Annotated in this window: 57 protein-coding genes, 1 pseudogene and 1 riboswitch (2 of these 59 running past the window's edge); of the genes and pseudogenes, 26 read left to right on the top strand and 32 right to left on the bottom strand. The window is 70.9% G+C overall.

Features of this window, described 5'->3' with window-relative positions:
- The 9 genes from ABZ470_RS25915 to ABZ470_RS25955 all read left to right on the top strand — a co-directional run.
- Positions 1–104, top strand: partial view of an MFS transporter gene (locus ABZ470_RS25915; RefSeq protein ID WP_362914402.1) — the final stretch only. Its footprint begins 1,165 nt before the window's first position; 104 of the gene's 1,269 nt are visible here — the last part of the coding sequence; the start codon falls outside the window, past its left edge; the stop codon is at positions 102–104.
- On the top strand, positions 101–937 hold the full coding sequence (locus ABZ470_RS25920; protein ID WP_352011863.1) for a hypothetical protein: 837 nt from the start codon (positions 101–103) through the stop codon (positions 935–937). The genes ABZ470_RS25915 and ABZ470_RS25920 overlap by 4 nt, the downstream gene beginning before the upstream one ends.
- Complete coding sequence (locus ABZ470_RS25925; RefSeq protein WP_362776204.1) at positions 934–1,773, top strand: nucleotidyltransferase domain-containing protein; 840 nt, start codon at positions 934–936, stop codon at positions 1,771–1,773. The genes ABZ470_RS25920 and ABZ470_RS25925 overlap by 4 nt, the downstream gene beginning before the upstream one ends.
- 51 nt (positions 1,774–1,824) lie before the next feature.
- The gene (locus tag ABZ470_RS25930) at positions 1,825–2,898 is read left to right on the top strand and encodes an amidohydrolase family protein (protein WP_362914404.1); all 1,074 of its coding nucleotides are present in this window, start codon (positions 1,825–1,827) and stop codon (positions 2,896–2,898) included.
- Positions 2,895–4,049 carry a hypothetical protein gene (locus tag ABZ470_RS25935; RefSeq protein WP_362914406.1) on the top strand — a complete coding sequence of 385 codons (1,155 nt, stop codon included), beginning with the start codon at positions 2,895–2,897 and terminating at the stop codon, positions 4,047–4,049. The genes ABZ470_RS25930 and ABZ470_RS25935 overlap by 4 nt, the downstream gene beginning before the upstream one ends.
- The gene (locus tag ABZ470_RS25940; RefSeq protein ID WP_362914408.1) at positions 4,046–5,323 is read left to right on the top strand and encodes a hypothetical protein; all 1,278 of its coding nucleotides are present in this window, start codon (positions 4,046–4,048) and stop codon (positions 5,321–5,323) included. The genes ABZ470_RS25935 and ABZ470_RS25940 overlap by 4 nt, the downstream gene beginning before the upstream one ends.
- 7 nt (positions 5,324–5,330) lie before the next feature.
- Positions 5,331–6,104, top strand: a complete 774-nt coding sequence (locus tag ABZ470_RS25945) for an inositol monophosphatase (RefSeq protein WP_362914410.1) — start codon at positions 5,331–5,333, stop codon at positions 6,102–6,104.
- Between the two features lie 5 nt (positions 6,105–6,109).
- Positions 6,110–7,327, top strand: a complete 1,218-nt coding sequence (locus ABZ470_RS25950) for an ATP-grasp domain-containing protein (protein WP_362914412.1) — start codon at positions 6,110–6,112, stop codon at positions 7,325–7,327.
- 138 nt (positions 7,328–7,465) lie between these two features.
- Entirely contained in the window at positions 7,466–8,227 is a 762-nt protein-coding gene (locus ABZ470_RS25955; RefSeq protein ID WP_362914414.1) for a metallophosphoesterase family protein, read from the top strand.
- Between the two features lie 18 nt (positions 8,228–8,245).
- Here the strand turns inward: ABZ470_RS25955 and ABZ470_RS25960 are convergent, their stop codons facing one another.
- The gene (locus tag ABZ470_RS25960; protein WP_362914416.1) at positions 8,246–8,440 is read right to left on the bottom strand and encodes an ArsR family transcriptional regulator; all 195 of its coding nucleotides are present in this window, start codon (positions 8,438–8,440) and stop codon (positions 8,246–8,248) included.
- A 172-nt stretch (positions 8,441–8,612) separates the two neighbouring features.
- On the opposite strand from ABZ470_RS25960, the gene ABZ470_RS25965 reads away from it, so the two are divergent.
- Complete coding sequence (locus tag ABZ470_RS25965) at positions 8,613–9,350, top strand: class I SAM-dependent methyltransferase (RefSeq protein WP_352011854.1); 738 nt, start codon at positions 8,613–8,615, stop codon at positions 9,348–9,350.
- Between the two features lie 16 nt (positions 9,351–9,366).
- Here ABZ470_RS25965 and alaS read toward each other — a convergent pair whose 3' ends face one another.
- Positions 9,367–12,012, bottom strand: coding sequence for an alanine--tRNA ligase (alaS, locus tag ABZ470_RS25970; RefSeq protein WP_362914418.1), 2,646 nt, complete (start codon positions 12,010–12,012; stop codon positions 9,367–9,369).
- Between the two features lie 137 nt (positions 12,013–12,149).
- Positions 12,150–12,276, top strand: a riboswitch (cobalamin riboswitch).
- 192 nt (positions 12,277–12,468) lie between these two features.
- Here alaS and ABZ470_RS25975 point away from each other — a divergent pair.
- The 5 genes from ABZ470_RS25975 (at position 12,469) to ABZ470_RS25995 (ending at position 17,923) form a co-directional block, all read left to right on the top strand.
- Positions 12,469–13,455: an ABC transporter substrate-binding protein gene (locus ABZ470_RS25975; protein ID WP_362914420.1), complete on the top strand. Its 987-nt coding sequence runs from the start codon at positions 12,469–12,471 to the stop codon at positions 13,453–13,455.
- 149 nt (positions 13,456–13,604) lie between these two features.
- Complete coding sequence (locus ABZ470_RS25980) at positions 13,605–14,516, top strand: iron ABC transporter permease (protein ID WP_362776411.1); 912 nt, start codon at positions 13,605–13,607, stop codon at positions 14,514–14,516.
- On the top strand, positions 14,516–15,295 hold the full coding sequence (locus ABZ470_RS25985) for an ABC transporter ATP-binding protein (protein ID WP_362914835.1): 780 nt from the start codon (positions 14,516–14,518) through the stop codon (positions 15,293–15,295). The genes ABZ470_RS25980 and ABZ470_RS25985 overlap by 1 nt, the downstream gene beginning before the upstream one ends.
- Before the next feature lie 431 nt (positions 15,296–15,726).
- Positions 15,727–17,046, top strand: a complete 1,320-nt coding sequence (locus ABZ470_RS25990; protein ID WP_362914422.1) for a hypothetical protein — start codon at positions 15,727–15,729, stop codon at positions 17,044–17,046.
- 88 nt (positions 17,047–17,134) lie between these two features.
- Entirely contained in the window at positions 17,135–17,923 is a 789-nt protein-coding gene (locus tag ABZ470_RS25995) for an IclR family transcriptional regulator (RefSeq protein ID WP_352011848.1), read from the top strand.
- Positions 17,924–17,926: 3 nt separating this feature from the next.
- On the opposite strand, the gene ABZ470_RS26000 is transcribed toward ABZ470_RS25995, so the two are convergent.
- The 4 genes from ABZ470_RS26000 to ABZ470_RS26015 are packed head-to-tail and all read right to left on the bottom strand — an operon-like array spanning position 17,927 to position 21,816.
- Positions 17,927–18,790, bottom strand: a complete 864-nt coding sequence (locus ABZ470_RS26000) for an alpha/beta hydrolase (RefSeq protein ID WP_362914424.1) — start codon at positions 18,788–18,790, stop codon at positions 17,927–17,929.
- 21 nt (positions 18,791–18,811) lie between these two features.
- A complete protein-coding gene (locus ABZ470_RS26005) occupies positions 18,812–19,690 on the bottom strand; it encodes an alpha/beta hydrolase (RefSeq protein WP_362914426.1) in 879 nt (292 codons plus the stop codon).
- On the bottom strand, positions 19,687–20,634 hold the full coding sequence (locus tag ABZ470_RS26010; protein ID WP_362914428.1) for a hypothetical protein: 948 nt from the start codon (positions 20,632–20,634) through the stop codon (positions 19,687–19,689). The genes ABZ470_RS26005 and ABZ470_RS26010 overlap by 4 nt, the downstream gene beginning before the upstream one ends.
- 9 nt (positions 20,635–20,643) lie before the next feature.
- Positions 20,644–21,816, bottom strand: coding sequence for a Rieske 2Fe-2S domain-containing protein (locus ABZ470_RS26015; protein WP_362914430.1), 1,173 nt, complete (start codon positions 21,814–21,816; stop codon positions 20,644–20,646).
- 232 nt (positions 21,817–22,048) lie between these two features.
- Between ABZ470_RS26015 and ABZ470_RS26020 the strand changes: the two genes are divergently transcribed.
- Both ABZ470_RS26020 and ABZ470_RS26025 read left to right on the top strand, forming a co-directional pair.
- Positions 22,049–23,041 (top strand): NAD(P)/FAD-dependent oxidoreductase, encoded by a 993-nt coding sequence (locus tag ABZ470_RS26020; protein WP_362914432.1) that lies wholly within the window; start codon positions 22,049–22,051, stop codon positions 23,039–23,041.
- Between the two features lie 19 nt (positions 23,042–23,060).
- Positions 23,061–23,420 carry a 4Fe-4S binding protein gene (locus tag ABZ470_RS26025; RefSeq protein WP_362914434.1) on the top strand — a complete coding sequence of 120 codons (360 nt, stop codon included), beginning with the start codon at positions 23,061–23,063 and terminating at the stop codon, positions 23,418–23,420.
- A gap of 36 nt (positions 23,421–23,456) precedes the next feature.
- On the opposite strand, the gene ABZ470_RS26030 is transcribed toward ABZ470_RS26025, so the two are convergent.
- Entirely contained in the window at positions 23,457–24,629 is a 1,173-nt protein-coding gene (locus ABZ470_RS26030; RefSeq protein ID WP_362914436.1) for a hypothetical protein, read from the bottom strand.
- Positions 24,630–24,795: 166 nt separating this feature from the next.
- Between ABZ470_RS26030 and ABZ470_RS26035 the strand changes: the two genes are divergently transcribed.
- Entirely contained in the window at positions 24,796–25,221 is a 426-nt protein-coding gene (locus tag ABZ470_RS26035; protein WP_362776234.1) for a low affinity iron permease family protein, read from the top strand.
- Between the two features lie 191 nt (positions 25,222–25,412).
- Here the strand turns inward: ABZ470_RS26035 and ligA are convergent, their stop codons facing one another.
- The gene (gene ligA, locus ABZ470_RS26040) at positions 25,413–27,509 is read right to left on the bottom strand and encodes an NAD-dependent DNA ligase LigA (protein ID WP_362914438.1); all 2,097 of its coding nucleotides are present in this window, start codon (positions 27,507–27,509) and stop codon (positions 25,413–25,415) included.
- A gap of 387 nt (positions 27,510–27,896) precedes the next feature.
- Here ligA and ABZ470_RS26045 point away from each other — a divergent pair, with 387 nt between their 5' ends.
- A complete protein-coding gene (locus ABZ470_RS26045; protein WP_362914440.1) occupies positions 27,897–29,330 on the top strand; it encodes a M4 family metallopeptidase in 1,434 nt (477 codons plus the stop codon).
- A gap of 97 nt (positions 29,331–29,427) precedes the next feature.
- On the opposite strand, the gene ABZ470_RS26050 is transcribed toward ABZ470_RS26045, so the two are convergent.
- Entirely contained in the window at positions 29,428–29,823 is a 396-nt protein-coding gene (locus ABZ470_RS26050) for a RidA family protein (protein WP_362914837.1), read from the bottom strand.
- Between the two features lie 106 nt (positions 29,824–29,929).
- Here ABZ470_RS26050 and ABZ470_RS26055 point away from each other — a divergent pair, with 106 nt between their 5' ends.
- Positions 29,930–30,910 carry a WYL domain-containing protein gene (locus ABZ470_RS26055; protein ID WP_362914442.1) on the top strand — a complete coding sequence of 327 codons (981 nt, stop codon included), beginning with the start codon at positions 29,930–29,932 and terminating at the stop codon, positions 30,908–30,910.
- 24 nt (positions 30,911–30,934) lie between these two features.
- Here the strand turns inward: ABZ470_RS26055 and ABZ470_RS26060 are convergent, their stop codons facing one another.
- Positions 30,935–31,981 carry a LuxR C-terminal-related transcriptional regulator gene (locus tag ABZ470_RS26060; RefSeq protein ID WP_362914444.1) on the bottom strand — a complete coding sequence of 349 codons (1,047 nt, stop codon included), beginning with the start codon at positions 31,979–31,981 and terminating at the stop codon, positions 30,935–30,937.
- On the opposite strand from ABZ470_RS26060, the gene ABZ470_RS26065 reads away from it, so the two are divergent.
- Entirely contained in the window at positions 31,951–33,102 is a 1,152-nt protein-coding gene (locus ABZ470_RS26065; protein ID WP_362914839.1) for a transposase, read from the top strand. The two genes, ABZ470_RS26060 and ABZ470_RS26065, sit on opposite strands and share 31 nt — an antisense overlap.
- A 238-nt stretch (positions 33,103–33,340) precedes the next feature.
- Here ABZ470_RS26065 and ABZ470_RS26070 read toward each other — a convergent pair whose 3' ends face one another.
- The 5 genes from ABZ470_RS26070 to ABZ470_RS26090 all read right to left on the bottom strand — a co-directional run bounded on the left by ABZ470_RS26070 (position 33,341) and on the right by ABZ470_RS26090 (position 37,699).
- Positions 33,341–33,838, bottom strand: coding sequence for a flavin reductase family protein (locus ABZ470_RS26070; RefSeq protein ID WP_362914446.1), 498 nt, complete (start codon positions 33,836–33,838; stop codon positions 33,341–33,343).
- Positions 33,835–35,046: an acyl-CoA dehydrogenase family protein gene (locus ABZ470_RS26075; RefSeq protein WP_362914448.1), complete on the bottom strand. Its 1,212-nt coding sequence runs from the start codon at positions 35,044–35,046 to the stop codon at positions 33,835–33,837. The genes ABZ470_RS26070 and ABZ470_RS26075 overlap by 4 nt, the downstream gene beginning before the upstream one ends.
- A 40-nt stretch (positions 35,047–35,086) precedes the next feature.
- Positions 35,087–36,589, bottom strand: coding sequence for an aldehyde dehydrogenase family protein (locus tag ABZ470_RS26080; RefSeq protein WP_362914450.1), 1,503 nt, complete (start codon positions 36,587–36,589; stop codon positions 35,087–35,089).
- Position 36,590: 1 nt separating this feature from the next.
- Entirely contained in the window at positions 36,591–36,983 is a 393-nt protein-coding gene (locus ABZ470_RS26085; RefSeq protein ID WP_352011830.1) for a nuclear transport factor 2 family protein, read from the bottom strand.
- Between the two features lie 110 nt (positions 36,984–37,093).
- The gene (locus ABZ470_RS26090) at positions 37,094–37,699 is read right to left on the bottom strand and encodes a TetR/AcrR family transcriptional regulator (protein WP_362914452.1); all 606 of its coding nucleotides are present in this window, start codon (positions 37,697–37,699) and stop codon (positions 37,094–37,096) included.
- A 125-nt stretch (positions 37,700–37,824) separates the two neighbouring features.
- On the opposite strand from ABZ470_RS26090, the gene ABZ470_RS26095 reads away from it, so the two are divergent.
- The 3 genes and pseudogenes from ABZ470_RS26095 to ABZ470_RS26105 form a co-directional block, all read left to right on the top strand.
- Positions 37,825–38,922, top strand: a complete 1,098-nt coding sequence (locus ABZ470_RS26095; protein WP_362914454.1) for an aldo/keto reductase — start codon at positions 37,825–37,827, stop codon at positions 38,920–38,922.
- Between the two features lie 66 nt (positions 38,923–38,988).
- Complete coding sequence (locus ABZ470_RS26100) at positions 38,989–39,138, top strand: hypothetical protein (protein ID WP_362914456.1); 150 nt, start codon at positions 38,989–38,991, stop codon at positions 39,136–39,138.
- Positions 39,078–39,575: pseudogene (locus ABZ470_RS26105) on the top strand (transposase); the annotation flags it as partial. The gene ABZ470_RS26100 and the pseudogene ABZ470_RS26105, both read left to right, overlap by 61 nt.
- A 441-nt stretch (positions 39,576–40,016) precedes the next feature.
- Here ABZ470_RS26105 and ABZ470_RS26110 read toward each other — a convergent pair.
- On the bottom strand, positions 40,017–40,472 hold the full coding sequence (locus ABZ470_RS26110; RefSeq protein ID WP_352011826.1) for a MarR family winged helix-turn-helix transcriptional regulator: 456 nt from the start codon (positions 40,470–40,472) through the stop codon (positions 40,017–40,019).
- Positions 40,473–40,616: 144 nt separating this feature from the next.
- Between ABZ470_RS26110 and ABZ470_RS26115 the strand changes: the two genes are divergently transcribed.
- Positions 40,617–41,843 (top strand): amidohydrolase family protein, encoded by a 1,227-nt coding sequence (locus ABZ470_RS26115; RefSeq protein WP_362914458.1) that lies wholly within the window; start codon positions 40,617–40,619, stop codon positions 41,841–41,843.
- A 19-nt stretch (positions 41,844–41,862) separates the two neighbouring features.
- On the opposite strand, the gene ABZ470_RS26120 is transcribed toward ABZ470_RS26115, so the two are convergent.
- The 16 genes from ABZ470_RS26120 to ABZ470_RS26195 form a co-directional block, all read right to left on the bottom strand.
- On the bottom strand, positions 41,863–43,140 hold the full coding sequence (locus ABZ470_RS26120; RefSeq protein ID WP_362914841.1) for a DUF6596 domain-containing protein: 1,278 nt from the start codon (positions 43,138–43,140) through the stop codon (positions 41,863–41,865).
- Positions 43,141–43,215: 75 nt separating this feature from the next.
- On the bottom strand, positions 43,216–43,635 hold the full coding sequence (locus ABZ470_RS26125) for a YciI family protein (RefSeq protein WP_362776260.1): 420 nt from the start codon (positions 43,633–43,635) through the stop codon (positions 43,216–43,218).
- Between the two features lie 96 nt (positions 43,636–43,731).
- Complete coding sequence (locus tag ABZ470_RS26130; protein WP_352011823.1) at positions 43,732–44,079, bottom strand: cupin domain-containing protein; 348 nt, start codon at positions 44,077–44,079, stop codon at positions 43,732–43,734.
- Between the two features lie 187 nt (positions 44,080–44,266).
- Positions 44,267–44,455: a helix-turn-helix domain-containing protein gene (locus tag ABZ470_RS26135; RefSeq protein WP_362914843.1), complete on the bottom strand. Its 189-nt coding sequence runs from the start codon at positions 44,453–44,455 to the stop codon at positions 44,267–44,269.
- A 176-nt stretch (positions 44,456–44,631) separates the two neighbouring features.
- Positions 44,632–45,765, bottom strand: coding sequence for a serine hydrolase domain-containing protein (locus tag ABZ470_RS26140; RefSeq protein WP_362914460.1), 1,134 nt, complete (start codon positions 45,763–45,765; stop codon positions 44,632–44,634).
- A gap of 266 nt (positions 45,766–46,031) precedes the next feature.
- On the bottom strand, positions 46,032–46,346 hold the full coding sequence (locus ABZ470_RS26145; protein ID WP_362914462.1) for a hypothetical protein: 315 nt from the start codon (positions 46,344–46,346) through the stop codon (positions 46,032–46,034).
- Between the two features lie 197 nt (positions 46,347–46,543).
- On the bottom strand, positions 46,544–47,971 hold the full coding sequence (locus tag ABZ470_RS26150) for an Ig-like domain-containing protein (protein WP_362914464.1): 1,428 nt from the start codon (positions 47,969–47,971) through the stop codon (positions 46,544–46,546).
- 261 nt (positions 47,972–48,232) lie between these two features.
- Complete coding sequence (locus ABZ470_RS26155) at positions 48,233–48,943, bottom strand: HNH endonuclease family protein (protein WP_362914466.1); 711 nt, start codon at positions 48,941–48,943, stop codon at positions 48,233–48,235.
- Between the two features lie 290 nt (positions 48,944–49,233).
- Positions 49,234–51,138: a hypothetical protein gene (locus ABZ470_RS26160; RefSeq protein ID WP_362914468.1), complete on the bottom strand. Its 1,905-nt coding sequence runs from the start codon at positions 51,136–51,138 to the stop codon at positions 49,234–49,236.
- 41 nt (positions 51,139–51,179) lie between these two features.
- On the bottom strand, positions 51,180–52,031 hold the full coding sequence (locus tag ABZ470_RS26165) for a hypothetical protein (protein WP_362914470.1): 852 nt from the start codon (positions 52,029–52,031) through the stop codon (positions 51,180–51,182).
- Entirely contained in the window at positions 52,028–52,441 is a 414-nt protein-coding gene (locus ABZ470_RS26170; protein WP_362914472.1) for a hypothetical protein, read from the bottom strand. The genes ABZ470_RS26165 and ABZ470_RS26170 overlap by 4 nt, the downstream gene beginning before the upstream one ends.
- A 13-nt stretch (positions 52,442–52,454) precedes the next feature.
- Positions 52,455–52,904 carry a hypothetical protein gene (locus tag ABZ470_RS26175; RefSeq protein WP_362914473.1) on the bottom strand — a complete coding sequence of 150 codons (450 nt, stop codon included), beginning with the start codon at positions 52,902–52,904 and terminating at the stop codon, positions 52,455–52,457.
- A gap of 2 nt (positions 52,905–52,906) precedes the next feature.
- Positions 52,907–53,131, bottom strand: a complete 225-nt coding sequence (locus tag ABZ470_RS26180) for a hypothetical protein (protein WP_362914475.1) — start codon at positions 53,129–53,131, stop codon at positions 52,907–52,909.
- A 160-nt stretch (positions 53,132–53,291) separates the two neighbouring features.
- Entirely contained in the window at positions 53,292–53,702 is a 411-nt protein-coding gene (locus ABZ470_RS26185) for a hypothetical protein (RefSeq protein ID WP_362914477.1), read from the bottom strand.
- Positions 53,702–55,162 carry a hypothetical protein gene (locus ABZ470_RS26190; RefSeq protein WP_362914479.1) on the bottom strand — a complete coding sequence of 487 codons (1,461 nt, stop codon included), beginning with the start codon at positions 55,160–55,162 and terminating at the stop codon, positions 53,702–53,704. The genes ABZ470_RS26185 and ABZ470_RS26190 overlap by 1 nt, the downstream gene beginning before the upstream one ends.
- Positions 55,159–55,467: a WhiB family transcriptional regulator gene (locus ABZ470_RS26195; protein WP_362914481.1), complete on the bottom strand. Its 309-nt coding sequence runs from the start codon at positions 55,465–55,467 to the stop codon at positions 55,159–55,161. Before ABZ470_RS26195 ends, ABZ470_RS26190 begins: the two co-directional genes overlap by 4 nt.
- Positions 55,468–55,765: 298 nt before the next feature.
- Here ABZ470_RS26195 and ABZ470_RS26200 point away from each other — a divergent pair, with 298 nt between their 5' ends.
- Positions 55,766–56,233 carry the 5' portion of a GntR family transcriptional regulator gene (locus ABZ470_RS26200; protein ID WP_362914483.1) on the top strand. It continues 255 nt past the right edge of the window, so the window shows 468 of its 723 coding nt (coding positions 1–468); the start codon lies at positions 55,766–55,768; its stop codon lies beyond the right edge, outside the window.

Genomic DNA, 56,233 nt, shown 5'->3' on the forward strand with positions numbered 1-56,233 from the left:
CGCGTACGGCCCTGCTGGTGGCCGCGGTGGGCGGCCTGGTCTGTGTCCCGGCGATGCTGATCGTCAAGTCGGCCCGGCGGATGCCGGAGGTGAGGGGTGTATGAGCGACACACTCGTTGAGGCGCTGGCACGGCGTTTCTCCTGGCCGGACGGCTGCGGCGTGGTGCTGGCCGGCTCCACGGCCGAGGGCGTGGCCATGCGCGGTTCCAACGTCAACGTGCTGGTGGTGGACGCGCCGTACGGCTGGGCGCCACCCGGTGACGGCACGCCGTGCGTGGTGCGGCCGATGAGCCTGTGCCTGAACCACATCTACTCCTGCGACCCGGTGATCAGCCTTGAGGTGCTGCGTCCGCTGGACGGCCTGGCCGAGCTCGCGGCCGGGATGTCCCGCGTCGGGGACCCGGGCACCCCGGATCTGGAGCTGCCCGTCCTCGACGTGCTGGAGATCAGGCTCCTGTCCCGGCTTCGGGGCGGCCTGGTCCTGCACGGGGACGAGACGGTCGAACGCTGGCGGAAACGGATGGAGCTGGGGTGGCTGCCCGCGTTCCACTGCGCCACCACGTACCTGACCGCGCTCCACTTCCATCGCAAGGCCGCGACCGCCCAGGCCGACGGGCTGCCGCTCGACGCCTCGGTCCAGTTGCGCCTGGCGGTCGAGCACCTGCTCGTCAGCGCCCTGGCCGCCGACGACCGTGTGCTGCACGAGGTCAAGAACCTCGGCAGGCACCTCACCGCGGACCTGTCGGCCGCCGTGGACAGGCCCCGGCTGCTCGTGGAGGCCGGCGCCCTGCTGCGCCGGGACATGACGGCCGTACCCGAGCTCTTCGCACGGATCGAGGAGCTGGCGGCGGGCCTGCTGGACTGGCTGCCCGGCACGGAGCACGGCGCGACCGCGGCCCGCTACCTGCGCGGCCAGGGGCTCGGGGGGCGTCCGTGACCACGCCTGCCTCCCACGTCCCCGCGCTTCCGCCCGTGGTCCGCCAGGTCGTGGACGGCCTCGCCGGCTCGCCCGTCGTCCGCTCCGTCCGGATCGCGGGCTCACGGGCCCGCGGCAGGCCGACCAGCCCGGACAGTGACTGGGACATCCTCGTCTACGTCGAGGAGGTGCCCTCCGAGGCGGAGCTGCGCCGCCTGCTGCCCGCTCTCCCCTCGGGGAGCGAGCCGGTCGAGCTCGTCACCGCCAACCTCGGCCACCCGTTCCAGGAGTCGGAGTTCTCGGTGCCGGTCTCCCCCAGGATCGACGTCTGCCTGCGCCCGCTGGCGAACCTGGAGGCCGAGCGGGAACGGGCGGACAGGGGGGCCTTCCTCGTCCACTCCTACCCCAAGATCCACAGCGGTGTGCCGTCCTACATCCTGCTGAGCGAGGCCGCGCTCTCGGTCTCCGTGCACGGTGAGGTCGGGCGGCCCCCCTGCCCCGTCGCGCTGCGGGACAACGCCGCCGCCTGGTGGCGCGGGCGCGCGGCGTGCTGCCTGCTGCTGGCGACCGACCACGTCAGGGCGGGAGAGACGATCGGCGCCCTGGGGCACGTGCTCGCTGCCGCCACCTCCCTCGCGCACGCGCGGCTCATCGGCCGGGGGTACTGGTACCCCATCACGAAACGCCTGCTCGACGAACCGGGCGCGCTGCCCGACGGCGCCCGCCGCGGCCTTGAGGACCTGTCCGCCGGCCTGATGACCACGGCCTCGGTCGACCGGATCGCCGGGGACATGGCCCTCGACCCGGAGGACGGGCTCGAATGGCTGGCCCAGGGCCGGCACATGGGAGTCGAGTGATGCCCGCGAAAAGCACATCGACGACCCGCGACCACAGAAGCTGGAGATCTCGTGCCCGACGCCGGACTGTACGACTGTGACACGCACTTCACCGACCACCTTCCCGAGATCTGGGAGGACATCGGGTTCACCGCCGCCGAACGCCCAGAGGTGGTCGTCGAGGCGGGGGTGACACGGCTCCGGCTCGGAGACCGTGTCTTCCCCAAGCCGAGCGGCCCCGGGCACGGCAACCCCAAGGGCCTGGGCCACCTCATCGGGCCGGGCCAGGACGAGGACAGGGCCGTCTTCACCGGCAAACACGGCATCGCCGCGGCCGTCCTCCAGCCCGGGTTCGTCGGCCTGTCGGTACAGGCCGTCGAGGACGAGCAGACGCGCCTGCGCCTGCTCGACGGGTACAACCGGCTGGCCTCGCGAGCCTGCGCCCGGTCCCGCCTGACCCTGAAGTGGGCCTTCCTCGCCTCCGCCGAGGACCCGAAGTGGAGCGAGGAGACGCTGCGGGGGTACGCCGACGACCCGCACCTGGTCGCCGTCGTGGTACGGCCGACCGCCCGCACCGCCACGGCGCGGCTGAACTCCCCGGACCTCGCCCCGCTGCTCGGCACGGCGGCGCGGCTGCGGCTCCCGCTGGCCGTGCACGGCGGAACCGGCTGCCACCAGTGGTCGCCGCTGGCGGACGCCTACGACGACTACGCGATGACCCACGCCTTCGGGCACATGGGCGAGCAGATGATCGCGCTGGCCGACCTGGTCACCCGCCCCGACGGGCTGCCCGACGGCCTGCGGGTGGTCATGCTGGAGTCCGGCATCGCCTGGATTCCCAGCGTGCTCGGACGGCTCGCGAGCCACACCAGGCGGCTGGCGGGGGACGTGCCGGACCCGGTCGAGACCTTCCGCGAGCACTTCGCCGTGGTGCCCGACCCCGGGGAGGAGCACGTGCTGTGGGCCGCTCGTCAGCTCGGCGCGGAGAGCATCCTGTTCGGCTCGGACTACCCCCACTGGGACACCGTGGAGTCCGGTGGCTGGCTGGCGAAGTTCTCGGACCTCTGCCCCCCTGACCTGCTGGCCGCCAACACCTCGCGGTTCGTCCCGCGCCTGGTCGGGCGGGCGGCGGGTGACCTGCGATGACGCCCCCGCCCCTCGTCCCCGCCGGGGACCGCCCCGTCCGTGTCCTGGTGGCCGGTTGCGGCGACCTCGCCGTACGGGTGCTGCACGGGCTGGCGAACGCGCCGTCCCCCCGCCGTCTCGCGATCCTCGGACGTGATGGGGAGGCGGTCGTCCGTACGGCCAACATGGTGGCGCTCTCGGCCGCCCAGCTGGGCAGGCACTGGCCGGTCGAGCCCCTGGTGGCGGACCTGGACGACACCGCGCGCACGGCGGAGGCCCTCGCCGGGTTCGCCCCGGACATCGTGTTCGCCGCGGCCAGCCTGCAGTCCTGGCACGTGCTCTCCGAACTGCCCCGGGACCGTTTCGCACGTGTCGGCGCCGCCCGTTTCGGGCCGTGGCTCCCGATGCACCTGTCCCCGGTGCTCAGCCTCATGAGAGCCGTACGGCTCGCCGGCAGTCCGGCGGTCGTGGTCAACGCGGCCTACCCCGACGCCGTGCACCCGGCGCTCGCCGGGGTGGGACTGAGCCCCCACCTGGGCATCGGCAACGTGGCCAACTCGGTCCCCGCGCTGCGGGTCATCGCGGCCCGGCACCTCGGCTGCCCGCCGGAGGAGGTACGGCCGCGTTTCGTGGCGCACCACTTCGTCGGGCACCGGCTCTCCCGGACCGGGGACGGCGGCGGCGCCGCCTACCACCTGACGTTCTGGCGGGACGGCGTCGACGTCACGGCGGCGTTGCCTCCCGAGGACGTCATGTTCGCCCTGATGCGTACGCAGTACCGCCGTACCGGCGGCCGGGAGGGGCAGGTCATGACCGCGGCGTCGGCCCTGAGCGTGCTGGAGCCCCTGGCCACCGGCACCGGCGCCGAGGTGCACGCCCCCGGCTGGGCGGGCCTGCCCGGCGGCTACCCGGTCAGGATCACCCCGGACGGCACGGAACTCGACCTGCCGCCCCGGCTGTCGGAGAAGGAGGCCGTGGAGATCAACCTCGACGGCCAGCGTCACGACGGAATCGCCCGGATAGGGGCCGACGGCCTGGTGGAGTTCACCGAGGAGTCGACGGAGATCATGCGGGCGGAGCTCGGATACCACTGCAAGCAGCTCGCGCTCGACGACGCCGGGCAGGCCGCGGCGGAACTCGCCGCCCGATACGCGGAGTACAGCCGACGATGAGCGATGAGCCGGTACAGACCCTCGTCCTCGACCACATCGGTTACCGGTACTACCGGGACACCGACGGCCGTGCCTTCCTGCCCGCCTCCCGCAACCGCGTCCGGCTCGTCACCGACATCCGCAAGCTGGACCAGGCCCGCGGTGACGAACTCGCGGGCGTCGTCGGCGTCCCGCGCGGTGACGAGACCCTCCTTGAGGCCGCCGCGCACTTCCTGGACGGCGTCTCGGAGCGCCCGACCCAGCGGATCGTCGCCATCAGCGAGGGCCTGCTGCTGACCGCCGCCAGGATGCGGGACCGGCTGGGCGTGCCCGGCCCGACGGAACACCAGGTCCTGGGGTACCGGGACAAGGTGATCATGAAGGAGCGGCTTCGGGAGCGCGGCGTGCGCGTCCCCGACTTCGCCCCCTTCACCGAGGCGAACGCCCTGGAACTGCTGCGCAGGCACGGCGCCCTGGTGGCCAAACCGCGGCGCGGTGAGAGCTCCGCCGGCATCGTCTTCCTCGACGACGCCGAGGACGTCCGCCGGTTCGCCGCCACGACCTCCAAGGACGAGCTGGCCCGGTACGAGGTGGAGGAACGCGTCGACGGGCGGCTGTTCCACATCGACAGCGTCGTCCGTGACGGGGTGCCGCTCGCCGCGGTGGCCGGGCGGAGCGTGGAGGAGACGACGTCCTACCGCCGCCTGGAGGCGTTCCGCGACGTGGCCGTCGGGCCGGGCGCGACCCTCGACCTGCTGCTCGCCTTCAACCGCCGGGTCCTCGCCTGCTACCCCGACTTCAGCGGCGTCACCCACCATGAGGTCTTCCTCACGGAGGGCTCCGGGGGCTCCGGGGGCTCCGGGGGCTCCGGGGGCTCCGGGGGCTCCGGGGGCGAGGTCTGTTTCTGTGAGATCGGCGGCCGCGCGGGCGGCGGCGGCATCATCCCGGGTTTCCTGTCCCGGACCGGTGTCAACCTCGACGAGGTCGTCATCCGCTCCCAGCTGGGGCTGGAGGTTCCCCGGCCCCCTGAACCGGCCCCGCACCTGACCGGTTACGCGCTGGTCTACGCCCCCGCAGGACGGCTCGACACGGACCTGACGCCCCCGGCCGAGGACTGGATCATCGACACCCAGCTGCGCTTCCAGGTCGGCGACGTCATGCCGCGGCCCGCGGCGTGGAACCAGGCGGCCGTGACGGTGACCGTACGCGGTGAGACGGAGGCGCAGGTCCAGGCCCGGCTCGACGAGGTGATCGAGCTGACGCTGAGGCGGCTGCGCGGCCAGGAGCGGAGGTGAGACGGCGTTGGACACCGAGTCGGACATCGAGAGGCTCGCTCTCGTCGTGGCCCGGCGCGCGGCGGCGGAGATCGAGGACACCGCGCGGGAGACCTACCGGGTCACGCGCAAGAGCACCGAGCAGGACCTGCTGACCGAGGCGGACCTGAGGTCGGAGTCGGTCATCATGGACCTGCTGCGCACGGCCAGGCCGGACGACGCGGTCCTGGCCGAGGAGTCCGGCTACCAGGCCGGGCGTTCCGGGGTCACCTGGATCGTCGATCCGCTCGACGGCACCGCCAACTTCGTGCGGGCCTCGCCCCACTACGCGGTGAGCGTCGCGGCGGTCTCCGGCGAGCGCTGGCTGGCCTCCGTCATCGTCCGGCCCGCCGACGGGCAGTGGATGGCGACGCTCGACGGTTCGCTCGACGGCAGCTTCACCCGGTCGCCGGGTCCCGCGGAGCGGCACGTCCGGGTCGCCGTGGCGCTGCCGTACGGGGCCGAGGAGCTCAAGGAGGCCCACGGCATCCTCCGGCTCGTCGGCAGGCGCTACCAGGTGGTGCGGACCGGTTCGGCGGCCTGTGACCTGCTGAGGGTGGCGGCCAGGACCCTCGACGCCCACATCGCGGTCGCCCTCCCGTGGTGGGACACGGCGGCGGGACACGGCCTGGTCCGCGCGGGCGGCGGCACCGTGACACGCGGCCGCTCCCTGCGGCGCACCCGGATCGACATCGCCGGGGAACCGGCCGTGGTGCGCGCGCTGCTCGGCCTCCTGACCGAGCACCGCCACGTGGTGGGGTGACGGGAATGGCCCACACCCGCGCCGGGCGGCCCGTGCTGCTGCTCGTGACGAGCCGCAGGCGGCGTTTCACCCGTCACCTGCTGGAGCGGCCGGACATCGGCACGGTGCTGCTGTGCACACGGGCCACGGCGGGTACGGTGCCGGACGGCGTGCCCTGTTTCGTGATCGACGAGGACCGGCCGCTGGCCGGGGAGGTGACCCGTTACAAGAAGTGGGCCTCCGGGCTCGACGCCGTCCCCGCCTACTTCTGCAACCCCGACGAGACGCTCCAGCCGCTGACGCACCGTTTCGCCGCGTTCGCCGGGCTGCCGCACATGACCCGGGACCAGGTCCGCCTGGCCACGGACAAGGTGGCGATGAAGGAGCTGTTCGCCGCCGCCGGGCTGCCCGCCGCGCGCTGGCGCGTCGTCACCTCGGCGCAGGAGGTACGGGCGTTCGCCGACCGGCACGGATGGCCCGTCGTGGTGAAACCGGCCGTCTCCGGCTCCAGCGTGGACGTCTGGAGGTTCCACGCCCACGAGATGACCTCGGCCGCCCGGATCATGGCGGTACGACCCCGGCGGCGGTGGATCGTCGAGGAACACGTGGCGGGCACCGAGCACCAGCTGTGCGCCCTCGTGCACCGCGGCGAGGTCCAGGACGCCTTCGTCGCCGTCAACCCGGCCCCCATGCTGGAGACGCTTGAGGGCGCGATGAACGCCGACATCACCCTGGCGCCGTCGGAGCCCAAGCCCCTCGATCCGAGGAAGGTGGCGCAGCGGATCTCCGACGCGCTGGGTTATCGCGACGGTTATCTCCACGCGGAGTTCTTTCTCCGGCCGGACGGTTCCCACGTCATGGGTGAGATCGCGGCGCGGCTGAGCGGGGCCTGGTTGCCGGAGAACCACGGCCTTTCCCACGGGTTCGACATGCTGGCCGCCGTCGCGGACGTCTATGTGGGACGGCGTCCGAAACTGGCGTACACCCTCGACAGGTCGGTCGGGGATCTTCTCCTTCCCGCCCGCCGTGGCCGCGTGCTGGACATCTCCCCCATAGAAGACCTTCTTTCCCTTCCCGGGGTCATCTCCGGCGAGGTCACGGCCTCGGTCGGCGACCGTCTCGAACCGGCGCGCGCCTCGAACGCCTGCACCGGCTATCTGCACATAGCGGGAAGGGATTCGAAAGAGGTCAGGTATCACATGGAAAACGCGCTGTCCGAATATCGTCTGGTGACAACAGAATGATTTCACCGATAAATCATCGTCACCTGTGTTGTTCAGGGCTTTTTCCGGCCGGTCGGCCGGTCCGCTGGCGACCGGCCGCGGCGGCCGTGTAGAAAAGCACCTGAGACCCGTAACCGACGCGGCCAGAAAGGACATTCGATGGTGGCAAGTGTCGCTGTTCTGTCCGATATTCACGGGGTGTTGCCCGCGCTTGAGGCCGTACTCGCCGAACCCGAGGTGATGGCCGCCGACAGGATCGTCGTCACCGGCGACCACGCCGCGGGCCCCCAGCCCGTCGAGGTGCTCGACCGGCTCCGCGAGCTGGGCGACAGGGCGGTCCTGGTGCGCGGCAACGCCGACCGCGACCTGGTCGCGTTCGCGCGGGGAGAGGGCGTCGAGGACGCCTGGGAGATCGACCTGTGGGCCGCGCGGCAGCTCCGCGACGAGGACGTCAAGCTCCTGGCCGGCCTGCCCCACCCGGTCACCATGGAGGTCGAGGGCTTCGGCAAGGTCGTCTTCTGCCACGGAACCCCGCGTGACGACAACGAGGTCGTGCTGGTCGACACCCGGCTTGAGCGCTGGGCGGAGGTCTTCGCCGACCTGCCCGACGACGTGCGCACCGTGGTGTGCGGGCATACGCACATGCCGTACCTGCGGCTCGTGGACGAGCGTCTCGTGGTGAACGCCGGAAGCATCGGCATGCCCTACGGCCGCACCGGCGGCCACTGGCTGCTGCTGCGCGACGGCCAGGTCCAGATCCGCCGCACCCCGTTCGACCTCGACGACGCCGTGGAGTCCGTGGTGCGCAGGTCGGGCTACCACGACTGCCGCTCGTGGGCCGAGCACTACATCCACTCCGTCACGACGGACGCCGAGGCCGTCACCGCCTTCGGCCCGCGCGACGGCCGGGCGGCCTGCTGAACGCCCTCATCCGGCCGCTCAGGAGGCGGGAACGGCCACCAGCCGGTCGCCGAGGGGGCTTCTGCGGTACAGAACGTGCCGCCCGTCACGGACCCGGGTGACCAGGCCGGTGCCGTACAGCACGCGCAGGTGCTGGGAGACGGCGCTCGGGGTCACCCTCAGGCGGCGGGCGAGTTCGACCGTCGGCGACGGCTCCTCAAGCAGGCCGAGCAACGTGGCCCCGGGCGCGCCCAGCAGCGCCGCCAGGACGGTGGCGTCCGGGGGCGCGGAGCCGATTCATTAAACCCCACCCTGCGTTGCTTGGCCGTTCGCGCCGGGTGCCGTGGACTTCTCACGTGGGCTCCTCCGGGGCGGGGAGCACCGGACCGAGCGAGAGGAAGAGGACATGGAGGGGTTCGATCCGCGCACGAGCTTCGGCCGTGAGGTGTCCATGCGCTACGACGCCGAGGACACCCGTGGTGACGAGGAGCGGACGGTCGCGTTCCTGGCCGGGCTCGCTGCCGGGCGTGACGCACTGGAGTTCGCGGTGGGCACCGGCCGCGTCGCCCTGCCGCTGGCCGGAAGCGGGATACGGGTCGACGGCGTCGAGCTCTCACCGGACATGGTGGACCGGATGCGCGAGAAGCCGGGCGGCGACCTGATCGAGGTGACCATGGGCGACATGTCCACCGTCACCACCGGACGCCGCTACGGCTTGGTCTACCTGGTGTACAACACGATCGGCAACCTCCTCACCCAGGACGACCAGGTCCGCTGCTTCGAGAACGCGGCCCGGCACCTGGCCGAGGACGGGGTGTTCGTCGTGGAGTGCCGGATACCGACCGCCCCGGCGCGCCCTCGTCACCAGTACGTCGACGCCGAGCACGTCGGGGTCGACCACGTCGGCCTGGACGTGTGCCGCTACGACCCGGTGACGCAGATCCTCGACGAGAACCACGTCAGGATCAGCGCCGAGGGCATCGTCCTCAGTCCCATCAGGCTCCGCCTGGCCCATCCGCCGGAGTTCGACCTCATGGCCCGGATCGCGGGTCTCCGGCTGCGTGAGCGCTGGGGAGGCTGGGAACACGAGCCGTACACGGCCACGAGCCGGCGGCACGTCAGCGTCTACGAACACGCCGGGTGAGCCGGGGCGGGTCCGGTCACGCCGGCGTCCGGTCCGTGAGGAGGGCGGCGAGGGCGGCCAGGGCCTTGTCCGGGTCGGCGGGCCTGCGGCCCTGGGCCGTCTCGGCGTTGCCGCCGCCCCGGCCCTCGGGCAGCGCCCTGACCAGGTCAGCGGCGGCCAGTCCCCGGGTACGGCCCGCGGCGTTCACGGTGACCACGAGGGCCGTGCCGGACAGCACCGCGGCGACGCCCGGCCGGTCCTCGGGCAGCGCCGTGCCGACGCGCTCGGCCAGGAGGCGGGCGTCGGTCTCCGTGGTGCCGGTGGCCAGCAGGACGTCGCCGTGGACGGTCGCGGTCGCGGCGACCTGACCGGCCTCGACGGTCAGGAGCCGGTCGCGGAGCCTGGCCGTCTCACGTTCGCTCTCCCTGAGGCGTTCGGCGAGGGCGGCGACCCGGTCGGCGACCTCCGCGCGGGGGGCGTTGAACTGCTCGGCGATCCGGGAGACGAGGTCGCGCTCGCGGGCGAGGTAGCGGAAGGACTCGATGCCGGTGACGGCCTCGATGCGGCGCTGCCCCGAGCCGACCGACGACTCGGCGGTGACGGCGACGCCGCCGATCTGGGAGGAGCGGTCGACGTGGGTGCCGCCGCACAGCTCCCGTGACCAGGCGCCGCCGATCTCGACGACCCGGACGGTCTCGTCGTAGGTCTCGCCGAACAGCGCCAGCGCCCCGATCTCACGGGCCTCCCGAAGGGGCATGTGGCGCACCTCGACCGGCAGGTCCCCGCGGATCGCGACGTTGGCGGCGTCCTCGATCTCCCCGCGGGCTCCGGCGGGCAGGGCACCGCGCCAGGAGAAGTCCAGGCGCAGGTGGCCGGGCCGGTTGTAGGAGCCGGACTGCAGGGCGGCCGGGCCGAGCGTGGCGCGCAGCGCGGCGTGCACGACGTGGGTCGCCGAGTGGGCCTGGCGGGCGCCCGCGCGCCACTCGGGGTCGACCTGGGCGCGTACGGGCTGTCCCGGCGCCAGTTCCCCGTCCAGGACGCGCACCTGGTGCACGACCAGCCCGGGGACGGGGCGTTGCACGTCCAGCACCTCGGCGGACAGGCTCGGGCCGTGCAGGGTTCCCGCGTCGCTCTCCTGGCCGCCGGACTCGGCGTAGAACGGGGTGCGGTCGAGGACGACGCCGACGATCTGGCCCGCGACGGCCGTGGCCACGGGCGCCCCGTCGCGGAGCACGGCCAGGACCGTCGAGTCGGTGGTCAGCGTCGTGTACGCCCGCCAGTCGGTGGGGCCGTGCTCGTCGAGGAGGGCGCGGTGCAGTCCGGTGTCGGCGTGGCCGGTCTTCCTGGCGCGGGTGTCCTCACGGGCGCGGCGCCGCTGCTCGGCCATCAGCTCCCTGAACCCGGTGACGTCCACGTCGAGGCCGTGTTCGGCGGCGATCTCGACGGTCAGGTCGATCGGGAAGCCGTAGGTGTCGTGCAGCTTGAAGGCCGTGGCCGCGGGCAGCCGTTCCCCGGTCCGGGTGATGGCCCGGTCGAGCAGCGCGCTGCCCTGGCGCAGCGTCGAGCGGAAGGTCTCCTCCTCGCCGTAGGCGTAGGCCGAGATCCGGTCGAAGTCGGCGGCCAGCTCCGGGTAGGAGGGCGCCATGCAGTCGCGGGCCACCGGCAGCAGTTCGGGCAGGACCGGGTCCTCGTAGCCGAGCAGCCGGACGGCGCGGATCGCCCGGCGCAGGATCCGGCGCAACACGTAGCCACGTCCCTCGTTGGAGGGGGTGACGCCGTCGCCGATCAGCATGAGCGCGGTGCGGACGTGGTCGGCGACGACCCGGAGCCGGACGTCGTCGGGGTGGCTCTCGGCCGCGGACGGCCCGGAGCGCACGCCGTACCTGGTTCCGGTCAGCGCCGCGGCGGCGTCCAGGACGGGCCGGGTCTCGTCGGTCTCGTAGAGGTTGTCGACGCCCTGGAGCAGCGCCGCCATGCGTTCCAGGCCCATGCCGGTGTCGATGTTGCGGGAGGGCAGCTCGCCGAGGATCGGGTAGTCCTCCTTGCCGACGCCCTCGCCCCGCTCGTATTGCATAAAAACGAGGTTCCAGAATTCGAGGTAACGGTCCTCGTCGACCTCGGGCCCGCCCTCTCGCCCGTAGGCCGGACCACGGTCGTAGTAAAGCTCGGAGCAGGGCCCGCACGGCCCGGGGACGCCCATGGACCAGAAGTTGTCGGCCTTGCCGCGCCGTACGATGCGGGCCTCCGGCAGGCCGATCACGTCCCGCCACAGGGCGTGGGCCTCGTCGTCGTCCAGGTAGACGGTGGCCCAGATCCGGTCGGGGTCGAGGCCGTAGCCTCCCTCGGCCCGAGGCTTGACCGTCAGGTCCCAGGCGAGCCTGATCGCCTCCTCCTTGAAGTAGTCGCCGAAGGAGAAGTTGCCGCTCATCTGGAAGAACGTGCCGTGCCTGGTGGTCTTGCCGACCTCGTCGATGTCGAGGGTGCGGATGCACTTCTGCACGCTGGCCGCCCGGGGGGACGGCGGTGTCCGCTGCCCGAGGAGATAGGGCTTGAACGGCACCATGCCCGCGTTGACGAACAGCAGCGTCGGGTCGTCGGCGGGCAGCGGCGCGCTGGCGGCCACGGTGTGCCCCGCCGCCGCGAAGTGCTCAAGGAACCGCCGTTTGACCTCCGCCGTCCGCACTTGCCCTCCCGAAGCCGCCGGTCTTTGCAATTGCAAATTTGTTGCAACAAGACATCGTACAGCCGCCACCGGAACCGGAAGCCATCTTCAGCGCATCAACGGCTTCGTGCAATGATGACCGGCGAAGGCGAGCGCGGACGAGGAAGCCGGTGCGAATCCGGCGCGGTCCCGCCACTGTGATCGGCGAGCGGACCCCCACGAGGTCACCGCCCCCTGCGGGGTGGGAAGACGGGGGCGAGCATCGACCCGAGAGCCAGGAGACTCACGCGGTCGCCTCCTCGACGAACTGGGGCGGATCTCCCCGGAGAGGAGCGGGTCGGCCGATGGATGACCTCGCGTGGCGACGACCGCACGAGCCCTCCGCGCCGACGTGTGCCCGGAGACGACCTCCTGGCCGGTTCCGTGACCTTCCGGCAGGGCCGTCCCATGGTGCAGATCCCGTGAGAGGAACCGTCCGTGACGGTCAGACGTCCCCTGTCCCTGTTGCTCGCCCTGTCCTGTGCCGTGCTCCTGGCCGGTTGCGGCGCCTCCTCCGGAGCCCCGGCTGAAGCCCCTGCCGGGGCCGTCGCGGGCTTCCCGGTCACCCTCGACGACTGCGGCGTCAGGACGACCTACGACCGCCCGCCGCGGCGGGCGGTCTCGCTCAACCAGCACGCGACCGAGGTGATGCTGGCGCTGGGACTGCAGGGGTCGATGGCCGGCACCGGATATCTCGACGACAAGGTCCTGCCCGAGTACCAGGCCGCCTACGACGGGGTGAAGGTGCTCTCCAGGCAGTACCCCTCCTACGAGGCGCTGCTGGCCGAGGAGCCCGACTTCGTCTACGGCGGTTTCTCCAGCGCCTTCGACGAGAAGGAGGGCCGCGGCCGCGACGCGCTGGGCAAGGCCGGGATCGACACCTACCTCAACGTCGAGCAGTGCCCGTCAGGCCCGGTGGACATGGACCTGATGGACCGGGAGATCCGCAACGTCGCCACGATCTTCGGCGTGCGCGAACGGGCCGAGGCGCTCATCACCCGGCTGCACGAGCCCCTGGCGCGGGTGAGGGAGAGGCTCGCCGACGTCGAGCCGGTCAGGTTGTTCGTCTACGACAGCGGCGACAAGACCGCCTTCACCGCCGGGGGCAAGGGCGTCGGCGACGAGATCATCACGCTGGCGGGCGCGCGGAATGTCTTCACCGACGTGGACAAGACGTGGGCCGACGTGTCGTTCGAGCAGGTCGCCGAGCGCGCGCCCGACTGGATCGTCGTCTACGACTACGGCGAGGAGAAGGTCGAGGACAAGAAGAGGTTCCTGCTGTCGAACCCGGCGCTCGCCGACGTTCCGGCGATCAGGCACAGGCGGTTCGCGGTGCTGCCGCTGTCGTCGGTCGTGCTCGGGGTCCGGGCGCCGTCGGCGGTTGAGTCGCTGGCCCGGCAGATCCACCCCGACCGGTTCGAGTGAGCGGCCTGACCGGGCTCTCCCGGACGACGCCCGTCGCCCGGCGCCCCGGCCTGCCGTACCCGCTGACGCTCGCGCTGTGCGCGCTGCTGCTCGGCGGGGCGGTCACGGCGGGGGTCGCGGCCGGTTCGATCAGCCTGCCCGCCGAGCAGGTGTGGGGCATTCTGCTGCACCGCCTCCACCCCGCGCTGGCCGAACCGGTCTGGTCCCCGGTCAGGGAGACCGTCGTCATGGACGTACGGCTGCCGCGGGTGATCCTGGGCGGGGTCATCGGCGCCGGACTTTCGGTCTGCGGGATGGCGTTGCAGGCGCTGGTGCGCAACCCGCTGGCCGATCCGATGCTGCTTGGCGTCTCCTCCGGCGCCAGCGTGGGCGCGGTGAGCGTGACGGTGTTCGGCCTGACCTTCCTCGGCCCGTTCTCACTGCCGGTCGCCGCGTTCGCGGGGGCGCTGGCGGCGCTGGTCACGGTCTATTTCCTGGCCCGGTCCGGCGGGCGGATGACCACGGTACGGCTGGTGCTGGCCGGGGTGGCGACGGCCGAGGTGCTCTCGGCGGCGGCCAGCTTCCTGGTGGTGACCTCCGACGACCCGCACCGGGCCCAGTCGGCCGTCCGCTGGATGCTCGGCGGCGTCGCCGGGACGACGTGGACGACGGTGTGGGTGCCCGCGGCGGCCGTGACGGCGGGCACCGTCGTCCTGCTGGGCGTCTCACGCCCGCTGAACCTGCTGCTGGCCGGGGAGGAGGCCGCCGCCTCCCTGGGGCTGGATGTGCACCGCTTCAGGGCGGCGCTGTTCGTGCTGGTGGCCATGGTGATCGGCACCGTCGTCGCGGTCAGCGGGGCCATCGGGTTCGTCGGGCTGATCATGCCCCATGTGGTGCGGCTGCTCGTCGGGGCCGACCACCGGCGGGCGCTTCCGGCCACGGCGCTGCTCGGAGCGGCGTTCCTCATCACGGCCGACCTGGTCGCCAGGACGCTGATCACCCCCGAGGAGATCCCGGTGGGGATCATCACGGCGCTGGTCGGCGGGCCGTTCTTCCTGTGGCTGATGCGCAGGAGGACCTGATGGGCGCTCTGGCCGTACGGGAGGTCTCGGTGCGGATCGGCGGCAGGGACCTGGTGCGCGCGGTGACGTTCGAGGTGGCCCCCGGTGAGGTGCTCGGCCTGGCCGGGCCCAACGGCGCGGGCAAGTCGACCCTGCTGAGGACCCTCTACCGGGTGCTGCGCCCCACCGCCGGGCAGGTGCTCCTCGACGGGCACGACGTGTGGCGGATGCCGGGCAGATGGCTGGCCCGCCGGCTGGCCGCGGTGCTTCAGGATGGCGGCGGCGACTTCGGGCTGAGCGTCCACGACGTGGTGTCCATGGGACGTACCCCGCACAAACGGGCCTTCGACGGCGACTCCCCCGCCGACCGGGCGATCGTCGCCGAGGCGCTGGAGCGGCTGGACGTGGCCGATCTGGCCCACGCGCCCTTCGACCGGCTCTCCGGCGGGGAGAAGCAGCGGGTGCTGATCGCCCGGGCGCTGGCGCAACGACCGGAGGTGATGGTGCTGGACGAGCCGACCAACCACCTCGACCTGCGCCACCAGCTCGACGCGCTGCGTCTGGTGCGCGGGCTCGGGATCACCGCGGTGATCGCGCTGCACGACCTCAACCTGGCCGCCGCGTTCTGTGACCGCCTGTGCGTCATGGACGGCGGCGCGGTCGTGGCGCTCGGGACCCCGCGCGAGGTGCTGACGCCTGAACTGCTGCGGGACGTCTACCGGGTGGACGCCGAGGTCGGCGCGCATCCGAGGACGGGCGTCCCCCAGGTGACGCTGATCACCGAGGGGGACGCGCCGTGAGGGAATCCGTGCCTCAGTAGCCCAGTGAGACGGTGTGGCCGACGGTCTCGGGGACGGCCAGCGTGGCGAGGAGGCCGCGGCGTTCTTCGCCCTCACCTTCCTCGAACGGCTCACCGTGTGACGACCACTTATGGGATAGAGATCTTCACCGTGGCGTCGCCGTACGCCGATTCCGTGTGGGCGTCCCGCTGAGCGGGACGTTTCCATGGGCGGCTCCCCTCCGGCCGGCGGATCATCTCGGCAGGGCGGAAACGGCTCCCGCGTGGGACCCCCGGCCACGCGCCGGGGCTCCACGCGGGACGAGTCAAGGAGATCCCCATGCCACGTCCCCTGCTGGTCCTGCTGGTCTGCGCGGCCGTCGTCGCGGCGCTGCCGCCGCTGTGGCGCCTGCTCGCCAGGCGGGTCAACACCCAGGTCCGCCGGATCAACCGGTGAACGCGCCCGACGGGCTCGACGGGCTCGACGGGGACCGGCGCGACCTGGTCGCCGCGGCCTGGCGGCACGTCACGGGCGACCGGCTGCGGGAGCTGTTGCGCGGCCTGGTGGACGTCCCCAGCCCCACCGGCGGCGAGCGTCCCCTGGCCGAGCACATCGCCGCCACCCTGACGGCCGCCGGTGTCACGGCGGCCGTCCAGCCGCTCGACGACCGGCAGGCCAACGCGTGGGGCCGGTTGCGCGGCGACGGCGGCGGCCCCGACCTCATGCTGTACGCGCCGATCGACACGCTGACCACCGGCCGCGAGGACGAGGACGTCCCGTGGATCGGCCCCGCGCTGCGCCCCGACATGCGCCCCGCCGCCCGCGTCGAGGGCGACCTGGTGACCGGGCTCGGCGCGGGCAACCCGAAGGGGCACGCCGCCTGCGTGCTGATGGTCGCCGAGGCCGTCCACCGGGCCGGGCTGCCGCTGGCCGGGGACCTGCTGGTCGCCTTCGGGTCGGGCGGCATGCCCGCCAACGCCGCGCCCGGCGCAGGACGGCGCAATGTCGGGCAGGGGGTCGGCTGCTCCTACCTGCTCGAACAGGGGATCTGGGCGGACTTCGCGGTGATCGCCAAGCCGGGGTGGACGGTCTCCTGGGAGGAGGTCGGGCTGGCCTGGTTCGAGGTCGTCGTCCACGGCGTCCACACCTACGCCGGCTCACGGCACCGTCTGCCGTACGAGAACGCGGTCGCCAGGGCGGGCGAGGTCGCCGTACGGCTTGAGCGGTGGTTCGCCGGGTACGCCGAGCGGCACACCGAGGGGACGGTCGCCCCGCAGGGCGTCGTCGCCGCGATCGAGGGGGGCTGGCCGTACCGGGCCGCGGTGACCCCGGCCGCGTGCCGGTTGCTCGTCGACCTGCGGCTGAGCCCGCGCACGACCCCCATGGAGGCCAAGCGGGAGTTCGGCGCCGCGATCGAGGAGATCCGCGCCGAACTGCCCGGCGTCCCGGTGACGTTCGAGATGGTGCTCGCCGTACCCGGCACCGCCTCCGACCCCGGGGGCTGGGTGGCCCGTGAGGCCGTCGCCGCCTGGGAGGCCGCCGAGGGGCGTCCGCACGAGGTGGCCCTCGGCAACAGCGGCGCCACCGACGCCAACATCCTGCGGGGACGGGGGGTGCCGACCGTGCGGATCGGCATGCCCAAGATCGCCGGGCTCGACTTCTCCCTGGGGATGAACACCGCCGACGTCAGGGAGATGGAGCGGCTCACCCGGCTGCTGGTCCGCGTCGCCGTCAACACGGTCACCAGGTCCCGCACGGAGGTGGGCATATGACCAAATCGGTCACAGAGGGTAGCTATTTCGAATGGAACGCACCAAACTACTCCTCACAGGTCTCCGAACCACCTGGGAGGTCCCTGCGATGACGGTGCTCCCGTTCGCCCGCGCCGGATCGACGCCGGGCAACGCCGAGGCGATGAACTCCGTCCTGGGCAAGGCCCGTCTGATCATCGAGGCCTTCACGGCCGAGGACGACGCCCTGTCCCTGTCCGAGCTGGTCAGGCGCACCGGGGTGGCCAAGGCGAGTGTGCACCGGCTCGCCCAGGAGCTGCTCGGCTGGGGGGTGCTCGAACGGGCGGGCAGCCACTACCGCCTGGGGCTGCGGCTCTTCGAGATCGGCCAGCGGGTGCCCAGGCAGCGGATCCTGCGTGAGGCGGCCCTGCCGTACATGGAGGATCTGCTGCTCGCCACGCACGAGACCGTCCACTTCGCCATCCACGACGGCCTCGACGTGCTGTACGTCGAGAAGCTCATGGTGCACCGGGGCCTGCGCAAGCAGTCCCGGGTCGCCGGGCGGCTCCCCCTGTTCTGCACCGCGACCGGGAAGGTGATCCTCGCTTTCTCCCCTCCTGCCCTCTTCCACGAGGTCGTACGGCGCGGCCTCACCCCCATGACGCACCGGACGATCACCCAGCCGGGGCTGCTCCAGGCCCAGATCGCCAGGGTCAGGGCGGAGCACCTCGCGGTCGAGGCCGAGGAGACCAGGCTCGGTTACACGAGCCTGGCCGTGCCCGTCTTCGGGGACACCGGCGCGCTCGCGGGCGCGTTGTCGATCACGGCGCCCACCTTCAGGATGAACCACGGCCGGTTCACGGCCGCGCTGCGCACCGCGGCGCTCGGTGTCTCCAGGACGCTCCAGGCGACGGGCTGACGCCTACGCGGAGATCGGGTGCCCGGCGAGGAAGGCCAGGCTCAGCCCGTTGTAGCGCGCGGCCTGCTCGTGCTGGGGCCAGTGGCCGCACTCGTCGAACAGCACCAGCTCCGAGCCCGCGATGGCCTTGTGCATCGCGGCCGCCTCGGGCACCTCGCCGAAGGGGTTGTCACGGCCCCACACGATCAGGGTCGGCACGTCGAGCCTGGCGAGGTCCTCCGGACGCAGGATGTTCCGCAGCCGGGTCTCCATGTCCTGCAGGCACAGCAGGTTGCCGATGTTGGCGGCGAAGCCCGGCCGGTGGTAGACGGCGTGCCTGACCGCGACCAGTTCCTCGGTCGCGTCCTTCGCGTCGGCCATCAGCAGCCGCAGCCGCCGCCTGGTCAGGTCGATGTCGTCGCCGGTGACCGCCTGCCTGGTCGAGGTGCGGATGCGCTCCATGACCTTCGGGTTGGCCACGGTGCCCCCGGCGCAGAGCAGTTGCAGGGAGGCCACCCTCCCCGGCGCGTCGATCGCGGTGCGCGCCCCGACCCAGCCGCCGAGGGACTCTCCGACGATGTGGGCGCTCTCGATCCCGGCCGCGTCCATGTAGGCGAGCAGGTGGTCGCGGTAGCGGGGGATCTCGTAGGGGTAGTCCGGCATGCCGGTGTATCCGTGGCCGAGCATGTCGATCGCGTGGCAGGCGTAGCGGTCCGCGTGGGCGCCGAGATTGCGGGCGAAGGCCTCCAGGTGGCCGCTGGTGCCGTGCAGGAAGATCACCGGCTCACCGGTCCCCGCCTGCAGGGAGCGGGTGGGGACGCCCCCGGCGTCGACGGTGGTGACCCGGAAGTCGAGACCGGTCAGTTCGGTCCAGATGGTGGTGGTCATGGGGTTCTCCTCCATGGTCGTTCAGGGGTGGTCGACGGAGCGCAGGAAGCCCTCGACGACGGCGTGGTAGGCGGCGGGCCGTTCCTCCTGCAGGTGGTGCGAGACGTGGTCCATGACGTGCAGGTTTCCGCGCCTGAGCATCCGCGACAGCATGAGCGGGTAGTCGGGGGTGAGGAAGGCGTCCTCCCGCCCCCAGATGAACAGCGCCGGCGCCTCGACCAGCCCGAGCTCGGCGGTGAGGTCCTGCCAGTCGCCCCGGGGCGAGTCCGTCATCGCGGCGAGTTCGCGCTCCCCGGGGTCGAGGCTCTGCCGCCAGCGCATGTCCACGGTCTCCTCGGGCAGGCGCGCGGCGTCGTACCACTCCAGCCGGGTGATCAGCTCGCGCATCTTCTCCCGGGTCGGTCCCCGCCCGCCGTAGTAGACGTCGCGGGCGGCGCGGCCCCGGTGCCCGCGCTCCGGCAGGGGCGCCAGAGGACCGTAGAAGACGGGCATGCTGCCGGTCACCACGAGGGAACGGACACGATCGGGGTATCGGGCCGCGAGGCACAGCGCGATGGTGCCGCCCCAGGAGTTGCAGACGAAGTCGGCCCTCTCGACGCCGAGGACGTCCATGAACGCGACGGTCTTCGCGGCATGAAAGTCCCACATCGGCCCACTGATTCGGCATTTTTCGGATTTGCCGTACTGGAGGATGTCCACGATCAGGCACCGCCGGTCGGCCGAGAAGTACGGCGCGACGGGCCCGAAGTCGCTCCAGCCGGTGCACCCGGGGCCACCACCGTGCAGGAAGATCGTGTCCGGCCCCTCCCCCAGCTCGTGGAAGTGGTACCTGACGCCGTCCGCGTCGGCGAAGCGGCTCTCGGGCGGGACGCCCGCCGCCGGTGAGGGCGTGCCGGTCATCGGTGACCTCCCGCGGGGTCGAGTACGGCCACGCCCATCCCGGTGAGCCACTCGGGCATGGGCGCGTAGACCAGCGGCGTGCCCGGCACGAAACCGAGCGCGGCGGCCATCACCAGCCAGGTCCGCAGCTCCTGGCCGCCGTTGCCCGCCGCCTCCTCCACCTCGGCGGTCGTCAGGGAGGCGTAACGGCGCAGACGGCCGCCCGCGAGGTCGTCGAGGAAGGCCCGGTCGAACTCGGGGAAGATCGTCGGGCGGGCGGCCACGATGATCTCCCTGCGCCGTCTGTCGTAGCGTTCCCACTCGCCCCGCCCGTTGGTCCAGGCATCCACCAGGAAGGCCTCGTCGTCGTCCTGGGGGTCCGCCCAGTCGCTCGGCCACGGCAGCCGGTGGGACAGCCCGCCCGAGGCGACCACCACCACGCGCCGGTTCCCCGCGATCCGTCCCACGGCCCCGGCGAGGTTCTCCCCCAGCCGGACGCAGCGCGCCAGTGTGGGCAGCGGCCGGGCGAAGACGTTGACGACCAGCGGGACGACCGGCACCTCCAGGTCGCCGAGCAGGTACTGGATCGCGTGCGACTGCCCGTGGTCGATCTGCAGCCGGGCCGAGATCGCCACCTCGGTGCCCGCCTCGACCAGGTCGGCCGCCAGTGCCCGCGCGAAGGCGGGGTCGGTCCGCTGGGGCCCCTTGGGGGTACCCGCCTCCCCCATGGCGACGACCTCGCCGACGCCCACGGTGAAGGCCGGGACCAGGTCCAGCCAGAGGCCGCGGAAGTGGTTCGACCCGACGATCACCACCACGTCGGGGCGCGCCAGCTCCACCCGGTGTCTGGCGGTCTCCAGCGCGTCGCGGAAGGCCTCCGCCCGGTCGGTGTGCACGACCCGGTCCCAGTGCGTGTTCATCAGGGTCGAGTGGGACGCCCCGACCCCGAGCACGATGTCAGACATATCCGGCCCTCAGTCCGTGTTCCCTGCGCGCAGCCGTTCGAGGCGTTCCTCGGTGGTGTCCTCGGCGAGTTTGCGCCACCGCAGGAGGGAGTCGTCGGGACGGTAGAGCTTCTCCGGCGGCGCGTCGGTGACCTCGACCATCCACTTGTCCTGGCCGGAGAACTGGCCGTGGAAGAGCCAGCGCACCGCGCCGAGATACTTGGCGTAGAACGACAGCGCCCGGACACCCCTGCTGAAGTCGGCCAGCACGCCGACGTACAGGTGGTTCTCCGCGTCGACCGGCACGTAGAACTCGTAGTGGATGAAGGTCGGGTAGACGATCCGCAGGACGCCCGGCATGCCGACCGAGGCGAACCCGGGGAACTCCTGGGCCGCGATCGTCGGGTTGACCCGGCGGTGCGAGGCGGTGTTGCCGATGTTCTGGACCGTCCTCGGGGGGCGGGCCTTGTACCACGCCGTCCCCGACCACCTGCCGAGGCCGGGGAAGTCCGCCTCCCAGAACTGTTCCCGCTGCACCCGGTAGATCCAGCGTCCGCGCCTGACGATGCTCGTGGTGTTCCAGACCGGCATCGGTTTGAACAGCCGCCACAGCGCGGTGCGGTGGAGATACTTGGCGTGCCCCTCGTCGTAGCCGTTCTCGCAGGCGAACCGCCAGTTGCCCGCGCGCGCCTGGATCCGCTGGCCCACGACCGCCGGGTTGCCGACCAGTTCCTCCGGCAGCTGCTCGTCGATCGGGTGCGGCCTCTCGCCGTCGCCGACGTACACCCAGACCAGGCCCAGGCGCTCCTCGACGTCGTAGGTCGGCTGGGTGACCTTGCCGCAGATCGGCGACCCCGGGCCGTCGGTGATCGCGGCCTTCAGGACGCCCGTCTCCAGGTCGAAGGTCCATCCGTGGTAGACGCAGGAGATCGTCCCGGGGAACTGCTTGTCGCCGTGGCTCAGCGGAACCCCCCGGTGGGGGCACCGGTCCCGCATGCCGTACACCCTGCCCCGGTCGCGGATGACGAACAGGCGCTCGCCGAGCAGGGTGACGGGGCGCGGCTTCTCACCGACCTGCGAGGAGAAGCAGACCGGGTACCAGTAGCCGCGGAAGCCCGCCGCCGCGGCCTGGTAGTGCGGCCAGCTCGACCAGTCCTGACGGCCCGGCAGCCTGCCCGCGCGGTGCCCCCTCGCCGGACTCACGGTCGGATTCACGGTTGGATCAACGGTTTCGGTCATGTCTGCTCCAGTCGCCTCACGCCGGTGCCGGGAGCAGACCATCCGGCCCGGGGCCCGGGGAAGGAACCCGGTTCACCCAGCGGACCGCGCGGCGAAGCGCACGGCGGTCCGGTGAGCGGTCCCCGCCGCGGGACCTGACCGGGGTGCCCGGCCTACGTTCTGCTGCGAGAACGCACCGACCCCCAGGGAGCCCGTGGTGAGCACCCCCACACCCGTCTCGGCCGACGTCCTCGTCGTCGGCGCGGGGCCTGCGGGACTGTACGGCGCCTACTGCGCCGGGTTCCGCGGCCTGTCCACCGTCGTCGTCGACGCCCTGCCGCAGGCGGGCGGCCAGGTGACGGCCCTGTATCCGGAGAAGGAGATCCGCGACGTCGCCGCCCTCCCCGCGGTCAGGGGCAGGGACTTCGTCGCCGCCCTGGTGGAACAGGCCTCGGCCTTCGGCGCGACCCGCCTCATGGGCAGGCGGGCCGTACGGCTCGAACACCGCGACGGCGAGCCGGTCGTGACGCTGGACGACGGCACGGTCGTCAACGCCCGCGCCGTCGTGCTGACCTCCGGGATCGGCACACCGACCCCGCGCCCGCTGGAGTGCGGCCAGGAGTGGCTCGGCACGGGCCTGTCGTACTTCGTGACCGACCCCCGGGCGCACACCGGCCGGGACGTGGTGGTCGTCGGCGGCGGCGACAGCGCCCTGGACTGGGCGGACACGCTCGGCCCGATCGCGCGTTCGGTGACCCTCGTGCACCGGGGGGCCGTCTTCCGCGGGCACGCGGCGACCCTCGACCGCGTCAGGGCCGGGCGGGCGCGCGTCCACACCGAGACACGCGTGACCGCGCTCGAAGGGGACCTCGTCGCGGGCCGCCTGGCGAAGGTACGGCTGCGGGCCCGCTCCGGCGAGGAGACGGTCGTCGCGGCCGACCACGTGATCGCCGCGCTCGGCTTCGTCAGCGACCTGGGCCCGCTGCGGGACTGGGGGCTCACCCTGCGGGGGCACACGGTCGCCGTCGACCGGTCGATGCGGACCAACCTGCCCAGGGTGTACGCCGCGGGCGACCTGGCCGGTTACGAGGGCAAGGTGCGGCTGATGTCCGTCGGCTTCGGCGAGGCCGCCACCGCCGTGAACCACGTGGCCGTCGACCTCGACCCCGGCCTGTCCCTGTTCCCCGGCCACTCCACCGACGGCCCCTGACCCCCGAAAGGACACCACCGTGACCTATGTGATCGGCCCCGGCTGCATCGACGTCCTCGACCGCTCCTGCGTCGACGTCTGCCCCGTCGACTGCATCCACGTCGGCGAACGCAAGAGCTACATCAACGCGAGCGCGTGCATCGACTGCGGCGCGTGCGAGGTCGAGTGCCCCGTCTCCGCGATCGTCGTGGACCGGCGCGCCCGAGGGGACGAGACGCTGAACGCCCACCTTGAGGACTCCCGCGCCTTCTTCCTTGAGGTGCTGCCCGGCCGTGACCGGCCCCTCGGCGACCCCGGTGGCGCGCTGCCGACCGGCGAGATCGGCGTGGACACCCCCCTGGTCGCCGCGCACCCGAAGCGAAACGGCGGCCTTCCGTGACCCGCCCGGGCCGGACGAGCAGCTCCTCAGCCGAGGCTAGCGCCTCGTCCAGACCCATCCCCTGCTGTCCTCGTCGTGGGAGGGGCTGCCACCGACCGCGAACACCTGGTCTCCCCCGGGGACCTTGGCGATGTCGAACACCTCGGGTGCGTTGTTGGCTTTGGGCGCCTTCTCGCGGGTCCAGGACCGGCCGTCGAAGTGGAGCAGAATGCGATGCTCGTCGTAGGCGTAGTTGGAAGCGCCCAGCCATACCCCTCCATGGCCGTCCGGCGCCACGGATCCGAACGAGATCGCCTCCTCCGGGACGCCGCCGGGCAGGTCCCATCGGCTGCCGTCCCAGCGCATCAGCAGTGCGGCCTGGCGGCGGCCCGGCCGCATGATCGTGCCCGCGACCCAGACCTCTCGTGCCGACACCGCCACGACGTCGCGGAACGAGGCCTTCGCACCGCTGAGCGACGGCGGTGCGGGCACGGCTCTCCAGCGGCGGCCGTTCCAGTGTTCGATCGCGGAGACCTCCCCCAGATCATCGCGGGTGAGCGCCCACAGGTCGTCCGGGGCCGCCGCGCTCAATCTCTTCACGGACGAGGCCGAGGAAACAGGGACCTCGGCCCAGCCCGATGGGGACCAGTGCGCGAGAGGGAGGGGGCGCCAGCGCGGATTCTGCCGTGTCCCGGTGATCTGGCCGCCGGCGATCCACACGTCCTCGGGACCGGCGACGACGGCGTCGTTCAGGCGGGCCGAGCGCGGCCAGGGTGGTCTTCCCCGGCTTGTCCACCGGCGGCCGTCCCAGCGCCACATGTCCGCGTCCTGGTCGAAGATCCAGACATTGGTCGCGGCCGTTCCGGAAACGACCGTGGGATACCGCAGGCTCCCCGGCGGGCGGGTGGACCGCCATTCGTGTCCGTCCCAGCGCCACAGGCTGCCGCCGTACGGGCCGACGGGCTCACCGTCGGTACCCACCGCCCACGCCTCTCCGGGCGCGACCGCGACGACCCTGGTCATCTCGGAGCCTCCATGGACCGTCTCGGTCCACACTCCCGCGGACAGGGGCGGGTCTCCCTCGGCCGGAGTGCCGTGCCCCGATGCTCTCCCCGAGGCGCCCCGCGAGTCCGCGGCGCCGTCGCCCGAACATCCCGCCGCGGCGACGCCCAGCACCGCGAGCACGGCCAGCGGCCCGATCATGAGCGAATCGCGCGGGAACCGTGCCATGGAGCAGAAGCCTACGCATCCCGATCGGATGCTGTTCGTCCGGTGAGGCGGCGGTGGCGGTGACCGGCGCGAAGCACCACATAAAAATTACGGACGGCGATGATTCCAGAACGTTCTCCTGGATAGCTGTCCTTTCTCGCGTTTTGGTGGAGTAAAGGGGGCGGCGATGACGACACATCACTCCGGCAGCGGCGACACGGCCACCATGCCGACGGACGTGAACGCCCGTCTGTCGTTCTTCGACCGCTTCGCCACCAAGGCCGCCGCCTTCGTCTCCGGTGCCTGGTTCTTTGCGATGTGCGTGCTGCTGGTCCTGGTCTGGGCTCCGTCGTACTTCCTCTTCGGTGACGTCGACACCTGGCAGCTGATCATCAACACGGCCACCACCATCGTGACGTTCCTGCTGGTGGCCCTGCTGCAGAACACGCAAAGGCGGGCCGATGAGGCCCTGCAGCACAAGTTGAACGCGATCGCCGACGCGCTGGCCGACCTGATGAAGCAGGTCGCCGCCGACCGGCAGCTGAAGCAGCTGCACGAGGACATGCGCGAGCTGCGTGCCGCCGTCGGCCTGGAGAACAAGGAAGGCACCTGATCCCGGCCCGCGGTAGCCGATCTCCACCGGCCGGATCGGACGTCGCCCGTACGGCCGACCGGCGGGCCCTGTCCGCCACCGGACAAGGCCGTGGACGGTCGGCGGCCGGTGTGCCCTTCCGGGGCAAGGACGGTGTTCGATCACCGAGCGCCCGCAGCGTGGACGCCCCGTCCTTCAGGCGCGGGAGGATGTCACAGGAACGCGCCGACGAGTGCGGCGAACTCCTCCGGTGAGGCGATCCGTACGCCCAGGCCCTCGGCCTTGGCCTTCTTGGACCCGGCCTTGTCTCCGGCGACCAGCAGCGACGTCTTGGCCGAGACCGCGGACGATGCCTTGCCTCCCGCCCGTTCGACGAGCTCGTTCACCTGGTTGCGCGACAGGTCCTGCAGGGGACCGCTCATCGCGCCGGTGACCACGACCGTCATCCCGGCCAGCGGCAACGCGGAGCCCTCGCCCTTCTCGTCCTCCTGGCCGTCGCCCGCCCCGTCGACCGCCACGGCCGGTGTGACGCCGGGCTCGACCATGTTCACCCCTGCCTGGATGAGTTTGTCGATCAGCGGACGCAACTCGGCCAGCTCGGCGACCACGTCCGGGGCCTTCTTCGGGCCGATGCCCTCCACCACCTGCAGTTCATCGGCGGACGCGGCGAGAACGGCCTCCATGGTGGCGAAGTGCCGGGCGATCCGGCGGCTCATCGACCGGCCCGTGCCGCGAACGCCCAGTGCGCAGAACACCCTGCTGAGCGGCCGGGTTTTGGCGGTCTCGATGGCGGCCAGCAGCTTGTCGGTGCTGGTGTCCCCCATCCGCTCCAGGGTGAGGACCTGGTCGCGGGTCAGGAGGAACAGGTCGGCGAAGTCGGCGATGAACCCGGCGTCCAGCAGCTGGACGATGCGGGACTCGGCCAGGGTCTCGATGTCGAGGCAGTCGCGACCGACCGCGTAGGCGATGGGGGCCAGCGCCCGGCAGGCCCGGCCCCGCACGCATCGCCACCGTTCCTGCGAGCTGTCGATGGCGTCTCCGCAGTTCGGGCACGCCTCGGGGAAGGCGATCGGCTGCTCGTCGCCGGTGCGCAGGTGCACCACCGGCGCCTCCACCCGCGGGATGACGTCTCCGGCCTTGTAGACGGTCACCGAGTCGCCCAGCATGAGACCGCGCCGGGTGATGTCGTTGGGGTTGTGCAGCGTGGCGTAGGTGACGATCGACCCGTCGAGCTCGACCGGCTCCAGCACCGCGCGCGGGGCGATGATGCCCGTACGGCCGGTGTTCCACTCCACCGCGACCAGCTTGGTGATCTTCTCGACGGCGGGCAGCTTGTAGGCGACCGCCCACCGGGGAGCGCGCGAGCTGAACCCGGCCTGCGCCTGGTCCTCCGCGAGGTCGCACTTGATGACGATGCCGTCGATGCCGAAGGCCAGATCCGCTCGCTGGGCGGCGATCTGCTCGACGCGGGCCTGGATCTCCTCGACGCCGGTGGCCGTGACGCCGGCGACCGGCGTGGCGGCGGTGGTCTGCACGCCCCACGTGGCGACCAGGCCCATGATCCGGCTGTGCGGCAGCTCGCGCAGCCGTACGGCCACCTCGGAGCCGTCACCGGGCGGCAGCGGCAGGGCACCGTAGCCGAAGAAGGTCAGCTCGCACACATACGGCCGGTCCTGGGCCCGCAGCGTGCCGGCGGCCGCGCTGCGCGGGTTGGCGAACGTGGTGCCGTCGTGGGCCTGACGTTTGGCGCACGCCGCCTCGAACTGGGCGGCGGTCATCATGACCTCGCCGCGGATCTCGACCGTGACCGGCTCGGTGAGCGCGCCCGGCAGACCGACGACCGTCCCGATCGCGTGACTGACGTCCTCCCCGGCCGTGCCGTCGCCGCGCGTGATGAGCTGGACCAGGCGGCCGTTGCGGTAACGGGCCGAGATCGCCAGGCCGTCAAGCTTGGGCTCCACGCTCCAGACGGTGACCGGACGGCCCAGGCGGCGCTCCAGCCCGGCGGCCCACTTGGCCAGGCCGTCGGCGGAGAACACGTTGTCCAGGCTCAGCATCGGGGTGCTGTGCGGGACGTCGCCGACGACGGCGCCTCCGGCGACCTTTCCCGTGGGCGAATCCGGCGACACGTCGCCCGGGTGCTCGGCCTCGTAGGCCTCGATGCCGCGGACCAGCCGGTCGTAGTCGTCGTCGTCGAGGGAGGAGGTGCCGTCGCCGTAGTAGGCGGCGGCGGCGTCGACCGCCAGCTGGACCGCCGCGGCGTAGGCGGCCCGGTCAGCGGGAACGGTGAGAGGAGGCGTGTCGCTCATGAGGACATCCTGTCGAACGGAACCGACATTCTCCGGACCGCGAGCGTGCGGTGAACAGGGGTGGTCAACCGGCCGTGCGCGTCGTCCGAACGATCACGCGGAGCCCACGTGCCCTCACGGAAGGCCGGACGGCCCAAACCGGGCCGGTTCCCTGTGCGCGCACGTCAGGCCCTGCCCCGTCGATTCACGGCCGAGGCCACGAGGGCCCCTCGGGACCCGAACGTGTTTTCCGGTCCCTGGCCCGTGCGCCCGCTGGGAGCGCTATGCATGCCATACGCCCGAAATATAAGGACTTGTAGGGTTCTCCGCCCCCCATGTCGATGGCACCGTTGGGGCAGCCCTGGCCGGCCACGGCTCCTTGCGCCTGCAGACAAGGAGTCATCGCGTATGAACCTCAAAACCACGCTGGGAGCGTTCGCTCTCATGACGGTCGTCACCATGGGCACGACGGCGCCGGCGAACGGCGCGGAGACCACGAGCACGGCGTCCCGGCTCGCCACGGTGCACAGCGGTGCGGGAACGGCTGGCCGGGCGCTCCTGGGCTCGGGCAACAGTCACTTCAACGGCAACCCGGTGGCCGTCCAGACCACGTACTCCGGGGGCCTGTACTCCCTGAACGACCCCACCCGCCCCGGTCTGAGCTGCGGCCGTCTCAACGGCCCCGTCCTCACCAAGCCGACCGACACCTGGGGCGACGGAACCGGCACCAGTCTGGAGACCGCCTGCGTCGACGTCATGTTCGCCGCACAGAAGCACTGGGACATGCTGCGTGACTGGCTGGGACGCAACGGCGTCGACGGAGCCGGCCACTCCTACCCGGCATCCGTCGGCCTCAACGACGTCAACGCCTACTGGGACGACAACCGCGCCGTCTTCGGCCACAACAGCGCCCGCACCGACCAGCTCACCTCACTCGACCTGGTCGGATACCACTACGGCCTCGCCGTCTACGCCAAGACCGGTTACGACGACGGCAACGGCCCGGAGGCGCAGTCCCTCCGCCTGTCGGCCGCCGACATCTTCGGCACCCTGACCGAGCACTACGCCAACCACCCCCCTGCCCTGGACGAACCGGACTACCTGATCGGCGAGGAGGTGAACATCGTGGGCGGTGGGCCGCTCAGGAACATGTACAACCCCTCACTGACGGGTAACCGGAACTGCTACCCCCTCTCCATGATCCCGCCCGCCGACGGCGGACCGCAGGACCACTGGTTCTACCTGCTCGCCGAGGGCACCAACCCGCCGGGCAAACCCGCCAGCCCGGTCTGCGCGGGCCCGTCCACGCTGACCGGCGTCGGCATCCGGAAGGCCGCCCGGATCTTCTATCAGGGGATCCAGCGCAAATCCCTCGGCTGGTCGTACGGCAGGGCACGCGTGGCCACCATGCTGGCCGCGAAGAACCTCTACGGCTGCCCCGAGATGAACGCGACCAAGGCCGCGTGGACCGCCATCCGCGTCCCCGCCCAGGCCGGCGAGCCGACCTGCTCGACGCCCACTCCCCCGCCCTCCCCCTATCCCAGCGGGATCACGGTCGACCCGCCCTCGGCCACGGTCAGCCCCGGCGGGTCCACCACCGTCCAGATCAGGCTGTCTCCCGACACGACCCAGCCGGTGACCCTGTCGGCCACCGGCACCCCCGCGGGGACGACCGTCAACATCGTCCAGGCCGGTCAAACCATCACGGCGACCATCAACGTCTCGGCCGGCGCCCCCCTGGGTACCCACACCATCACCTTCGTCGCCACCTCCGGCGGCTCCGCCAAGACGGCCCATTTCACCCTCACGGTCATGGGGGAGGGCGATCAGGCGACGCCTTGACGAACGACCGCCACGGGTGCGGCCGGAGGAGGGGCGGCCGCGGAGACCGTCCGCCCCTCCGGCCGCCGGGACACTCCGGTGGTGTCGCACGGGTGCCTCAGGCGACGGCGGTTCCCTCAAGTTCGACCATCAGGTCGGGGATCGCCAGCCGTGTCACCCCGAGCATCGTGGTCGACGGCGCCACCCCGGCGGCACCCAGCCGCGACGCCAGCACGCCGTAGTGCTCGAAGAGCCGGTCCACGTCGGTGGTGTAGACGTTGAGCCGGACGAGGTCGGCGAGGGTCATGCCCGCCTCACCGAGCACGGCCTCCAGGTTGTCCAGGCTCAGCGCCAGCTGCGCCGCCATGTCACCGGCGTGCCGGGGCCTGCCGTCGCCGCCCATCGCGGTCTGCCCGGCGCAGTACAGGGTCCGGGTCTGCCCGGAGACGAGTTCCCCCTGGTTGTATCCCAGCTCCGTCGACCAGGCCCACGGGTTGACCGCCGTTCGCTCCACTGCCATGTCAGCTCCATTCGATACATTCATCGGCCCGATGGCCATGTCACCAAGCCTCCCGGCAAATCACGACATCTTGTGTCGTGTATTCCAGTAGTGTTTTTGCGTGCGTGCCGATCGGCTGGTCTCGCTGGTGCTGCTGTTGCGGCGGCACGGCCGGCTGTCCGCGGTCGCGCTGGCCCGCGAGCTTGAGGTGTCCACCCGCACCGTGCTGCGCGACATCGAGGCGCTGTCGGCGGCCGGTGTCCCGGTCTACGCCGAACGCGGAAGGCACGGCGGGTTCTCGTTGCTGCCCGGGTTCCGGACCGAGCTGACCGGGCTGAACCACGACGAGGCCCTCGCCCTGCTGATCGCCGGGTCCCGGCGCGGCGCGCAGGCGTTCGGCCTCGGCTCGGCACTCGCCTCGGCGATGCTCAAGGTGATCGACGCGCTGCCGGAAAGCCATCAGGGCATCGCGGCCGAGGCGGCCGAGCGGCTGCTCATCGACCCGGAGACCGACCTCCTCTCGCGCCGGTCGGTCGCCGAGGAGGTGCCGGACGCCGTGGTCGCCGAGATCCGGCGCGCGGTGCTCGCCGGGCACAGACTGCGCATCCACTACGCGGCCGTCGGCCAGGCCCCGAGGTGGCGCACCGTCGATCCGATCGGCCTGGTCACCGTACGCGACCAGGGCTACCTGCTGGCCACGCGGTCCGGCGCCGACCGCACCTACCGGCTGTCCCGGGTCCTGGCCGCCGAGAGGCTCGCCGAGCCCGCGCGGCGGCCGGACCGGGTCGATCTGGACCGGGCCTGGCAGGAGCGCGGCACGCGGTTCCGCGCCGGCGGCGACCAGGTCGCCGTGCTGGTACGGCTGGCCCCGGCCAGGCGGGAGGAGCTGGTGGGCACCGCGCTGGCCGTCCTCGCCGAGGAGGCCGACCCGGACGGCCTGCTGCGGATGGAGGTGACCTTCCAGGACGCGAGACACGCCAAGTGGGCACTGTGGCAGCTCGCCCTGGACGCCGAGGCCCTGGCCCCGCGGTGGTTGCGCGCCTGGCTGCGCGAGCGCGCCACCGCGATCGCCACCCGCTACGAGGACCACCCCGAGGACTGACGGGTGCCGGGCCGTACGGCGGGCTCAGCGCAGCAGGCGGTCGAGCAGTTCCGCGCGCGTGTGCACGCCGAGCTTGGCGTAGATCGACTTGAGGTGGTGCTTGACCGTGTGCGGGCTGATGAACAGCTCGGCCGCGATCTCACCGTCCCTGCGGCCGGTGAGGGCGCGGGTGGCGATCTCGGCCTCGCGCGGGGTGAGGGACGCCAGCCGGTACGGGGCGACCAGGCGCGCCGTACCGTCCCGTACGGTGATGACCGAGACGATCACGTCCGGCTGGCCGGGCAGCCGTTGCGAGGTGACGGTGAGGTGCGGCCCGGTCTCCAGGGCGCCGTCCGCGCTCCAGGAGACGACCGTCCTGTCCCCGTCGCAGTCGAGCAGCCGCTCCACCTCCGGGCGGTCGTCGCCGAGCCTGGCGAACAGGGACAGGGCGGGCGCGTTGAGGTGGCGCCGCGCCAGCGCCAGGTCGGTCAGCACGACCGGCGTGCCGCACCGGTCGAGCGCCTCGGCCAGCTGGTGGCGTTCACGCTCGATCGAGGACCGCTCGCGCACCGCGGACACCGCGATGCCCAGCACCATGGCCGCCACGTGGGCGGCGTCGCGGTCGGCCTCGGTGAACTCGGGCTGCCCGTCCCGCCGGGCCAGGTTCAGCGTGCCCGCCACCTCGGCGCCGACGACGAACGGGGCGCACAGCACCCGCGCCATGGCGTGCGGGGCGAACACGTCGTGCACGATGGGCAGCTTCAGCCACTCCTCCCTCGGCATCAGCGAGTCGCTGTCGCACACCCGGCGTTCGCGCAGGGCTCGCTGGACGACGGGGTCCCGGTCGCGGCCGTGGCGCTCGTAGCTGCGCACGTAGTAGTCGCCCAGTCCCCGCACCCTGGCCGCGGCGGGGCGCCCGGTCACGTTGTCGTGCACGTAGACGCCCGCGGCGAAGGAGTCGAACCTGCCCGGCGCCTCCTCAAGGAAGTCGAGGAAGCGGTCGAGCAGCCGTTCGAGGGAGGGCGAGGCGACCAGCTCGGCGACGAGCGCGGGCGGCAGCGATCGGACCGGATCGGCGGCGGGACTGCCCATCAGATTCTCCCGAGGGGACTGTCGCCTTCAGGCGACGGGGGCATCGCCGCACCGCCTATGCCAAGGCGGGCGTGAGCATCCGCTACGGCGAGCAGTCGGCCGAACTGAAGCACATCCGCGCCGACGACCCGGACGGGCAGGGGCGCTGGTCCTTCTCCTCCCAGCAGGCCACCCTTCGACGGCTCGACAGGGCGTTCCGTGCGTTCTTCGACCGCGTCAAAGCAGGCCGCACGCCCGGTTTCCCGCGGTTCAAGGGGCGGGGCCGGTTCGACACCGTTGAGTGGCCCAGGGACGGTGACGGCTGCCGGTGGGACTCCCAGCCCGAACACCCCAGCGCCACCTATGTCCGCCTTCAGGGTGTCGGGCATGTCCGGGCGCACCGGCACCGGCCGGTCAAGGGCCGCGTGAAGACGATCGGCGTCAAATGGGAGGGCGACCGCTGGTATGTGGTGCTGTCGTGCGACGACGTGCGCGCCGAACCACTTCCCGCCACGGGCACGGCGGTCGGCATCGACATGGGCGTCGCCTCGCTGGTGACCACCTCCGGCGGCGAGCACGTCGCCAACCCGCGCCACCTGGCCGCGACCGCCGATCGTCTCGCGCAGGCTCAACGAGCCCTGGCCCGTAAGAAGAGAGGCTCCACGCGGCGCCGTAAGGCGGTCGCCCGTGTCGCCGCCCTGCACGGCAAGGTCCGCCGTCAGCGCCTCGACCACGGGCACAAGGCCGTGCTCGCCCTGGTCCGCACTTACGACGTGATCGTGCACGAGGATCTGCGGATCGCGAACATGACCCGCTCGGCTGCGGGCACGGTCGAGCGGCCCGGCCGGAACGTCGCCGCCAAGTCCGGGTTGAACCGGAGCATTCTGGATGCGGGGTGGGGGGTGTTCCTGACGATTCTGTCGTACAAGGCTGAGAGCGCCGGTCGAGAGCTGATCGCGGTGAACCCCGCCCACGCCTCCCGCACCTGCGCCGCCTGCGGGCACCGCGCTGCGGAGAACCGCCTCACCCAAGCCGGGTTCCGATGCCGGGAGTGCGGGCATGCCGCGCACGCCGATGTGAACGCGGCGGTCAACATCTTGAGGGCAGGGCTTGCCCTTCGCCAGGCCGCGGAAGCGGCTTAGCGAGAAGCCGCTTCCTTCAGGGAACGGAGGAGTCACGACGTGCTCCACTCTCGACACGCCCGGCCGGGCGGCCCGCCCGGACCGGCTTCCTCCCACCTTCCAGGAGGACGGCCGTGGCCGCCAAGCGTCGGGTCCGCTCAGCGGACCCGCGCCCGGCGGCTCGCCATCCGGCCGGGTCCGGCGGGCCGTCATCGGCCGGGTCCGCCGAGCCGCTGTCCGGCCGGGGCCGCCGGGGCCGTCATCCGGCCAGACGGCCGTGGAGGAAGAGCAACGGCTCACGCTCGGGTTCGGCGGCCAGTGAGACCACCCGCCCGATGAGCATCCAGTGTGAGTTGTTGCGCAGCGTTCCCGCCAGGCGGCACTCGAAGCTCGCCGTGGTCCCGGCGAGCAGCGGCGCGCCGACCACGCCGGGGACGTGGTCCACGTGCTCGAACTTGTCGGAGTCCTTCGAGGCGAACAGCCGGGCCGTGGCCGCCTGCCCCGAGGAGAGCACGTTCACCGCGAACACCCCGGAGCGTTCGATCGCCGACCAGGTGCGGGAGGTCGCCGCCAGGCAGACCAGCACCTGGGGCGGGTGCAGGGTGAGGGAGGTGAAGGCGTTGACGGTGCTGCCGTACGGCGTGCCGTCCAGGGTCGTCGTGACGACCACGACCCCGGTGGGGAACTGGGCGCACGCCGATCTGAAGGCCTCGGGAGTCGGCTCGGTCGACGGCTCGCACGAGGTGGCCCCGTTCATGACGCCGTGCGCAGGGCCGGTGCCTGGCCCGGGTCGAGCCCCATCGAGATCAGACCGGCCATCTCCGCGCACGCCAGCGCGTTCGGCGGCATGATCGGGCCGGTCATGGCGTCCCGCAGCATCAGCTCATAGCCCTTGGCCCGCATCAGCGAGTTGAGGCCGCCCGCCGTCGTGCCGAGCGTGGAGATCGTGTGGATCGCCGTGCCGACCATCAGCTTCGCCCGCAGGAACGCGGCGCAGGTGTTCAGGCTCGGCCCGCTGTTCTCGTCGGCCTCCCAGGCCGCGTGGTACATCATCAGCCTGGCCGCCTCGATCTGGGCCGCGATGTGCCCCATCGCGGTGCTGATCGTCGGGTGGTAGCCCATCGGCTGGGCGTGGCCCTTGGCCGTGCGCGTCCCGAGGGCGTTCCGCAGCCACTCCGCCATCGCCTCGGCGACACCGAGGTAGACGCCGGTGTAGCCGCCCCACGCGATGTGGGCCTGGGCCACGATCCAGTTGCCGAGGAAGTCGCCGAACTCGCACAGGACGAGGTCGTCCGGCACGAACGCCCCGTCGATGCGGACCTGGTTGCTGCGGGTCGAGCGCATGCCCAGCGTGTCCCAGTCGTCGGTGACCGTGATCGCGCCGTCCTGGCGGGTCGGCATCAGGAAGCCGACCACGTGGGTCGGGTCGTCCGCCCACTCCGGGTGGGCGAACATGAAGGCGTAGTCGCTGGCCTCCCACAGGGAGGCGAACATCTTCGTGCCGCTGACCTCCAGGCCGCCGGGCACCCGGCGCGCGGAGAGGGTGGGCATGTAGGTGGCGGGCAGCAGGCTCGACGCGGACGGCTCGGACAGCGGCGCGCAGATCAGCGCGCCGTCCCGGACCACCAGGTCGGCCACCCGCTTCCTGGCGTCGGCCGGTACGGCGTCGAGTGTGGCGATGATGCGGGTGGCCACGTAGTGCATGTTGAAGCCGAGCGCGGTCGAGGCGTCGCCCTTGGCGAGCGCCTCGACGGTGGCCAGCCACTGGGTCGTCCTGGCCCCGAGGCCGCCGAGGTCGCGCGGGAGCGCGACGCCGTACAGGCCCGCCTCGCGCAGTTTGGCGAGGTTCTCCGTCGCGGTGCTGCGGTCGCGGTCGTGCTCCCTGGCATGGGGGGCGAACCCGGCGGCGAGTCTCGCGCCGAGCTCGGCCAGTTGCGCGCTGTGTTCGTCGAGGTCGAAGCGCATGGTGGTGCCTGTCTTCCTGGTCGATCTGTTCTGAAGGGTCTCAGGTCCACATCGGTGGACGGGCGGTGTCGAGGCTGGCGTGGACGACCTTGGTCGAGGTGTACTCCAGCAGGGTCGAGGTGGCACCCTCCCTGCCGAAGCCGCTGGCCTTGACGCCGCCCTGCGGCTGGCCGAGCGGTGTCGCGAACCAGGTGTTGATCCAGACCATCCCGGAGTCGAGGCGGTCCGCGAGCCGGTAGGCCTGGGCGAGGTCGGTGCTCCACACCCCGTTGGCCAGCCCGAAGGCGACCCTGTTGGCCCGTTCGACGACCTCCTCCTCCGAGGTCCAGGACTCCACGGTGAGGACCGGGCCGAAGAACTCCTCGCACGAGGCGCTGGTCGTGCCGTCCGGGGAGGCCAGGACGGTCGGCCGGTAGTAGCTGCCCCCGGCCAGTTCGCCGGGCATCTCCGGGACGTGCCCGCCCGCCCTGAGCCCCGCTCCCTCGGAGAGCGCGGCCCGCACCCTGGCGGCGACCAGGTCGCGGTGCCCGGCCGTCACCAGCGGGCCGAGCTGGGTGGCCGGGTCGAGGGCGTCGCCGACGACGATCGACTCGGCGCGGGCGACGACCCTTTCGAGGAGTTCGTCGTGGCGGTCCCGGTGCACCATGAGCCGTGAGGAGGCGAAGCACACCTCGCCGTTGGCGGCGAAGACGCCGGTGAGCACGTCCTCGGTGACGGTGTCGAGGTCGGCGTCCGGGCAGACCACCATGGCCCCCTTGCCGCCCAGTTCCATCAGCGCCGGGACCAGCCGCTCCGAGACGCCCCCGAGGATGCGGCGCCCGGTCTCGGTGCCGCCGGTGAAGCTGACCTTGGCGACGTCGGGGTGGGAGACGAGCGCGTGCCCGGCCTCGGGGCCGAACCCGGTGACGACGTTGACGACGCCGGGCGGGAACAGGTCCTGCACGAGCCGGACGAACTCCACCGTGCTGACCGAGGCCAGTTCCGACGGCTTCACCACGACGGTGTTGCCCGCGGCCAGGGCGGGCGCCAGCTTGTGCGCGACCGAGATCAGCGGCGAGTTCCACGGGACGATCGCGGCGACGACGCCGAGCGGGCGTGGGGTGGTGGAGACGTGGGCGCCGGGGCCGCAGGGCACGGTCCGCCCGTGCAGGTCGCGGACGACGCCGGAGAAGAACCGGAAGATCTCCGCGGCCGTCGGCACGTCGATCAGGCCGCCCTCGCGGACCGCTCTGCCGTTCTCGGTCGCGAGCAGGGCGGGCCAGCGTCCGGCGTCCTGGGTCAGCCGCTCGGCGACTGCCCACAGCAGGGCCTGCCGGGTGTCGAGCGAGGTCCGCCGCCAGGTGTCGAAGGCGCTCCTGGCCGCGGCGACCGCGCGGTCCACGTCGCCCGCCGTACCCTCGGCGACCTGCGCCCAGACGCGGCCGGTGCTGGGGTCGACGGCGGGGAAGGTCCGGGCGGCCCTGACCTCCTCGCCGCCGATCAGCAGGGGTTGCGGGGCGGCCAGCACGAGCCGTCCCCCCGTGGTGGCTTCGGTCGTGGTCATGTCAGAAGCCGATGTGCTGGGAGTGGAAGGGGTTGTCGATGCGGATGCGCCAGGTGCCGTCGGCCTGGCGGCAGAAGACGTTGCTGTCCACGGCGCCCATCTCGATCGGCTCCCCGTCGGGGCCGGTCCCGGTCAGGTGCCACCTGAGCGCGACCAGGGCGACGTCCCCCGCCTCGACCCGGTGCAGTTCCTCGATCGTCAGGTGGGGCTTGGTGTCGATGAACCGCTGGAGCGCCTCCCGCAGGGCGGGCAGCCCTCGGACGGGCTCCGTCCCCGGCGCGGTCTGGAAGACGGTGTTCTCGTCCCAGCAGGACACGGCCAGGTCGAGGTCCCCGGCGTTCATGGCCTCGACGAACAACTCGTTGAGCTCGGTGACGCTGTTGTGCGAACCCACGGTTACTCCTTGGTGAGGGGGGTGCGTTTCCCTCAACGTAGGTTCGGCCGCGGACGGCCACATCCCGCCGGGACGGGGTTCGCGGGCATCCCCTGTTCGGGGGATGCCCGTCAGTTCGCGGGGAAGGCGCCCGCGCGCAGGCTGGCGATGCCCATGTCGAGGGCGGCCTCCAGGTGGGTGGTCTCGCCGGTGGACATCTGGATCAGCACGCCGCCCTGGACGCACGCGAGCAGGGCCGCCGCGGCGCGGTCGGGGTCGACGGCGGGGTCGATCTCGCCGGCGCCCTGCATGTGCCGTACTCCGGCGGCGAGCTCGGCCTGCCAGCGGCCCATCAGCCCGGTGACCACGGCGCGGGCGCCGGGGGTGCCCTCGCCCAGGTGCGAGGTGACGGCGTTGAGCGGGCACAGGCCGCCCTGCCTGCGGTAACGCTCGACGACGGTGTCGCGCCACGACCACCAGGCGGGCCAGGAGGTGAGGTCGCCGAGCTGGGGCCGCTGGTCCTCAAGCACCCGGTCGGCCTCCAGGCGCGCCACGGCCAGCAGCAGTTCCTCCCTGCCGCCGGGGAAGTAGTGGAACAGCTGGCTCTTGCTGGTGGCGGTCCTGGCCAGCACGTCGTCGAGGGTCGTCGCGGCCACGCCGAACTCGCGGATGTGCGCGGCGGCGCCATCCAGGATGCGCCGCCGGGTCGCGGCCCCCTTGCGGGTGAGCGTGGGCATGACCACCTCCAGATTGGACTTTTCAGTCCATATTATCGCGCCAGTTTTGGACTTGACAGTCCATTTTATGCCGCGCAAGGTGGGTCGCGAAACCACCCGCCCATCTCAGAACGGGAAGGACCCCCATGTCTCTCGACCAGTACTACCTGCTCGGACGTTCCGGGCTGCGGGTCAGCAGGCTCGCACTCGGCACGATGAACTTCGGCACCGGCGGCTTCCACGCCGCGTACGGCAAGGCCCGGGACGAGATCCGCCCCGTCTTCCGCCGCTACCTGGAGACGGGCGGGAACCTCATCGACACGGCCGACTTCTACACCGCCGGAGAGAGCGAGACCATCCTCGGCGACCTCATCGCCGAGGCCGGGGTGCGCGACAGGGTGGTGCTCACCACCAAGTTCACCAACAGCGTCGAGCCCGGAGACCCGAACGCGGGCGGCAACGGCCGCAAGCACATGATCAGGGCGGTCGAGGCGTCGCTGCGCCGCCTGCGCACCGACCACATCGACCTGTTCCTGCTGCACACCTGGGACCGGATCACCCCCGTCGAGGAGGTCATGCGGACCTTCGACGACCTCACCAGGGCCGGGAAGATCCGTTACGCGGGCCTGTCCGACGTGCCCGCCTGGTACGCGGCCCGCGCCCAGACCCTCGCCGAGACCGGCGCCTTCCCCCCGGTGCTCTGCGTGCAGCTGCCCTACTCCCTCATCGACCGGGCGATCGAGTTCGAACACGTCCCGATGGGACGCGACCTGGGGGTCGGCATCACGGCGTGGAGCCCCCTCGGCGGCGGCTTCCTGACCGGCAAGTACCGGCGTGACGGACAGGGTCTGACCGGGCCGGGCAGGCTCGACCGCTCGGGCTCGGCCTGGCGGTCGTGGACGGACCGGGAGTGGCGGATCCTGACGGCGGCCGAGAAGGTCGCCGCCGAGCTCGGGGTGACGACGGCCCAGGTCGCCGTCAACTGGGTCGCAACCCGGCCCGGGATCGCCTCGGCGATCGTCGGGGCGAGCGACGTGCGGCAGCTCGACGGCACCATGGCCGCCCTCGGCTTCGAGATCCCGCCGGAGCTGCGCGCCGTCCTCGACGAGGCGAGCGCCGTGACACCCCCGCTGGTCTACGGCATGTTCACCCCGGAGTACCAGGGCAATCTGGTCAGCCCGGGGGTCAAGGTCGGGGACAAGCCCGCCGGATACGCCCCCGCCGTACGGAACTGGGTGGCCTGACGCCCGTCAGGGTGGGGAGTGGCACGGCCCCCCTTCAGCCCCGGCGCCGGGCCTGGCCTCGAAGACATGGACCCTGAGACCACGGGCGCGGCCACGGCCCGGGACAACCCGCTCGGCCGGTTCCTGCGCGCCCGCCGCGAGCGCCTGAGCCCCGAGTCTCGGATGGCCGTACGGTGCGAAACCCGCGTTTCCTGCGCCGGGCCGAGCGGCGATTGAAGAAAGCTCAACGAGACCTCGGGCGCAAGGCCAAAGGAGGCACGAACCGGGCCAAGGCCAGGGCCAAGCTCGCCAGAGCGTATGCCCGGGTGACCGATGCTCGCCGGGACTGGGCTCACAAACTCTCCACACGGATCATCCGCGACAGCCAAGCGGTGTACGTGGAGGATTTGGCCGTGTCCGGCATGGCTCGTACCCGACTCGCCAAGTCCGTTTATGACGCGGGCTGGGCGTCCTTCGTCGGGATGCTGGAGTACAAGGCGGCCCGCTATGGTCGCCACTTCGCCAAGATCGACCGATGGTTCCCCTCATCGAAGATGTGCTCCGAATGCGGGACCGTCCAGCGGTCGATGCCGTTGAACGTCCGGAAGTGGTCCTGCCCCTGCGGGGTGGTTCATGACCGGGATGTGAACGCGGCGAAGAACATCCTGGCCGCCGAGGTCGCCCCCCTGGGGATCGGGGTGACGATCGTCGAGCCCGGGGCGTTCCGGACGAACTGGTCGGGCCCCTCCATGCGTCAGTCCGGCGTCCACATCGACGACTACGCGGAGACGGCGGGCGCGCGACGGGCCTCGACCCTCGCCACGTACGGCAGGCAGCCCGGCGACCCGGTCCGCGCGAGCGAGGCGATCATCACCGCCGTCGGGTCGGAGCGGCCGCCGCTGCGCCTGCTGCTGGACAGGGCCGCCTACGACGTGGCCTCCGCCCGTCTCGGCACCCTCAGGACCACCTTCGACACCTGGCGCGACCTCACCCTCAGCGCCGACTACCCCGCCTCCTGACAAGGGGTCCGTGGATCTGGCCGCCCGCTACCCGGCAGGCGTCACCCTGGCATCTGTCATGCTCTGGCTCCGCGACTTCGAATTGCCAGACAGGTCCTAGGTTCGCTCCCGCTCGCGCAGGAGGGCCGCGTCTTCGACGTATCTGAGCAGCAGCCTGGCGAACTGGAGCCGTTCCCTCCTCGGCCAGCCCTCCGTGATCTGCTCGAACGCCTCGCGCTGCCCCTTGGCGAAGCACTCGCGCAGGTCGGCGCCCTGCTGGGTGAGTTTGAGCACGGTCCGTCTGCCGTCCTCCTGCGAGGCGGCGCGCAGCAGGTATCCGGAGGAGATGCAGTCGGAGACCATGCGGCTGGCGACCGACTGGTCGACCCCGAGCTCCTCGGCGACGCCGCCGACGGTCATCTCGTCGCGGCTGTCGGCGACGATGTTGAGCACCAGGTTGCGGGAGGCGTCCCTGCGTGAGGCGGGCACGCGCCGCCGCAGCCGGGCGAAGATGGGCCCGATGCCGTCGAGGAGGGCCTCCTCCTCCGGGGTCATATCGTCACCGCTGGTCATGGAGACATCCTAACCTTCACGACAAACAAACATACATATGCTTTATGACACGCACATGCATGCCATTAGTCATGTATTTTCTTGGGCACGGGCGGCACCCGGACCGCCCGTACCGTCCGCACCGCCCAGGGAGGCACAGTGCCCATGACCGCCGTGACCAACGCCCGCGTCTTCGACGGCGAACACGTTCTGCGGGAGACCACCGTCGTGATCGACGGCGGGGTCGTCACCGCCGTCGGAGGCGACGTGCCCGCAGGGGCGAACGTCGTCGACGCGGGCGGCGGCACGCTGCTGCCCGGCCTGATCGACGCCCATGTCCACACCTCCGAGCAGGCGCTGGCGTTCGCGCTGAGGTTCGGGGTCACGACCGAACTGGAGATGCAGGGGCTGTGGACCAAGCCCAACAGGGCCCGCCTCGACGGCGACGACGCCCTCGCCGACGTACGCTCCGCGGGGTTCGCCATCACCCCGCCCGGCGGCCACCCCAGCGAGCTGTTCCCACCGGGCACGCACTTCGGCGACAGTGGCCCCGCCGGCGGGCCGACCGGCGGCCAGGCCCCGGTGAAGCCGCTCTCGACCACCCCTCAGGAGGCGAGGGACTTCGTGCCGAAGCTCGTCGAGACGGGTTCCGACTACATCAAGTTCATGGTCGACGACGGCACGGTCGAGGGCCACCCCGGCCTGCCCATGCTCGACCAGGCGACCCTGAACGCCGGGGTCGCCGAGGCCCACCGGCACGGGATGCTCACCCTCGCCCACGTCCTCACCGTCGAGGCGACGCGCATGGCCGTCGAGGCGGGCGTCGACGGCCTGGCCCACCTGTTCATGGACCGGCCGCACGACGACGAGATCATCGATCTCGTCGCCCGCTCCGGCGCGTTCGTCGTCCCCTGCGTGGTCCTCAACGCCTCCATGACGGGGATCACCGGCGCCGACCTCGCCGAGGACCCGCGCGTCGGCTCCCGCCTGGACGAGGCCTGGCTCACCACGCTGCGCCGCTGCTACGGCCACTACCCCCAGGGCAGGCTGGAGGACGTCCTGGACACGGTCGGCGCCCTGCGCGACGCGGGCGTGGACATCCTCGCCGGGACCGACGCCGCCTTCCCGCTGCCCTTCCTCGGCGGTGTCGCCCACGGCGCCAGCCTCCACCGTGAGCTGCGCTACCTCGTCCAGGCCGGACTGACGCCCGTCGAGGCGCTGCGTGCCGCGACCAGCGTCACGGCACGCCGCTTCGGCCTCACCGACCGGGGCAGGATCGCCGTGGGCGCCCGCGCCGACCTGCTCCTCGTGGACGGCGACCCCACGACCGACATCTCCGCGACCCTGGACATCCGCGCCGTCTGGCGCCGCGGCACCCTGCTGGCCGCCTGAGCGCCCCCGCCGGACCGGGTCACCCCGGCAGCGCCGCCGCCTTGCGCAGCAGTACCGACCGTTCGCGGACGTTGCCGCACAGGCGGGCGGCCAGTTCGAACTCCGCGCGTGCCTCGGCGGCCCTGCCGAGTCTGGCCAGCAGTTCGCCGCGCACCCCCGGCAGCAGGTGCGAACCCGGCAGGCGACCGGCGACGGCCAGGTCGTCCACGATGCCCAGCGCCTGCCCCGGCCCGTCCGCCATCGCGACGGCGACCGCGCGGTTGAGCTCCACGACGGGTGAGGGCGCCACCCGGCCGAGCGCCTCGTAGAGGATCACGATCCGTCTCCAGTCGGTCTCCGCGACCGAGGGGGCCGACGCGTGGCAGGCGGCGATCGCCGCCTGGAGCCCGTACGGCCCGAGCCCTCGCCCGGCCCCCGCCGCGCGGGTGAGGGCGGCCAGTCCCCGGCGGATCGCCGAACGGTCCCACAGCCGCCGGTCCTGGTCCTCCAGGAGCACCGCCTCCCCGTCGGGGCCGGTGCGCGCGGGGAAACGCGCGGCCGTGAGCTCGAACAGGGCGAGCAGCCCGTGCGCCTCCGGCTCGGCGGGCAGCAGCGCGGTCAGCGTCCTGGCCAGGCGGATCGCCTCGTAGGCGAGGTCGGTGCGCAGCAGGTGGTCACCGGCCGTCGCCGTCGAGCCCTCCGTGAAGATCACGTAGAGCACGCCCAGGACGCCGCCGAGCCGCTCGCGCCGATCCTCCGGCGGCGGCAGCTCGAACGGCACCGCCGCCGCGGCGATCGTCTTCTTCGCCCGGGTGATCCGCGCCTGGACCGTCGGCACGGGCACCAGGAACGCCCTGGCGATCTCCTCGCTCGACAGGCCGCCGACCACGCGCAGGGTCAGGGCCACCCGCGCCTCCGGGGAGAGCACCGGGTGGCAGGCCACGAACATCAGCGCCAGGACGTCGTCGTCGATCCGTTCTGGATCCCACGGCAGGTCGTCCCGGTCCGGCGGGACCCGCGCGCCCGAGGTGGCCTCCCCCTCGGTGAGCTGCCCGGCGAGCATGGCGTAGCGCTCGCCCAGCGCCGCTCCGCGGCGGAAGCCGTCGATGGCGCGCCGCCGCGCGGTCGTCAGCAGCCAGCCCACCGGGTTGTCCGGCGTGCCCTCGCGCGACCAGGCGACGAGCGCCTCGGCGACCGCCTCCTGTGCGACGTCCTCGGCCAGCGCGAAGTCACCGGTGTAGCGGGCCAGCGCGCCGACGATCCTGGCCGACTCGATCCGCCAGACGGCCTCGACGGCCCGCCGTACCGGCTCACCCACTGTTTCCGCGCTCATCCTCTGTGCTCGTCTTCCGCGCTCGCCTGCCGCGCTCGTCTTCTGGGCCCGTCCCGGCGGTCAGAGCTGGCCGGTCCGCTCGCGCCACTCCCGCTCCTTGGCGACCCACTCGTTGTCCTGGGGGAACTCGTCGATGCCGGGCACCCGGCGGATCTCACACTTGGCGCCGGCCATCATGGGGATCCGCCTGGCCCACTCGACCGCCTCCTCCTTGGAGGCCACGTCGATCAGGTAGAAGCCGCCGAACAGCTCCTTCGTCTCGCCGTACGGGCCGTCGGTGACCACCGGCGTCTGTCCGCTGAAGTCGACGACCACGCCCTGGGCCGGGTCGTCCAGGCCCTCGGCGGCGACGAGCACGCCCGCCTTGATCAACTCGTCGTTGAAACGCCCGACCGTTTCGAGCATCTCCTCGAAGGGCGTCTTCATCATCTCGGCGAGGCTCTCGTCCGTGCCCCTCATGATCAGCATGTACTTCGCCATCTCCGGTCTCCTCCGCTGTCGGGGCCGTCCTTCGGCCCTCTCACCCACAGGTCGAACGGCGTGACGGCGGATCGACACGGCGGGCGAACTTTTTTCTCAGGCGTCCCAGCCCTGGCGGCTGAGGGAGACGGTGAGCAGGACGACGGCTTCCTCGACCGCCTCAAGGTCGTGCCGGGCGTCGGGCACGATCAGCAGGTCACCGGCCGAACCGTCCCAGGAGTCGTCGCCCGCGCTCAGCCGGACCCGCCCGCGCAGGACGTGCACGGTGGCCTCACCGGGGTTCTCGTGCTCGCCGAGCCGCTGCCCGGCGTCGAGCGCGATCAGCGTCTGGCGGAGGGAGTGCTCGTGCCCGCCGTACACGGTGTGCGCGCTGCGCCCGCTCGACGCGGCGCGGGCGAGGTCGAGCTGCTGGGAGGCCAGCGCGGTCAATGACAGCTTGTTCATGTGACCACAGCGTATTCCGACCTTGGCCGCCTTTCCACGAACGGGCATTGAGCTGGGGAAACTTTCTCGTCTTTGCTCGTTACTTCTCGTTCCTTCTCGTCCTCTAGCGGAACAGAACCGGAACATAACGGCCCGGCATCGTCACCGATGCCGGGCCGTTTTCCACACGTAGAGAGGATGCTTCCGCTCAGCTAGCCCCCTGCCGCACGTACCGCGTGTCTTCCCAAACCCTCACGTCAACTTCCCGATAGCGAACATACTTGCCGATCCGCATGTACACCGGGCCCGTCCCATCCGAGTTCATCTTGTAGATCGTCTTCTTCGGCACGCGGAGCCGCGCCGCCAGATCATCTGGGGTCAGATGACCCTCTTTCATCGCGGCCCTCCACACTTTTCCCAGCCCCGTCAATGCACCATCCGTTCCACCATGGCACACTTTATACAGATTAATCAATATGATGAACAATTCGGTTCAATATCCCCTCAGGGAAGCCAGGCCTCCGCTCGCGATGAGAATCACAGAGGCCACCGCCGCCACGGCGAGCCCATCCATTAGCTACAGAACTCGGCGTTCAGCGCCTGGTTCATGGCCTGGTCGACGGAGGCGTCATCCGGGGAGGGGAGAGCGGTGGCGGCGACGGTGATGCCGCGGTGGTCGCTGTGGAAGCTGTAGGTGGCGTAGCCGGGGATGTGTCCCTTGTGTCCCCAGACGGTGGTGCCGCAGGTGAGGGTGAGTTTCATCAGGCCCAGGCCGTAGGCGAAGCCGGGGGCGACCGGGACGGTCCGCTTCATCTGGGCGAGTGAACCGGCGGACAGGACCCGGCCGTGGAGCAGCCGGTCGAAGAAGCGGTTGACGTCGGAGGCGGTGGAGATGAGGGCGCCCGCGGCCCAGGCGTTGGAGGGATTGAAGGCGGTGATGTCCTCAAGGCGGTTGTTCTCGTCGCGCATGTAGCCACGGGGGCGGGGACCGGCGATACCGCGGGCGGTGGTGGGCAGGTAGGAGCCGCGCAGGCCCTGCGGGACGATCAGGTGGGTGCGCAGGACGACGGGCAGGCCCTGACCGGTGATCTTCTCGATCAGCAGGCCGAGGGCGGCGTAGCCGGTGTTGGAGTAGGCCCAGCGGCCTCCGGGGTCGGAGGTGGGCGGCTGGCCGGTGCCGAGGCCGATCAGCCGGCGGGGGGTGTAGGTGGTGGCGGCCAGGCGGCGCAGCCCGGCCGGGGTCTGATCGAAGGTGGCGGCGTAGTCGGCGACGCCGCTGGTGTGGTTGAGCAGCATCCGGACGGTGATCTCGTCCTGGCGGGGAAGCAGCCCTGGTAGATACCGCCCGATGGAGGCGTCCAGGGCGATCTTTCCCTGGTCGGCGAGTTTGAGGACCGCGGCGGCGACGAAGGTCTTGGTGACGCTGCCGATGCGCCAGCGTCCGTTACGCGGAACGGGGGCGTTGGTACGCAGATCGCCGGTGCCCGCGGTGCCGCTCCAGCGGCCGTTCTCGTCGTAGGTTTCGGCCAGGGCGCCGGGGGCACCGGCGGCGACGATCGCGTTCAGGGCGGCCTGTACCGCCTGCTGCCGGGCGGCCTGAACGACGGACTGGACGGCGGCCAGCGGCTGGGCGAGGGCCGGGGCGGGCGGCAAGAGTGGCGACAGCGCCGCGGTGAGCAGCATCGGGATGACGACACGTGGTTTCACGGACAGGCTCCTTCACCGGGGTCTCCGCGGCCGGGTGGCGGTGAAGACCGTTCATGGAATACCCCGGGGCGGCCCACTGCTGGTGTGCGGGCCGCCCCGGAGGGTTGTCGGTTGCGCGCGTGTTAGTTCATGGGGCGGCAGAGCGGGGTCAGCCGACGGGGTGCTACCGGGACCCCCTCACGGAAGCCGAGTCCGGGAATCAGGAGTAGAGAGTTGATCTCTGGGCTGGTTCGGCGGCTCCCCAGGGGGCGGCATGAGGTGTTCGGTCAGGCGCGGAAGCTCCCGGTCCCGGGCTGAACGCGCGCGCCGTAGCCGGGCCGGATGGTTGCCACCTCTTGGATGAGGCAGAGCGGGTCGGCGTACACCTTGATGGCGGTGTCGGTCTGGTTGTTCACCGAGTGCGCGGCGATGGGCAGCTTGTGGCAGCCGGTGGGGTCGGTGTAGATGGTCAGCGGCTGGAATTCGCTGGAGAAGACCACGACCTGGCCGGTGGCAGCCTGGGCCGGGGCGGCGGTGCCCATCAGGGAGAGCGCCATAGCCGCGACGGCGGCAACGGCGGCGGTCCGGTAGCGAGATCTCACACGGGACTCCTGTCAGTGAAGGGTTGCGCGGTATCCAGGCAGAGGTGTTCTCCTCGGCCTGGGCGCGGTGAGCGAGACGGGCCAGGGGTTGGTGGCCCCGGCCGTGTTCGGTGTCACGGTCCGGCCGGGGCTTGAGTCATGCTCCGGTCACCGTCCAGGGCATGGTCCGGCCGACCGGGTCACGGAGCGTCGCAGGCTTAGTCCATGGGGCGGCAGGGCGGGGTCTGGAAGACCACGCCGTCGAGGAAGTTGCCGAATGCCGGGTTGCCGCCGGCGGCGGAGACCGACTCGAAGGCGAAGCGGGTGACGGTCTGCCCGGCGGGCACGACGTAGGTGCCGGTGTAGTGGCCCCAGGCGGTGTTGCCGTCGGAGATGTCCGGGGAGGAGGCCCCGTTCGGGGTCTGCGGGACGGTCGCGCTCGGGGTGCCGATGAGCACGCGCATCACGTCGGTGCCGAGGCGGCCCCGGTGGTAGAGCGACCAGGTCATCGTGGTGCCGGGAACGGTGGGTACGTCCTGGTAGAGGGCGGAGGGCTGGGTGGCGTTGAGTTCGGCGAACTGCTGGCCTTCGGCGGCCGGGACGTTCTGGAAGCCGGAGCGCCACAGCTCCACCTGGTGGTCGGTGGCGGTGGTGCGCCAGCCGACGGCCGGGTTGGTCGAGGCGTCGGGCAGGATCTGGTACCCGCTGGTGATCTGTGGCGCCTCGAAGCTGCCGTTGACGAGGTTGATGGGCTCGCGGGCGCAGGTGACGTTCACGGTGACCGTGGCCGTGCTGGTTCCGCAGGCGGTGGTGATGGTGTAGGTGAAGGTGTCGGTGCCGCCCAGACCGGGGGTGGGCTTGTAGATCACGGTGTTGCCGGAGATCGTCGCGGTGCCGTGGCGAGGCTGGGTCACACGGGTGATGGCCGGCGCCGTCGCGGTGTCGTTGGCCAGGACCGGCACAGTGACGGCGGTGCCCTCGGCGGTGGTGGCGGTGTCGTTGACGGCCCTGGTGGGCGAGATGGTCTGGCCGCTGACGATCCGGATCGGCGGGGCCTGGGTGTTGTTGCCGAGCTGGCCGGGAAGGGCGATGACGCTGCTGATGCCCGTCGGCCGGATGGTCATGTTCCGTCCGACGGTGCCCTGCTTGACGCGGAAGGTGATGACCTTCGCCGCCGGGTCGGTCTTGGAGCCCGGCGAGGTGATCGACAGGGTGTTGCCGTTGACGACACCGGTTCCGGTCTCGCCGATGATGTCGGCGTTGGCTCGCAGGGACGTCAGGTCCCAGGTGGTGGTGTAGGAGCGCACCACCAGCGGCCAGCGGGCCGTCTGGTGGCGCAGGGTGAGGGTGAAGGTGCCGCCCGGGGTGATCTGGCCGCCCCACAGGGACGGGGAGGTGGTGACCGAGATGTTCCCGTTGCCCAGCCGGACGCCGATGATGTTCCGCCAGTAGTACTCGACGGGGTAGGCGCGCTGGCCCTGGCGGACGCACGGCGTGTTGGCGGCCTGCGTGACGGCCTGGTGCGCGCCGTCGGCGGCGTGGGCGGGCGTGGTGGTCACCGTCTGCGCGGCCGACGCGGTCAGCAACGCCGCCAGGGTGTAGGCCAGCGCGGTGAGCGCGGATCGGGATCGGTGTGGCAACAACACGGAAGAACTCCACTCTGTCGGGAGAGGTAGGGGTAAAGATCCGGACCACCAGGTCGCTACTTTCGGCGTCCGGATGATTTCGGTATGTGTTCGCAGGTGGTCGGCGTGCGGCCTTCGCCGATCTCGGCCGCCGATCGCTTCCTCCGTCGCTCATCGGCCACGGTCAGGGCTCACGAAAAGGGCTGTGCCGGTTGTGGGGCGGCAGGTCACGCCGAAGCCGACGGCGTGCGCTCGCCACCGGCGATCACCAACGGCCGGCGGCTACGGGCTCTGCGGCTCGGCCGGGCCGGGCAGCGGCACGTCGGGGCACTCGGCGGCCAGCGCAGTCAGGGCGGCCTTCTCCTGCTCGTCGACGGTCAGATCCCAGTTCCGCTTGACCGCGGTCCACTCGGCGACGTACCGGCACCTCGCGCCCTCGGAGGGCGGCAGCCACTGGCTGGGGTCCTTGTCCGCCTTACTGCGGTTGGACCGTGCGGTGACCGCGACCAGGTGGTAGTCGTCGGCCAGGTCGTTGGCGTAGTCCTGCCGCTGCTGCGCGGTCCAGGCCGAAGCGCCCGAGTCCCAGGCTTCGGCCAGCGGGACCAGGTGGTCCACGTCCAGCCCGGCGGAGCCCTCCACGGTCTGGTCGTCGTAGTAGGAGTACCAGGTCCCGCCGACGAGGCGGCATCCCGGTTCGACGGTGGGCGCGGTGACGGCTTCGGTCAGGAGAACCTCGGCCCGGGCGTTGCAGCCGTTTCGGTCGGCGTCGATCCAGTGGCGGAAAGAACTCCTCTTGTAACCGGTGCGGTCCTCGACGGCCGTCGGCAGGTCGGCCACCGCCTGGTGCAGAAGCACGCCGGGGGCGGCGGCCTGCTGTGGCGCGGTGGCGGGGCGGTCGGGGGTAGGGGATGAGGTGGCCGAGGCCGAGCCGGGGGCGCCGGTCAGGGCGAGGGCCAGGGCTGCGGTGGTGAGCAGCAGCGTGCGTGAGGGCATGGAACTCCAACCAGAGTTACACATGGTGCAAGAACAGATACGAACAGTAGTTGTTCGTGATCAGGGGTGCACTACCGGCACAGTGACATTGACCTTTCTCAAAGACCCAGCGCGACAGCTGCTCAGAGTCGTTGGTTCTTGACGGTCATAGAACTGGGGCAGTTCATCGCCAAGGACCTCTCTACGGCTCTCGGCACAGCAGCCGTAGCCGACCTACTGCATTGCATGGTTCACGGACCTCAAGCCGCCGACCAGCCACTTCGATTAAATGATCAAGACAACAGTCGCCTTCATTTGATCTTTAGGCGCTCCAGAAGTTCCTCGGGCAGGGCGTACGCCACTTCCCCGTCCTTACTGGCTGGCCATACCCGGCCGTCCTCCACGAGCCTCTTGAGCTGCGCATGGATCTCGCTCGGCGGTGCTATCACTCGCTGCTTGAGTACGAGATGCAGCAACTCCCCCAGGTCCAGAGTCAGACCTTCCGTGTTGGCGAGCACGTTGATGATCGCTGCCTTCACATCGCCCGGCGTCGAACGCGGTTCCTCTCCTGCGGTCGCGCGCTTGTCTGCATGTGGCTCGCGCCCGTTCTTCTTTGCGCTGGTGTACTCCTCGATCCAGCCCATCGTCAGGTCGTCGATCTGGCTGGCCGCGGGCTGGCGGGCGATGAGTTTCGGTTTCTCGGTGTAGAGCCACCGCATGAGCGCGGCTCGCCGGTCGATCCCAGACAGGTAGGCCAGGCCTTGCGTGAGCGTCCCGTTCTTGAACGTCGCCGGGAGCAGTGAAGGGTCGTGCGGGAGTCCCATCTGATAGGCCGCGCCGGGTGTCTGCGTCCGCAGCGCGCACGCGTTCTTGCGGAGCTGCGCCCGCAGCGTCACCGAGCCGCCCAGCTCGGTCATGTTGGGGTCCTGGGCGACCAGGACGATCCCGCCGCCGCCTTTGCGCCAGGTCTTCGCGCCGGAGGCGAGCGTGGCCACGGCCCTCTTGCCGTGGACGTCGTGCGTCAGCAGCTCCGGCGCCTCCTCCAGGATGAAGAAGATTCCGGTCATGCCGCTGGCGTCAGGATCGCCGGGCACGAGGTGAGTCTTGCCGATTCGCTCGTCGCCGTCCTCGTCCGTCCAGGGGATGCGAGCGAGGTGGTGAACGCGGCGGCGCATCACCCAGTGCCACAGTCCCAACTCGTTCGCGCAGTCGTCCTCACCGAGGGCACAGCGGTGGGTGTTGCCGTTCCAGTCCGGCATGGAGCCGCCCTGCGGGTCGAGCAGCACCGTGGCGAGCTGGTCGGACAGGTGGGCGAGTCCGAGCAGTGTCTCCACCGAGCGGGACTTTCCCGCTTCGGAGTCGCCGACGATGATGCCGTGCCGCATGCCGCCGGATTTCGTGAAGAACGCCCAGTGTGCTGGTGTGAGGTCGTAGAAGTAGCCGATGTGCGCGCGTCCGTCCTTGCCGATGCGGGGCTGTAGGTCCTCGAACCGGCGGACCTCGGCCAGCGTGTCGCCCTTCAGAAGGGTGAACATCGCTCGGCTGTTGTCGCCGTACGACACCTCCTCCAGCACGGCGAGCTGAGTCGTCGTCTGGAACGCGGAGGCGACCTTTCCGGCCGCCTGCATGATGTCCTTCGTCTCTTTCTCTCCCGGCATCGCACGGATCTCGGCACGGTATCCGGCGTCGATCTTCTTGGGCGTTGTCAGGCTCATGCCGTTCAACGCCTTGCCCTTGGCGGCCAGTCGCTCGTTGAACAGGCGCATGATGCGCTCCAGCTCGGGGTCGATCGCGACTTGCTCAACGACGATCTCGGGTTCCTCAACCGGCGTTGTTCGGCCGGGAACCGGTAGACGACGGTGGCGCCTCCAGTGCAGCAGCGCGAACACCAGCCAGCCGACCACCCCGCCTTCAACCACCAGTCCTGTGGGACCGACTGGCGTGGCGGCGATGAGCCAGGCCGCGCCGAATACCGCGGCGGTGATGTTCTGGCGGCCCTGGACCGCCTTGCGGATCGGGACTGCGGCCGCGGCCGCCGCGATGAGGGCGGCCGCTGCTGGGTGCACTGGCAGTAGATGAATCGCTGCTGATAGTGGTAGCGCAATTAGCCATGCGAATGGAGCCGCCATCACCATGCGGTACCGCTGGCGGAACGCGACCCGCTTGACGGTGCGGGCGACCTCATCGGTCGGCGTCTTCTGGTTGGCCTTGGACAATGACGGCTCCTTTCGTGGACCGTGCTGGGCGTAGGCGAGCGTCAGCCGCCCGCGTACGCCTCCTTGTCGGCCACGTTGTTCACGCCGCCGACCGCCGCGTGGGCTTCCGCCACGTTGGACTGGGCGGCGGTGAGGTCAGCGATCCGCTGGTGCTGGTCGGCAAGCTGCTTGGCGGTCTCGTGCGCGGCCATCATCGCCGTGATGAGCTCGCCGCGGCCCATGTTCTTCTGCAGCAGGCCGGCCACCTGGCCGTCGATAGCGGCGGCGATCTGGTTCATGTCGGCGTTGGCGGTCTCGTGGTCGTGCTTGAGCTGGGCGAAGCTGGTGAATTCGGCGTTCACGGTGATCCCTTCGGTGGTGTCGTACGCGGTCAGGTCGATGACGGGCTTCTCGTCGCGGTCGTCGGCGGCGGCCGACAGCTCGGGCGTCTCCTCCGGGGTTTCCTCCTCGGTCGGCTGGGTTTCCTCCTCTGCCTCCTCGACTACTTCGGCTTCTTCGATCTCGCGGGTGGCCTGGTAGTCGTTGTATGCCTGACGGGCGCCCGCGACGGTCTGACGACCGATACGGATGGCACCTCCAAGCACCTTGAGCAGCCCGTAGGTGCCGCCCGCCATTGCCGCGGTGGTGCCGCCGACGATTCCGAAGGTGAGGGACGTCCACCAGCGGAGATTGCGCGGCCCTGGTGGGGCGCCAGACGTGGTCGGGCGGTTGAGGTACTTCTGGGCCTGGTCGTAGTGGGTGCGTGCGGCGGTGAAGCCTTTGCGGAATTCGAGGTCGGCCTGCGCCGCCCCGGCCCGGAGCCCGCCCATGGTGGCGGCGCGAGCTCCGGGGCGCCTCACCAGAGCGGCGGTGATGGCTCCGGACAGGGCCAGCAGCAGGATGACGGTGATCACTTGCGGCCTCTCTCGATGGTGGCGGTCATGGTGTCCTGCCATGTCTTCTTGGCGTCGCGGCCGAGGTCGGCAGTGTTGATGCCGAAGACCGTGATGGCGGCGACGACCATCAGCGTGGGGATGAACGGGGCGACGATCGCTGTGGCGCGGCCGACCTTGTTCGATTTGCCCCACACGTCCGCAACCCAGATGGCTGTACAGACGCCCAGCAAGATCGACGGAATGATGGGGTGCAGGCGGCCGGTGACCGAGCGAATGACGGTCTCGAAAAAGGTGCCGATCAGGCCGACTCCGGCGACGAGCATCCACCAGGCGGTGAACTTCGGCGCGGTCCTCTTCCAGATGAGGCCGATGCCGAACGCCAGCATCAGGGCGGTCACGCCGCCGAGCCCGACGAGCAGGTTGTCCACGGTGAAGGTCCCTTCAGGTGAAGAAGCGCAAGATCAGGTAAGCGACGATCGCGGCCGTGGTCAGCTCAGGGAGGAAGATCGTCATGGCGGGGATGTAGAACGCCGTGTAGAGCAGCGCTCGGGCCAGCAGCAGTACTCGCCAGGCCCACAGCATGAGACCGGCGTCGTCCGGTAGCCAGGACGGCGACCACCGCTCCCGGACGAACGTGATGGGCGAGGGCATGTAGGAAGGGTGTTCACGAGAGATCCAGTCCGATAGCGGGCCCTGGACGAACTCGACGAACCGGTCTAGGCGTGGCGCTGAGGGTTTGGCAGGTGTCTGCGGCTGGCCGTTGCGCAGGGGCACGACTGGGGCGACCTGTTCGTCCGCCTCAGCGGCGGGCTGGGCCTGCTCGCCGCTGTCGTCCGGCTGTTCGGTCTTCGGCTGCTGGTCGGTGAGGTACGGGGAGCGGATGCTACGCATGGTCACCGCCTCTGACGGTTGACGTCGTCGGCGCTGCACCGCAGTTCGGCGGCGTAGAACGCGTAGAGCCGATCGCCTTCGGTCTCGTCGGCGTTGTGCATGTCGGCGAGTTCCGCCGTGAGGTAGCGAACGGCTTCGTGGAACGCGGCCTTCGGGCTCGCCGCGCCCTTGATCTGGGCGTGGAAGCGCGTCTTGCGTCCCTGACGGCGGGTCGGTTTGATGGGCATGCGATTCCCCCGGTCGTCACGGATAGTTACGAATTGCGGGGCCGTGATACGATCTCGCGCACGTGCGCACACGTGCACCTGCACGCGTTGGGTCGCGCCGTTGCAGTGACTTGCGGCACTGATCAGCGTTGAACACGGCCCCGCCCCTGGTCACGTTCAGTCACACCATCAGGTTGGTGATCACTACGTCCCAGTTGATCCGGGACATCTCCTCTCCATCCGGCACCAGCTCGTACAGAGGGGTCACGCATCTCGCGAGCAGGTCAGCGGAAACGCGGAACACCGCCAGAAGCAGGTCCCCCTGAGTGATTCCGAGCAGCGCGCACTTACCGTCCGAGGAAGGTTCGACCCGCAGGGCGATACGGTCTGGCTTCGACAAGCATTCAGCCCGTCCGTCCAGGCCGTCCAGCAGCACGGCACGAGGCGCAACCACCGGGGTAGGCCAGTCCTCAATTTCCAAACGGACGAAGCACGGGTCGTCCGTCCGGTAGGTCAACCACCCGTTGTGGAACTCCTCGGTGGCGTCGTCCCACATAGGCAGGTAGCAAGCTCGCTCGACCGTCTGGATCATCAGTCCTTTTCCTTATCGCCGGCGAACGAGCTGTCTTCGTCTGCGTCGTTCTTGCCGGACGGTCCGCTGTCCGACACCGTCTTCGTCTGCATGGGTGATCCGGTCTCGTCCGCTTCGTCTACCGCAGGCGCGCTGTCTGCCTGGAGCCACTTCAACAGCACCCCGGCACGTTCGTTGCTGATCGTCTGTCCCGTTGCCTTGATTGCTTCGGCAAGGCGGTCACGCGTCAGCCGTATGCCGGTTTTCTGGTGTTCAGCGAGGATCGTCCGCCCGAGCGGCAACATGTCTACGAGGTCAGCCCGTCTGCCGTTCGTCCGCTTCCGTTTAGGTCTGTCGGAGGCCGCCTGCCCGCTGTCCGTCTGGGTCTCGTCCGCCGCTCGTCTGCGCAGCAAGAGCCAGGCCCAGCGAGGCCGTTCGGCCGTCGTCTGCCTGCCGTCCGTCCGGTCTTTGATCGAGTCCTCGCCGACTGGACGAAGCTCAGTCAGTGGACGGTACATGGGGAACATTCCGGCCCCGACTTGATTCACGAACCGCGCGATCGTCTGCTTGGCTACCAGCGCGTCCGGGTCCGCGCCGTACGCCTCTTCGGACAGGGCTGCGAGGTGCGTCAGCGCAAGCTCCAGCTGCGTCCGCTGCGCGGCGACCACCGCCGTCTGTGTCTCGTCCACCAACCGTCGCGCCTCGTGGTCGGCCCAACGCGTCCGCACCACTTCAACTGCGATGTGCGGCGCCTGCACTCCTTCGCTTACCGCCCACTTGAAGGCCGCGAACGTCTCCCGGGTGTGCAGCAGCCACCGAAGCACGGAGAACTTCGGTGCCCGCGGGTCGATGAGGCCCTTCTCCCGCAAGTCCTTGCGGTGCAAGTGCCGAGAGTGCATCGACCACAGCCACGGTGAGGCGAGCGAGCAGGCAGCGAACAATTCGGGGTAGTCCGGCACGTGCGTGTACGACAGGTACCCGGCGCCCGCACCGATCAGGTAGGAGGTCATCCGGGTCGTCCAGGCTGCGTCTCCTTCTCTTAACGCGACGTGTGCGTGCCAGGAGACGTAAACCGCGACCGACTCGATGATTCCGGCCGCGATCACAGCCCATAGCGATGGGAGGCCGCGCTGCATGAACGACATCGTCTGCCCGGACACAGCGACGCCGTTGACTCCCAGGTTGGTGATCGACATGACGGCTAGACGGCCGGCCGTCCGCGTCCGCTCGCTCCAGATTTCGCGCCGCTTCCGCCACTTTGCGCGGGTGCGTTCAGCTTCGGCCTCGGCTTCAGCGACGGTCCGGGTCTGTTCCTGCTCGGCCAGCTCGCCCGCCCGCTCGGACAGGGCGGCGCGGTGTTCAGCCTCCTCGATTTCGCGCTTGCGTCGGGCAGCTTCACGAAGCTCTGCCTGTTGGATACGGAGCTGCTCGGCTTCGAGCCGGGCGCGCTCACGCTCGGGGCTGGGAGCGAGGATGCTCACGCTGCCACCTCGTAGGTGCCGATCCCGAGGCTGCGACGCTGCGTGGGAGTAGTGCCGCCGATGACACCCCAGGCGTCGAAGGGCATCGTCCGTGCCCGCTTCAGGCAGGCGCCGTTCAGTCCTGTGAAGGGGCAGCCGGAGCACAGCCCACGGGCGTAGTCCTCGTCGTCGGCCTTGCGTTCGTCAAGTGGGTACCAGTCGTCAGGGTCGATCCCGGCCCGGCAGCATTTGGCCTTGAGGGCGAAGAGGACCGCGTCAAGGTCAGGAGTTGCGTCGGATGTGACAACGCCATGCGGCGATGCCACGATGTGGCTAGACATCGGGTCTCAAGTCCTTTCGCGAGGGGAAGAGACCTTGGTGATCTAGGGCCCCACTTGGAGTGGAGTCCAAGTGGGGCCCGTAAAACTCGTAGTGAGCGGCTTTCCGGTGGAGCGGAGAGCCGTTTTTTCACACCCTGGCAATCTCTGTTTACTAGTAAACAGGATCACGATAGCCATGCTGCAGCACTAGACGATCACTGTCAAGCCCGCAGGTGAGACACGATCCCGCCACCCGTAATACGATCAACGCCAGCCCGAGCACCCAACGGAGGAGGACCCGCCCGTGCCCACAGCGCGGTTTCCCGAGGTCCTTGCCGACCTCCGAGCCAAGATCCTCGACGGCACCCACCCGGAAGGCGAGCCGCTTCCTCACACAGAAGATCTGATGCAGGCCTACGGCGTAGGCAGGTATGTCATCACCACCGTGATGCGGGCGCTCAAGGAAGAAGGACTAGTCTGGCGCGTCGCCAACAGAGGAATGATCGTCCAGCGGCCGGCTATCACCATTGAAGTCCCCATGGCCATCGAGCGGCGCGACGAACCCACCGCGTGGGCAGCCGCCTGCCGCCGAGCTGGAACCACCGGCCGCCTGACACCGCAGACTATGCGCGACGACAACAACCCGGCCGAGCAAATCACCCAGCTTCTGCACCTTACGCCAGGCGTTCCCATCATTACCTGGGAACTACACGGCGACATTGGCGGGCTGGTCGTATGCCTGGATCAGACCTTTGTATCCAAGGCCCTACAC

The organism is Streptosporangium sp. NPDC020072 (assembly GCF_040631445.1).
In the GTDB taxonomy this organism is placed as follows: Bacteria; Actinomycetota; Actinomycetes; order Streptosporangiales; family Streptosporangiaceae; genus Streptosporangium.

Excerpts from the sequence above, each read along its gene's own strand:
- ABZ470_RS25920 (WP_352011863.1), top strand. The coding sequence starts at position 101 with ATGAGCGACACACTCGTTGAGGCGCTGGCACGGCGTTTCTCCTGGCCG.
- ABZ470_RS25935 (WP_362914406.1), top strand. The coding sequence starts at position 2,895 with ATGACGCCCCCGCCCCTCGTCCCCGCCGGGGACCGCCCCGTCCGTGTC.
- ABZ470_RS25940 (WP_362914408.1), top strand. The coding sequence starts at position 4,046 with ATGAGCGATGAGCCGGTACAGACCCTCGTCCTCGACCACATCGGTTAC.
- ABZ470_RS25950 (WP_362914412.1), top strand. The coding sequence starts at position 6,110 with ATGGCCCACACCCGCGCCGGGCGGCCCGTGCTGCTGCTCGTGACGAGC.
- ABZ470_RS25955 (WP_362914414.1), top strand. The coding sequence starts at position 7,466 with ATGGTGGCAAGTGTCGCTGTTCTGTCCGATATTCACGGGGTGTTGCCC.
- ABZ470_RS25965 (WP_352011854.1), top strand. The coding sequence starts at position 8,613 with ATGGAGGGGTTCGATCCGCGCACGAGCTTCGGCCGTGAGGTGTCCATG.
- ABZ470_RS25985 (WP_362914835.1), top strand. The coding sequence starts at position 14,516 with ATGGGCGCTCTGGCCGTACGGGAGGTCTCGGTGCGGATCGGCGGCAGG.
- ABZ470_RS25995 (WP_352011848.1), top strand. The coding sequence starts at position 17,135 with ATGACGGTGCTCCCGTTCGCCCGCGCCGGATCGACGCCGGGCAACGCC.
- ABZ470_RS26000 (WP_362914424.1), bottom strand. The coding sequence starts at position 18,790 with ATGACCACCACCATCTGGACCGAACTGACCGGTCTCGACTTCCGGGTC.
- ABZ470_RS26005 (WP_362914426.1), bottom strand. The coding sequence starts at position 19,690 with ATGACCGGCACGCCCTCACCGGCGGCGGGCGTCCCGCCCGAGAGCCGC.
- ABZ470_RS26010 (WP_362914428.1), bottom strand. The coding sequence starts at position 20,634 with ATGTCTGACATCGTGCTCGGGGTCGGGGCGTCCCACTCGACCCTGATG.
- ABZ470_RS26030 (WP_362914436.1), bottom strand. The coding sequence starts at position 24,629 with ATGGCACGGTTCCCGCGCGATTCGCTCATGATCGGGCCGCTGGCCGTG.
- ABZ470_RS26035 (WP_362776234.1), top strand. The coding sequence starts at position 24,796 with ATGACGACACATCACTCCGGCAGCGGCGACACGGCCACCATGCCGACG.
- ligA (WP_362914438.1), bottom strand. The coding sequence starts at position 27,509 with ATGAGCGACACGCCTCCTCTCACCGTTCCCGCTGACCGGGCCGCCTAC.
- ABZ470_RS26045 (WP_362914440.1), top strand. The coding sequence starts at position 27,897 with ATGAACCTCAAAACCACGCTGGGAGCGTTCGCTCTCATGACGGTCGTC.
- ABZ470_RS26060 (WP_362914444.1), bottom strand. The coding sequence starts at position 31,981 with ATGGGCAGTCCCGCCGCCGATCCGGTCCGATCGCTGCCGCCCGCGCTC.
- ABZ470_RS26070 (WP_362914446.1), bottom strand. The coding sequence starts at position 33,838 with ATGAACGGGGCCACCTCGTGCGAGCCGTCGACCGAGCCGACTCCCGAG.
- ABZ470_RS26075 (WP_362914448.1), bottom strand. The coding sequence starts at position 35,046 with ATGCGCTTCGACCTCGACGAACACAGCGCGCAACTGGCCGAGCTCGGC.
- ABZ470_RS26080 (WP_362914450.1), bottom strand. The coding sequence starts at position 36,589 with ATGACCACGACCGAAGCCACCACGGGGGGACGGCTCGTGCTGGCCGCC.
- ABZ470_RS26090 (WP_362914452.1), bottom strand. The coding sequence starts at position 37,699 with ATGCCCACGCTCACCCGCAAGGGGGCCGCGACCCGGCGGCGCATCCTG.
- ABZ470_RS26095 (WP_362914454.1), top strand. The coding sequence starts at position 37,825 with ATGTCTCTCGACCAGTACTACCTGCTCGGACGTTCCGGGCTGCGGGTC.
- ABZ470_RS26100 (WP_362914456.1), top strand. The coding sequence starts at position 38,989 with ATGGACCCTGAGACCACGGGCGCGGCCACGGCCCGGGACAACCCGCTC.
- ABZ470_RS26110 (WP_352011826.1), bottom strand. The coding sequence starts at position 40,472 with ATGACCAGCGGTGACGATATGACCCCGGAGGAGGAGGCCCTCCTCGAC.
- ABZ470_RS26115 (WP_362914458.1), top strand. The coding sequence starts at position 40,617 with ATGACCGCCGTGACCAACGCCCGCGTCTTCGACGGCGAACACGTTCTG.
- ABZ470_RS26125 (WP_362776260.1), bottom strand. The coding sequence starts at position 43,635 with ATGGCGAAGTACATGCTGATCATGAGGGGCACGGACGAGAGCCTCGCC.
- ABZ470_RS26130 (WP_352011823.1), bottom strand. The coding sequence starts at position 44,079 with ATGAACAAGCTGTCATTGACCGCGCTGGCCTCCCAGCAGCTCGACCTC.
- ABZ470_RS26135 (WP_362914843.1), bottom strand. The coding sequence starts at position 44,455 with ATGAAAGAGGGTCATCTGACCCCAGATGATCTGGCGGCGCGGCTCCGC.
- ABZ470_RS26155 (WP_362914466.1), bottom strand. The coding sequence starts at position 48,943 with ATGCCCTCACGCACGCTGCTGCTCACCACCGCAGCCCTGGCCCTCGCC.
- ABZ470_RS26175 (WP_362914473.1), bottom strand. The coding sequence starts at position 52,904 with ATGCGTAGCATCCGCTCCCCGTACCTCACCGACCAGCAGCCGAAGACC.
- ABZ470_RS26180 (WP_362914475.1), bottom strand. The coding sequence starts at position 53,131 with ATGCCCATCAAACCGACCCGCCGTCAGGGACGCAAGACGCGCTTCCAC.
- ABZ470_RS26185 (WP_362914477.1), bottom strand. The coding sequence starts at position 53,702 with ATGATCCAGACGGTCGAGCGAGCTTGCTACCTGCCTATGTGGGACGAC.